Origin of the sequence: Ralstonia flatus (assembly GCF_958439105.1) — a bacterium.
GTDB classification, from domain to species: Bacteria; Pseudomonadota; Gammaproteobacteria; order Burkholderiales; family Burkholderiaceae; genus Ralstonia; species Ralstonia flatus.
The window spans coordinates 226,023-280,795 of sequence record NZ_CAUDLI010000002.1; the positions used below are offsets into that span (position 1 = coordinate 226,023).

The 54,773-nt window shown below is 65.3% G+C and carries 59 protein-coding genes and 1 riboswitch (2 of these 60 cut by a window edge); of the genes, 33 read left to right on the forward strand and 26 right to left on the reverse strand.

Annotation, left to right across the window (positions count from 1 at the left end):
- Positions 1–5: the start of an FUSC family protein gene (locus tag R2676_RS04715; RefSeq protein WP_206273966.1), read on the reverse strand. It extends 1,072 nt beyond the left edge of the window; the window shows 5 of its 1,077 coding nt (coding positions 1–5); its start codon is at positions 3–5; the stop codon falls past the left edge of the window.
- A gap of 285 nt (positions 6–290) precedes the next feature.
- On the opposite strand from R2676_RS04715, the gene R2676_RS04720 reads away from it, so the two are divergent.
- The gene (locus R2676_RS04720) at positions 291–2,462 is read left to right on the forward strand and encodes a PTS sugar transporter subunit IIC/EAL domain-containing protein (RefSeq protein WP_206273967.1); all 2,172 of its coding nucleotides are present in this window, start codon (positions 291–293) and stop codon (positions 2,460–2,462) included.
- Between the two features lie 14 nt (positions 2,463–2,476).
- Here R2676_RS04720 and R2676_RS04725 read toward each other — a convergent pair whose 3' ends face one another.
- The gene (locus R2676_RS04725; protein ID WP_316856880.1) at positions 2,477–3,109 is read right to left on the reverse strand and encodes a hypothetical protein; all 633 of its coding nucleotides are present in this window, start codon (positions 3,107–3,109) and stop codon (positions 2,477–2,479) included.
- 482 nt (positions 3,110–3,591) lie between these two features.
- Between R2676_RS04725 and R2676_RS04730 the strand changes: the two genes are divergently transcribed.
- Positions 3,592–4,365 (forward strand): hypothetical protein, encoded by a 774-nt coding sequence (locus tag R2676_RS04730; protein ID WP_316887229.1) that lies wholly within the window; start codon positions 3,592–3,594, stop codon positions 4,363–4,365.
- A gap of 144 nt (positions 4,366–4,509) precedes the next feature.
- On the opposite strand, the gene R2676_RS04735 is transcribed toward R2676_RS04730, so the two are convergent.
- Together R2676_RS04735 and R2676_RS04740 are read right to left on the reverse strand one after the other, a co-directional pair.
- Entirely contained in the window at positions 4,510–5,661 is a 1,152-nt protein-coding gene (locus R2676_RS04735) for an ABC transporter substrate-binding protein (RefSeq protein WP_206273969.1), read from the reverse strand.
- Positions 5,662–5,922: 261 nt separating this feature from the next.
- Positions 5,923–6,699: an alpha/beta hydrolase family protein gene (locus R2676_RS04740; protein WP_206273970.1), complete on the reverse strand. Its 777-nt coding sequence runs from the start codon at positions 6,697–6,699 to the stop codon at positions 5,923–5,925.
- Between the two features lie 110 nt (positions 6,700–6,809).
- Here R2676_RS04740 and R2676_RS04745 point away from each other — a divergent pair, with 110 nt between their 5' ends.
- Positions 6,810–7,277: a GFA family protein gene (locus R2676_RS04745; protein ID WP_206273971.1), complete on the forward strand. Its 468-nt coding sequence runs from the start codon at positions 6,810–6,812 to the stop codon at positions 7,275–7,277.
- Between the two features lie 118 nt (positions 7,278–7,395).
- Positions 7,396–8,313, forward strand: coding sequence for a DMT family transporter (locus R2676_RS04750; protein WP_206273972.1), 918 nt, complete (start codon positions 7,396–7,398; stop codon positions 8,311–8,313).
- Positions 8,314–8,339: 26 nt separating this feature from the next.
- Here the strand turns inward: R2676_RS04750 and R2676_RS04755 are convergent, their stop codons facing one another.
- On the reverse strand, positions 8,340–9,266 hold the full coding sequence (locus R2676_RS04755; protein ID WP_206273973.1) for an MASE4 domain-containing protein: 927 nt from the start codon (positions 9,264–9,266) through the stop codon (positions 8,340–8,342).
- Between the two features lie 273 nt (positions 9,267–9,539).
- On the opposite strand from R2676_RS04755, the gene R2676_RS04760 reads away from it, so the two are divergent.
- Positions 9,540–10,343: an enoyl-CoA hydratase gene (locus tag R2676_RS04760; RefSeq protein ID WP_206273974.1), complete on the forward strand. Its 804-nt coding sequence runs from the start codon at positions 9,540–9,542 to the stop codon at positions 10,341–10,343.
- 34 nt (positions 10,344–10,377) lie between these two features.
- Here the strand turns inward: R2676_RS04760 and R2676_RS04765 are convergent, their stop codons facing one another.
- The 3 genes from R2676_RS04765 to R2676_RS04775 all read right to left on the reverse strand — a co-directional run bounded on the left by R2676_RS04765 (position 10,378) and on the right by R2676_RS04775 (position 13,421).
- Positions 10,378–10,932 (reverse strand): thioredoxin family protein, encoded by a 555-nt coding sequence (locus R2676_RS04765; RefSeq protein ID WP_027679500.1) that lies wholly within the window; start codon positions 10,930–10,932, stop codon positions 10,378–10,380.
- Between the two features lie 95 nt (positions 10,933–11,027).
- A complete protein-coding gene (locus tag R2676_RS04770) occupies positions 11,028–11,444 on the reverse strand; it encodes an organic hydroperoxide resistance protein (protein WP_027679499.1) in 417 nt (138 codons plus the stop codon).
- A 207-nt stretch (positions 11,445–11,651) separates the two neighbouring features.
- The gene (locus R2676_RS04775) at positions 11,652–13,421 is read right to left on the reverse strand and encodes a cytochrome c biogenesis protein DipZ (RefSeq protein WP_206273975.1); all 1,770 of its coding nucleotides are present in this window, start codon (positions 13,419–13,421) and stop codon (positions 11,652–11,654) included.
- 208 nt (positions 13,422–13,629) lie between these two features.
- On the opposite strand from R2676_RS04775, the gene R2676_RS04780 reads away from it, so the two are divergent.
- Positions 13,630–14,373 (forward strand): response regulator, encoded by a 744-nt coding sequence (locus R2676_RS04780; RefSeq protein ID WP_027679497.1) that lies wholly within the window; start codon positions 13,630–13,632, stop codon positions 14,371–14,373.
- On the forward strand, positions 14,370–15,692 hold the full coding sequence (locus tag R2676_RS04785; protein ID WP_206273976.1) for a sensor histidine kinase: 1,323 nt from the start codon (positions 14,370–14,372) through the stop codon (positions 15,690–15,692). Before R2676_RS04780 ends, R2676_RS04785 begins: the two co-directional genes overlap by 4 nt.
- A gap of 9 nt (positions 15,693–15,701) precedes the next feature.
- On the opposite strand, the gene R2676_RS04790 is transcribed toward R2676_RS04785, so the two are convergent.
- A complete protein-coding gene (locus R2676_RS04790; RefSeq protein ID WP_206273977.1) occupies positions 15,702–16,616 on the reverse strand; it encodes an alpha/beta fold hydrolase in 915 nt (304 codons plus the stop codon).
- A gap of 117 nt (positions 16,617–16,733) precedes the next feature.
- Here R2676_RS04790 and R2676_RS04795 point away from each other — a divergent pair, with 117 nt between their 5' ends.
- Complete coding sequence (locus tag R2676_RS04795; RefSeq protein ID WP_206273978.1) at positions 16,734–17,225, forward strand: winged helix-turn-helix transcriptional regulator; 492 nt, start codon at positions 16,734–16,736, stop codon at positions 17,223–17,225.
- Between the two features lie 23 nt (positions 17,226–17,248).
- Here the strand turns inward: R2676_RS04795 and R2676_RS04800 are convergent, their stop codons facing one another.
- The 4 genes from R2676_RS04800 to R2676_RS04815 all read right to left on the reverse strand — a co-directional run bounded on the left by R2676_RS04800 (position 17,249) and on the right by R2676_RS04815 (position 20,282).
- On the reverse strand, positions 17,249–18,121 hold the full coding sequence (locus R2676_RS04800) for a DUF72 domain-containing protein (RefSeq protein WP_206273979.1): 873 nt from the start codon (positions 18,119–18,121) through the stop codon (positions 17,249–17,251).
- On the reverse strand, positions 18,118–19,041 hold the full coding sequence (locus R2676_RS04805; RefSeq protein ID WP_206273980.1) for an SIR2 family protein: 924 nt from the start codon (positions 19,039–19,041) through the stop codon (positions 18,118–18,120). Before R2676_RS04805 ends, R2676_RS04800 begins: the two co-directional genes overlap by 4 nt.
- Positions 19,042–19,046: 5 nt before the next feature.
- Complete coding sequence (locus tag R2676_RS04810; RefSeq protein WP_186829213.1) at positions 19,047–19,205, reverse strand: hypothetical protein; 159 nt, start codon at positions 19,203–19,205, stop codon at positions 19,047–19,049.
- Between the two features lie 141 nt (positions 19,206–19,346).
- Positions 19,347–20,282: a GlxA family transcriptional regulator gene (locus tag R2676_RS04815; protein ID WP_206273981.1), complete on the reverse strand. Its 936-nt coding sequence runs from the start codon at positions 20,280–20,282 to the stop codon at positions 19,347–19,349.
- A gap of 100 nt (positions 20,283–20,382) precedes the next feature.
- Between R2676_RS04815 and R2676_RS04820 the strand changes: the two genes are divergently transcribed.
- Entirely contained in the window at positions 20,383–21,069 is a 687-nt protein-coding gene (locus tag R2676_RS04820) for a DJ-1/PfpI family protein (RefSeq protein ID WP_206273982.1), read from the forward strand.
- An 83-nt stretch (positions 21,070–21,152) separates the two neighbouring features.
- Positions 21,153–21,944 (forward strand): 5'-methylthioadenosine/adenosylhomocysteine nucleosidase, encoded by a 792-nt coding sequence (locus R2676_RS04825; protein ID WP_206274008.1) that lies wholly within the window; start codon positions 21,153–21,155, stop codon positions 21,942–21,944.
- A 5-nt stretch (positions 21,945–21,949) separates the two neighbouring features.
- Here R2676_RS04825 and R2676_RS04830 read toward each other — a convergent pair whose 3' ends face one another.
- Together R2676_RS04830 and R2676_RS04835 are read right to left on the reverse strand one after the other, a co-directional pair.
- Entirely contained in the window at positions 21,950–22,417 is a 468-nt protein-coding gene (locus tag R2676_RS04830) for a lysozyme inhibitor LprI family protein (RefSeq protein WP_206273983.1), read from the reverse strand.
- A gap of 74 nt (positions 22,418–22,491) precedes the next feature.
- On the reverse strand, positions 22,492–23,094 hold the full coding sequence (locus R2676_RS04835; RefSeq protein ID WP_206273984.1) for a DJ-1/PfpI family protein: 603 nt from the start codon (positions 23,092–23,094) through the stop codon (positions 22,492–22,494).
- An 87-nt stretch (positions 23,095–23,181) separates the two neighbouring features.
- On the opposite strand from R2676_RS04835, the gene R2676_RS04840 reads away from it, so the two are divergent.
- Entirely contained in the window at positions 23,182–24,519 is a 1,338-nt protein-coding gene (locus R2676_RS04840) for an aminotransferase-like domain-containing protein (RefSeq protein ID WP_206273985.1), read from the forward strand.
- Between the two features lie 91 nt (positions 24,520–24,610).
- Entirely contained in the window at positions 24,611–25,471 is an 861-nt protein-coding gene (locus R2676_RS04845; RefSeq protein WP_206273986.1) for a c-type cytochrome, read from the forward strand.
- A 16-nt stretch (positions 25,472–25,487) separates the two neighbouring features.
- Here R2676_RS04845 and R2676_RS04850 read toward each other — a convergent pair whose 3' ends face one another.
- Entirely contained in the window at positions 25,488–25,997 is a 510-nt protein-coding gene (locus tag R2676_RS04850; RefSeq protein ID WP_206273987.1) for a DUF1697 domain-containing protein, read from the reverse strand.
- A gap of 196 nt (positions 25,998–26,193) precedes the next feature.
- On the opposite strand from R2676_RS04850, the gene R2676_RS04855 reads away from it, so the two are divergent.
- Both R2676_RS04855 and R2676_RS04860 read left to right on the forward strand, forming a co-directional pair.
- Complete coding sequence (locus R2676_RS04855) at positions 26,194–26,622, forward strand: hypothetical protein (RefSeq protein WP_316856869.1); 429 nt, start codon at positions 26,194–26,196, stop codon at positions 26,620–26,622.
- A 165-nt stretch (positions 26,623–26,787) separates the two neighbouring features.
- Positions 26,788–28,167 (forward strand): FAD-containing oxidoreductase, encoded by a 1,380-nt coding sequence (locus R2676_RS04860; protein WP_206272944.1) that lies wholly within the window; start codon positions 26,788–26,790, stop codon positions 28,165–28,167.
- A gap of 72 nt (positions 28,168–28,239) precedes the next feature.
- Here the strand turns inward: R2676_RS04860 and R2676_RS04865 are convergent, their stop codons facing one another.
- A complete protein-coding gene (locus R2676_RS04865; RefSeq protein WP_027679484.1) occupies positions 28,240–29,322 on the reverse strand; it encodes a calcium:cation antiporter in 1,083 nt (360 codons plus the stop codon).
- A 122-nt stretch (positions 29,323–29,444) separates the two neighbouring features.
- The gene (locus tag R2676_RS04870; RefSeq protein ID WP_206272946.1) at positions 29,445–30,299 is read right to left on the reverse strand and encodes a spherulation-specific family 4 protein; all 855 of its coding nucleotides are present in this window, start codon (positions 30,297–30,299) and stop codon (positions 29,445–29,447) included.
- A gap of 62 nt (positions 30,300–30,361) precedes the next feature.
- Positions 30,362–30,442, reverse strand: a riboswitch (cyclic di-GMP riboswitch).
- A gap of 311 nt (positions 30,443–30,753) precedes the next feature.
- Between R2676_RS04870 and R2676_RS04875 the strand changes: the two genes are divergently transcribed.
- Complete coding sequence (locus R2676_RS04875) at positions 30,754–31,209, forward strand: hypothetical protein (RefSeq protein WP_206272948.1); 456 nt, start codon at positions 30,754–30,756, stop codon at positions 31,207–31,209.
- A 23-nt stretch (positions 31,210–31,232) separates the two neighbouring features.
- On the opposite strand, the gene R2676_RS04880 is transcribed toward R2676_RS04875, so the two are convergent.
- On the reverse strand, positions 31,233–32,126 hold the full coding sequence (locus R2676_RS04880) for a LysR family transcriptional regulator (RefSeq protein WP_206272950.1): 894 nt from the start codon (positions 32,124–32,126) through the stop codon (positions 31,233–31,235).
- An 87-nt stretch (positions 32,127–32,213) separates the two neighbouring features.
- Here R2676_RS04880 and R2676_RS04885 point away from each other — a divergent pair, with 87 nt between their 5' ends.
- From R2676_RS04885 to R2676_RS04900, 4 genes are all read left to right on the forward strand, one after another.
- Positions 32,214–33,002, forward strand: a complete 789-nt coding sequence (locus tag R2676_RS04885) for an NAD(P)H-dependent oxidoreductase (RefSeq protein ID WP_206272952.1) — start codon at positions 32,214–32,216, stop codon at positions 33,000–33,002.
- 96 nt (positions 33,003–33,098) lie between these two features.
- On the forward strand, positions 33,099–33,881 hold the full coding sequence (locus R2676_RS04890; RefSeq protein ID WP_027679479.1) for a sulfite exporter TauE/SafE family protein: 783 nt from the start codon (positions 33,099–33,101) through the stop codon (positions 33,879–33,881).
- Between the two features lie 34 nt (positions 33,882–33,915).
- On the forward strand, positions 33,916–34,317 hold the full coding sequence (locus R2676_RS04895; protein ID WP_206272953.1) for a carboxymuconolactone decarboxylase family protein: 402 nt from the start codon (positions 33,916–33,918) through the stop codon (positions 34,315–34,317).
- A 255-nt stretch (positions 34,318–34,572) separates the two neighbouring features.
- Positions 34,573–35,382, forward strand: a complete 810-nt coding sequence (locus tag R2676_RS04900; RefSeq protein ID WP_206272955.1) for an alpha/beta fold hydrolase — start codon at positions 34,573–34,575, stop codon at positions 35,380–35,382.
- Between the two features lie 160 nt (positions 35,383–35,542).
- Here the strand turns inward: R2676_RS04900 and R2676_RS04905 are convergent, their stop codons facing one another.
- On the reverse strand, positions 35,543–36,046 hold the full coding sequence (locus tag R2676_RS04905; RefSeq protein ID WP_027679475.1) for an acyl-CoA thioesterase: 504 nt from the start codon (positions 36,044–36,046) through the stop codon (positions 35,543–35,545).
- 44 nt (positions 36,047–36,090) lie between these two features.
- Between R2676_RS04905 and R2676_RS04910 the strand changes: the two genes are divergently transcribed.
- From R2676_RS04910 to R2676_RS04960, 11 genes are all read left to right on the forward strand, one after another.
- Complete coding sequence (locus tag R2676_RS04910) at positions 36,091–36,615, forward strand: hypothetical protein (RefSeq protein ID WP_316856866.1); 525 nt, start codon at positions 36,091–36,093, stop codon at positions 36,613–36,615.
- A 96-nt stretch (positions 36,616–36,711) separates the two neighbouring features.
- The gene (locus tag R2676_RS04915; protein ID WP_206272957.1) at positions 36,712–37,053 is read left to right on the forward strand and encodes a hypothetical protein; all 342 of its coding nucleotides are present in this window, start codon (positions 36,712–36,714) and stop codon (positions 37,051–37,053) included.
- A 9-nt stretch (positions 37,054–37,062) separates the two neighbouring features.
- Positions 37,063–38,472, forward strand: a complete 1,410-nt coding sequence (locus R2676_RS04920) for a TolC family protein (protein ID WP_206272958.1) — start codon at positions 37,063–37,065, stop codon at positions 38,470–38,472.
- A 2-nt stretch (positions 38,473–38,474) separates the two neighbouring features.
- The gene (locus R2676_RS04925) at positions 38,475–39,773 is read left to right on the forward strand and encodes a multicopper oxidase family protein (RefSeq protein ID WP_206272959.1); all 1,299 of its coding nucleotides are present in this window, start codon (positions 38,475–38,477) and stop codon (positions 39,771–39,773) included.
- 47 nt (positions 39,774–39,820) lie between these two features.
- Positions 39,821–40,309: a cupredoxin domain-containing protein gene (locus R2676_RS04930; RefSeq protein ID WP_206272960.1), complete on the forward strand. Its 489-nt coding sequence runs from the start codon at positions 39,821–39,823 to the stop codon at positions 40,307–40,309.
- 37 nt (positions 40,310–40,346) lie between these two features.
- Entirely contained in the window at positions 40,347–40,670 is a 324-nt protein-coding gene (locus R2676_RS04935; RefSeq protein WP_206272961.1) for a copper-binding protein, read from the forward strand.
- 296 nt (positions 40,671–40,966) lie between these two features.
- Positions 40,967–42,064: a glycosyl transferase family 90 gene (locus R2676_RS04940; RefSeq protein WP_316856865.1), complete on the forward strand. Its 1,098-nt coding sequence runs from the start codon at positions 40,967–40,969 to the stop codon at positions 42,062–42,064.
- 124 nt (positions 42,065–42,188) lie between these two features.
- Positions 42,189–42,980, forward strand: coding sequence for a phytanoyl-CoA dioxygenase family protein (locus R2676_RS04945; protein WP_027679467.1), 792 nt, complete (start codon positions 42,189–42,191; stop codon positions 42,978–42,980).
- Positions 42,981–43,077: 97 nt separating this feature from the next.
- Complete coding sequence (locus R2676_RS04950) at positions 43,078–43,299, forward strand: hypothetical protein (protein ID WP_027679466.1); 222 nt, start codon at positions 43,078–43,080, stop codon at positions 43,297–43,299.
- 224 nt (positions 43,300–43,523) lie between these two features.
- On the forward strand, positions 43,524–43,964 hold the full coding sequence (locus R2676_RS04955) for a DUF2141 domain-containing protein (protein ID WP_206272962.1): 441 nt from the start codon (positions 43,524–43,526) through the stop codon (positions 43,962–43,964).
- Between the two features lie 19 nt (positions 43,965–43,983).
- Positions 43,984–45,510: a carotenoid oxygenase family protein gene (locus R2676_RS04960; RefSeq protein ID WP_206272963.1), complete on the forward strand. Its 1,527-nt coding sequence runs from the start codon at positions 43,984–43,986 to the stop codon at positions 45,508–45,510.
- Between the two features lie 30 nt (positions 45,511–45,540).
- Here R2676_RS04960 and R2676_RS04965 read toward each other — a convergent pair whose 3' ends face one another.
- Entirely contained in the window at positions 45,541–47,175 is a 1,635-nt protein-coding gene (locus R2676_RS04965; protein ID WP_206272965.1) for a M20/M25/M40 family metallo-hydrolase, read from the reverse strand.
- 65 nt (positions 47,176–47,240) lie between these two features.
- Between R2676_RS04965 and R2676_RS04970 the strand changes: the two genes are divergently transcribed.
- Complete coding sequence (locus R2676_RS04970; RefSeq protein ID WP_027679462.1) at positions 47,241–48,158, forward strand: LysR family transcriptional regulator; 918 nt, start codon at positions 47,241–47,243, stop codon at positions 48,156–48,158.
- Positions 48,159–48,184: 26 nt separating this feature from the next.
- On the opposite strand, the gene R2676_RS04975 is transcribed toward R2676_RS04970, so the two are convergent.
- The 4 genes from R2676_RS04975 to R2676_RS04990 are packed head-to-tail and all read right to left on the reverse strand — an operon-like array spanning position 48,185 to position 52,135.
- Positions 48,185–49,666, reverse strand: a complete 1,482-nt coding sequence (locus R2676_RS04975) for an AMP nucleosidase (protein ID WP_206272967.1) — start codon at positions 49,664–49,666, stop codon at positions 48,185–48,187.
- 47 nt (positions 49,667–49,713) lie between these two features.
- Positions 49,714–50,487: an amino acid ABC transporter permease gene (locus tag R2676_RS04980; protein ID WP_206273147.1), complete on the reverse strand. Its 774-nt coding sequence runs from the start codon at positions 50,485–50,487 to the stop codon at positions 49,714–49,716.
- Positions 50,484–51,194, reverse strand: a complete 711-nt coding sequence (locus R2676_RS04985) for an amino acid ABC transporter permease (protein ID WP_206273148.1) — start codon at positions 51,192–51,194, stop codon at positions 50,484–50,486. Before R2676_RS04985 ends, R2676_RS04980 begins: the two co-directional genes overlap by 4 nt.
- A gap of 53 nt (positions 51,195–51,247) precedes the next feature.
- Entirely contained in the window at positions 51,248–52,135 is an 888-nt protein-coding gene (locus tag R2676_RS04990; RefSeq protein WP_206272969.1) for an ABC transporter substrate-binding protein, read from the reverse strand.
- Positions 52,136–52,450: 315 nt separating this feature from the next.
- Between R2676_RS04990 and R2676_RS04995 the strand changes: the two genes are divergently transcribed.
- Both R2676_RS04995 and R2676_RS05000 read left to right on the forward strand, forming a co-directional pair.
- Positions 52,451–54,100 (forward strand): diguanylate cyclase domain-containing protein, encoded by a 1,650-nt coding sequence (locus tag R2676_RS04995; protein ID WP_206273149.1) that lies wholly within the window; start codon positions 52,451–52,453, stop codon positions 54,098–54,100.
- A gap of 132 nt (positions 54,101–54,232) precedes the next feature.
- Complete coding sequence (locus tag R2676_RS05000; protein ID WP_206272970.1) at positions 54,233–54,739, forward strand: acyl-CoA thioesterase; 507 nt, start codon at positions 54,233–54,235, stop codon at positions 54,737–54,739.
- A 19-nt stretch (positions 54,740–54,758) separates the two neighbouring features.
- On the opposite strand, the gene R2676_RS05005 is transcribed toward R2676_RS05000, so the two are convergent.
- Positions 54,759–54,773, reverse strand: the 3' end of a protein-coding gene (locus R2676_RS05005) for a sensor histidine kinase (RefSeq protein ID WP_206273150.1). It continues 1,371 nt past the right edge of the window; only the last 15 of its 1,386 coding nucleotides appear in the window; its start codon lies beyond the right edge, outside the window; the stop codon is at positions 54,759–54,761.

Below are 54,773 nucleotides of genomic sequence, written 5' to 3' on the forward strand. Positions count from 1 at the left end.
GACATAAGCAAGATCGTTGCAGATTCTGGGGCGCGCCGTACACAGGATGGGCGCCACGTTGGTGCCGGTGCCTTGCCGTGGTGCGCTTTAGGGGCGATGGGCACGGCAAGACTCCGGGTTTCCCCTAGGTATTGCACAAAGCTTGCCATGGGCGGATGACCTTTTTGCGTATTGCACAAACGCGCACTTAAGTGCATGCCGGGTCATGTCGATTAGGATTCGTAGCCCCATAGGCAACACTTCGGGCTGCCCCGGGATTTGCCGATCCACCTTGAACACGATCCAGTCCTATGACGACGCAGGCGCTATCGCCCTGGCTGAGGTTGCTGAGCGCTGCGGAGCGCTTCGACCGCGGGCCGTATTTCATAGCCATCCGGCGCGGGCTTGCCCTCTCGCTGCCGCTCATCATGGTGGCCGCGCTTGCGCTGCTGTTGCGCAACCCGCCCACCCCCGGCATGCGCCATCTGCTGCTGGAGGCCTTTGGCCCGAGGCTGGATGCGGTGTGCGCCAGCGTGCTGGCCGGCACGATCGGCATCGGCGCGCTGGTCGCGCTGTTCGGGTTTGCCGATGTGTTGGCGCAGCTGCACAACCAGCGCGCCGGGCATCGCCTGGTCAACCCGACGGTGGCGGCCGTGGTGGTGGTGTCCTGCTTCTTTACGCTCGTCGCGCCGGGGGCGGACGGCTCGTTGATGGCGTCGCTCTCGCTTGGGCAGGGGCTGTTTGGGGCGCTGGTGGTGGCGTCGCTGGGCGGCACGCTGTTCTTGAAGCTGTGCCGCATCCGCCGTTTGCGCATTCCGTCGCATCACGCAAGCAACGATCTGCTGGTGGGCGACGTGCTGACCGTCGTACCGGCCGGCATGCTGACGATCGGTACGTTTGCGGTGCTCAAGGCGTGCATGGCGTGGGCGGGCTGGCCGCAGCTCATGACGGCATTCGACACGCTGCTGGCAGCGCCCTATTCGGACGTGGCCAACAGCCTGCTGTTTGGCCTGGGCTACGAAACCGTGGCGCAGGTGCTCTGGCTCTTCGGCATCCATGGGCCGAACGCGCTGTACGCGGTGCATCAGCACATCCTGGAGCCGGCCACGCAGGCCAATGCGGCGGCCGTGGCCGGGGGCGGCCAGCCGCAGTTCATCTTTACCTATCACTTCTTCGCGGTGTTTGCGCGCATGGGCGGCTCGGGCGGCACGCTCAGCCTGATGATGGCGCTGCTCATGTCCAGGCGCACGCAGCGCGGCCGCAAGATGGCGCTGGTCGTCATGCTGCCGGCGCTGTTCAACGTGAACGAGCCCCTGCTGTTCGGGCTGCCGCTGGTGCTCAACCCGGTCTATGCGATTCCGTTCCTGATCACGCCGCTGGTGCAGATCCTGATCGCCTATGCGGCCACCATGGCCGACCTGATGCCCAAGACCAGCTACCCCGTGGCGTGGACCACGCCGGCGCTGTTCAGCGGCTACGCGGCCACGGGCTCGGTGTCGGGCGCGGTGGTGCAGCTCGTCGGCTTGGTGGTGGGGGCCGCGATTTACCTGCCGTTTGTCCGCATGGCGGATGTGCTGTCCGCACGGCGCAGTCAGGATGTGCTGGCGTCTTTGCTGCAGATTGCCGAGTCGGCCGAGGTGAGCCTGAAGGGCAAGCGCTGTCTGGACCTGCCTGGCGACGAAGGCCGCATGGCGGTGGCGCTGGCCAGCGATCTGGAAGACGCCATCAAGAAAGAAGGGCAGATCTTCCTGGAGTTTCAGCCGCAGGTGGATTGCGCCACCGGGCGCGTGTTCGGCGCCGAGGCGCTGCTGCGCTGGCAGCATCCGGTGCTGGGGCGCGTGGCCCCGCCGATCGTCGTTGCGCTGGCCGATGACATTGGCAAGATCGATCAGCTGGGCCTACGGATTCTGTCGCTCGCGTGCCAGCAGCGCGCGGCCTGGCGCGGCGTGCTGCCGGACGACTTCGTGATCGCCGTGAATCTGTCGCCACGGCAGCTGCTGGACTGCAAGCTGTATCGGAACGTGCTCGACATCCTGCATCGGGAGGGGTTGTTGCCCACGCAGCTTGAACTGGAGATCACCGAATCGACGATGCTGCTGCCGGACATCAACGCCATCGGCAACCTGAAGCAGCTGCGCGAGGCCGGCGTGAAAGTCGCACTCGACGATTTCGGGATGGGCCATACGTCGCTGCACTACCTGCGCGAACTGCCGCTGGACACCGTAAAGATCGACCGCTCGCTGGCCGACGTGAGCGCGGGCAGCGTCAACGAACACATCGTGCGCAGCATTGCCAGCCTGAGCCGCACGCTGAACCTGTCGACCGTGGTGGAAGGCGTGGAGACGGAGCAGCAGCTCAAGCGCCTGTCGGCGCTGGGCTGCGACCGGTTTCAGGGGTATTTCTTCAGCCGCCCGCTGGCGCCGAGCGTGTGCCAGCAGTTTGTGCTGGAGGCCGATCTGCGGGCGTTTGCGCCTGCGCTTTGAGGGGCGATGGCGGCTTAGCGGTACCGGCCCACAAAGCCCTCGCACCGCCGAACGCGCCCGACCTTCGCGGCCCATCGATAGAGGCTTTCCACCAGGCTCTTGCTGGCCGAGACCGGTTGGCCGTTGATCTGTCCCAGCACTTCCGATTGATTCGGGTAGGGCTTCTCGAACAGCAGCTTTATCTCGCTACCGCCGCCCAGTGCCAGGTAGACGGCTTCGCGCGGTTCGAACTGCAATGAGAACGAGCTGCTGCGCACGCTGGCGCTTTCCACGGTATCGGCAAAGTTGGCGATGAGCGCGGGGTCTTCGGTGCGGTATTCGCAGCCGGTGTCTTTCAGGTGCGCTTCATCCACGGCCTTGAGCGACGCCAGGGCGGGGTCCATCAAATACAGCGTGATCGCACGCGCCTTGCGCATCCGCGCGCTCAGGCCTTCGGCCGCCCAATAGCTTTGTTCGGCCTTCACGACGGGCGCTGCCGTAGGCACGGGCTCGGGGATGGGCGCTTCTGCTTGCGGCGCTGCTTCCACCTTGGGTGCGTCTGCCTGCGGTGTGCCGGCCTGAAGGATTTCCGTCTGCAGCGCTTCGGTTGGCGGCGCGTCCGTCAGCGGTGCCTCCATCGAGATTTGTCCGAAGGCCACTTGGCTCATGCTCATGCTGCAAGCGCAGGCCAAGACCAGAGAGATGATCTTTTTCGACAACTCCTACCCCTTTGAAACGTGCGTTGTTGTGTTGCGTTGTGTTCTGGATGTTAAGCCGGTCCGTAGGCAGTGTCGCCAGCATCGGGCCAGTACGGGCGAGAACAGCATCAGCGAGGTCTGCCGGTAGGTGACGATAGCAGTACGAGATGACCACAGCGATAGACCTCGATTGCGCCCTCGCCACGTAGCCACGGCATTCGCATGCCGCCTGTCCTCGATCTCGTTTCTTGCGCGCGTCATTCTTCAAGTCGGATCGTGGGTATCAACGCAACCGCCCCCTATGGGGGGTTTGCCAGTTCTATGACGGTGGATTTTAATTTGCCCGGGCCAAAACCATCAGGGGGATCCGATGGCTACCAGGCGATCACTGCCTGGCAGATTGATCCGCGAACACTGGAAAGAACATCAACAACTTAGCCTAGGAGGCTGCAGTGCTTAATCGCCTTACCCGACCCTTTTCAATTGCCGCGATGGTATTCGCTGCCATGACGCTGTCTGCGTGTGGCGGCGGCGACAGCAGTAGTCCTGACATGACCGTTAGTTTTAATCCGTCAGCGCTGTCGGCAAAGGGGTTCCAGGGCCAACAGGCCAATGTGAATGCATTTCAGGATTCCACAGTCACCGTCCAGGCCGCTGTGTCCGGCACGGCCAGCGGTACTGTGTACGCCCGCGTCGTGGATTCAGGCCAGGGCTTCGGGGGAGGCGCGTTGAACGTCTCGTCACTGGGCTCAGGGCGCTATAGCGCCACCCTGCGGCCAAACATGACGCTCGTGCCGGGCACCTATACAGGCAGCCTGACGCTGCAGTTGTGCAAGGACGCTGGCTGCGCGAGCCAATACACGACGGCGGGTGCAACGTTGCCCTATACCGTCACCATTTCGCCCAGGCTGTCGGTGGACGTCTACGTCAATTCCACGTTTGTCGGTACGACGTTGTCTGGCCCCACCCTGTCCTTGCAATCGGCGCTTCCAAACAACAGCACCGTTGAGTTTCGTAGCAACGTCCCGGTGCAGTGGCAGTATTCCTCCGGCCCGGGCTTTATCGGAGTGACGGTGAACCCCTCGGCGACAAGCACGGATTGGAAGGCCACGTTGGTAAGACCCGCGAATGCGTCCATCGACTCCATCGACCTCAACGCTGTGGCGCAAGACGGAACGCAGGGCATTCAGCGGTCCGCTGGCGTGTCGTTGCGGGTTTCGCCGTAAGGGCGAATGGGCCATGGTGCTCCGAGGCTCCCTGAGCCTCGGGGTTCGTCACGACTCACGTTGATCTGATGGCGGGCTGGCCAAGAAAAACCGCACTGCTAGGGCGCGCATTGGCTCGCTTGTCGGCAGCAAGCGGCAGCCCGCTCAACCGACGAGGTGGCCGTTGCTGCCGATCATCGTGACGTCTACGTAGTCCAGCCCGGCGTGGTTGGAGCGGTCGTAGTGGACGCGCACGCCGCCAAAGTCGCGTGTGCCGAAGCCTTCCAGCGCCTGGATGAAGCCGTCGCGCGTGGGGTTGCTGCCGCAGGCGCGCAGGCCCTCCACGATGACGCGGGCGGTGAGAAAGCCTTCCACCGCTTCGTAGGTCTGGTTGTTGTGGTCGCCAAACTTGTCGTTGGCTTCGCGAAACGCCCGCACCAGCGGCTGGGTGCGTGCATTGGGCCCGGGCATGACCTGCGTGACGGCCACGCCGTGGGCCAGCGGGCCGGCTTTCTCGAACACGGTCTTGGGCGTGGTGACGGACAGGATCCACGGCTGCGGCAGCGGCACGGGGCCGTGCTTGGCCTGATAGCGCGTGAGCATGTCGGCCACGGATGCCGGCGATGTAAACAGCAGCGTGGTCTGCGGGTTGGCGGCGGCAATCTTGTCGACCACCATGTCGATGTCGTCGCCCTTGGCGTTGTGCGGGATGAGCGCGACGATCTGCGCACCGAACTTGGCCGCAGCGGCCTTGGCAGCGTCGGCATTGCCGGAGCCGAAGGGGTTGTCCTGATAGACCACGGCCACGCGCTTCAGGCCGATGGTGGTGGCGTGCTGCACCATCTTCGCGACTTCGTCTGCGTAGCTGGCGCGCGTGTGGAAGAGGGGCGCGCTGGCTTTGCGCGCGGCGCCTGCGCCCGTCATGGCGCCCACCATCGGCAGGCGGTATTGCTCCAGCAGCGGCAAGGCGGCGATGGTGTTGCCGGTGCCGCCCATGCACACGAGGCCGAACACGCCTTCCTGCACCAGCGCCTTGACGTTGGCTACCGCCTTGTCAGGCAGGTAGTTGTCTTCCAGCCGCTTGACGACCAGCTTGCGGCCGGCCACCCCGCCCTGGGCGTTGACCTGCTCGAACCCGGCCAGCAGGCCGTTGGTGTAGTTCTTGTACAGCCCGCCCCATACGCTGTCGAACCCGACCGTCTGCCCAAAGACGATCTTGTCTGCAAACACGCCGGCTTCCGCCGCGCGCGCCAGGGGCGTGAGCATCATTGCGCCGCCCAGTGCTACTGAACTCCGTACGAATTGCCTCCGGTCCATACCTGTCTCCGCCCCTTGTTTTTTTGGTGGTGTGGCAGGAGTGTCGAAAAGGTGGGCGCCGGCCGAAATGGCGGATTACCCTGAGGCGAGGATTGTTGAGTGATTGGGGAGGGGCGGCTGCGTGGCCCGCTGTCCTGCCGTGGCGAGATATTGCAGCCTTGTGAGCCCTCAATTTTCCTGACTGTCGAAGGGCGGTGCCGCGCTGGCGCGACGGGATGCCCCTGGCCGTTACGCTTTCAAGTTCTGCACCCGATACGGCGTTTATTGCTTTGCGAGATGTTGCGCAAAAAATGCGGAGACGTGTTTATCCCGAAGCATCGTAGCTTTAGCAGATAAAACATGCCCTTCTTCGGGAAACAGGAGCTGCTCTGCAGTTCTTCCACCGGCCGCAAATCGGTCGGCCAGCCGCTTGCTCATGACCGATGACCATGTAGTGTCCTTCTCGCCCGCGCTGATCAGTAAGGCGCCGGGGTAGCGCTCAATTTCAATGGGTTGAGTAGGGAGGAGTGCTTCTGAACTGCCTTTCCAGGTCCAGGCCCGCCGCGCGGGGTCCCAAGCCTGCCAGCCCGGGTCGCCGGGGTCTCTCCACTCGCGGGCATCGAACGCACCGCATATGACGTCTGGAGGTGCGTGCACTGCAATGGCATCCGGTGCATGCAGGGTGATGTCGGTCGCCATCATGACCGCCAGCAGCAATGCATGCTCGGCGCCGCGCGACACGCCGTAGACGCCGACTTTGCCTGTCGATCGAGGGCGGCTTCGCAATGCTTCGAGCGCAGAGGCGGTGCGTTCCAGCGGGACGTTCTCAATTTGGCCTGCATTCCAAAGATTGCCGCCAACGCTATATCCGAACGGTAGAGCAGCGATGCCGCACGCCGCGAAGATGGCGGCTTGCAGATGGGCGAATCCAGACCATGCGCCCTCTGAGCCATGCAGTACGAGCACATGCGGCACGGTGGCGTTGCCGGCGGGTGCGTAGAGACGGCCGAGCCCCGGGATGTCCTCTATCATGGCCGGCAATGTGGTTGTGGTGTCCATCGCGCAATGACCCGTTTGCAAGTTCGTCTCCCCTCAGTTTGCTGTTTCAAAGCGTCGAGCCGGATTCTCCTGCCAGACCGCGTTGGTGTCACGCCTTGCCGGTGAACCTTATGCCCGCTCCGTACCCAGGCTCCTGCCTCTGTGGCAGCGTCAAGTTCCAGCTTCTCTCTGATCCGCTCACCTTCTACGTTTGCCACTGCACCATGTGCCAACGGCGCTCCGGCGGCGCGGCGTTGCCGGTGATGTGGGTTCACCGCACGGACTTGCAGATTCTGGAAGGCGAGGCGCCGCTTGCCGAATTCAACCTTGGCAACGGGCACACTCGCAGAGCCCGCATCTGCCCGCGCTGCGACACGCGCCTGTGGGCGGAGCCGCTGAACCGGCCAAACATCGCGTTGCTCCGGCCAGGCACGCTGGAGAACCAGCAAGCCTTCACGCCAGTGGCGCACGTGTACACGCGCAGCAAGCAGCCGTGGTTTCTCATTCCGCCTGGGGTGGCGCAGTTTGAGACGTATCCCGAGCAGGCGGAGGAGTTGGTGCGGTTGTGGCGGCAGGCGACATCCACGCTGCGCAAGTGACCAGTCGCGGCCACACTTCGGCCCACAACAAACCGTTTCCCGCGCAGCGAACACCGAGTCCCGCTACGATCCTCCTGCATCGAGTTGCGGCATCAGCCGCCAAACAGGAGGACATTCCGTGCCGCACACCGACACGCCCGCATCCCGCCACGTCACCGATCTGGCGCTGCTCCTCACGCTGTCGACCTTGTGGGGCGCGTCGTACACCTTCATCCGGATCGGCGTAGAGACCATTCCCCCACTCACGTTCATTGCTGCGAGAACGCTGATAGCAGCGACGTTGCTGTTGGCGTGGATGCGCAGCCGCAATATCCGCATGCCGCGAGACAGGCAAGTCTGGATGCGGTTCGGCGTGCAGGCGCTGCTGAATAGCGTCGTGCCGTTCACGCTCATCGCGTGGGCGGAGCGCTCCGTTGGAGCGAGTCTGGCGACCATCCTCAATTCGACGTCACCGGTCATGGTGTTTGTGGCGACGGCGCTTATCACGCGGCACGAGCCGGTGTCGATTCGCAAGCTGGTCGGCGTCATTGCAGGGTTTGTCGGCACGTGTCTGGTGATTGGGCCGAACGCGCTCGACGGGCTGGGTGGCCAGCTTGTTCCGCAACTGGCCATCGTGGCGGCCACGGCTTGCTATGCGGGTGCGGCCATCTACGGCCGGTCGTTCAAGGGGCTGCACCCTGCGGCGCCTGCGACCGGTTCGTTGCTGATGGGCGCGCTGGTGTTGACACCCGCCAGCCTGCTTGTGGATCACCCGTGGGCGCTTCAGCCATCTGCACGTTCCCTCTCGGCGTTGGTGGCGCTGGCGGCATTTTCCACGGCCCTGGCGTTTGCCATCTACTTCCGGCTCATTCAAACGCTCGGTGCAATTGGGACGACCGCGCAGGCCTATCTGCGCGTGCCGATTGGGGTGGCGATCGGCGTGGTTTTCCTGAACGAATCGTTGCCGGCGTTGGCGTGGATCGGGCTGGCGTGCGTAGTGGTGGGGGTGGCAGCGATGTCGATGCCGGTGCGGCCGGCTCCGTTCGAGCGGGCATAGCAGCATGTCAAGCAGAGACCCAGCTGTCAGCCTTGCCGATCCCCAACGTCGCCCGCGGCAAGCTGCTTGAGTTCCGCCCGCGCTGCTGCCAGCCGGGAATGCAGCACGGTGTTCTCGATCAACAACGACAGCAGCACAAAGCTCGCGCCCAGCAGCCCGAACACGCGGCCGGCATAGAAGCCGAGGTCATACCGCCCACCGTTGAACACGGTGCTGAGCGCGACATCGCAGATCCACACGCACAGCACCACCATGAGCCAGACATCGAGCGTCAGGTGCGGGCGGGTGCGCCACAGCACGATCAGCGCGGCCACGGAAATGCCCCACGTGCTGCCTGCCACGATCGCCATGTTGGGCGTGTAGCGGTTGGCGGCCATGATGGGTGGCAGCAGGTGCGCGCCGGCGGTGGCCAGTGCCACGCACGCAGCCGATGCGCCGAGCACGGCGGCCACGGTGCACAGCGCTGTTTTCCGTGTCAGCGTGTAGGCGGGGAAGCGATCGGGCTCCCGCTCCTCGCGCCCCTTGAGCACGGCGTAAGCGATGACAAACAGCGGAAAGCCCGCGTGCCAGAACATGTAGATCCAGGCCGTGCTCTGCGGCCCCGCCCCAAGCAGCCCGCCAGGGGCGAACAGCCCCGGAAACGACAGCAGATGCCCCAACGCGGTGGCGGCCGTGAACAGGTAGCCGCTGGCGAGTGCCAACATCGCCCGCGACCGTGTGATGGCGAACTGCCCGAAGAGCAGCGCGGCAGTCACCAGGTCGTTGAGGATGAGGGCCGATTCGTAAATCGGCACGAACAATGGAAGTTGCGCCAACTGCACCTTGGCAAACGGCACGGCCGACAGTAGCACCACGAGCGACAGTACGGCCACGGCTTGCGCCATCCAGTACGTCCGGCGTCCTGGGGAGAGGCTCAGCAACAAGCCGCGCTGCATGTCCAGCGTTTCCGACATCACGTTGGCCCCCTTGCGGTCACTGTGTCACGCATTCGCTTGTGGTGTGACTTGCCCTGCGACTGCGCTGCGATTGCGTTGCCTGGGCAACCCTCACTATAGACGCGTGATAGTCAGTGGCCTGCCCGATGTCAACGCGGCCAAAGGGGTAGAACGTTTGGGCCGGCTGCCGCTGCCGGCCAGCAGGGTTACGGGGAACGCCCGAGTGCAGCCCGCGCTGTGCGGGAATAGACTGGTGCCCACGCCAGGGCACCACCCCGCAAAGGAGTGCGCATGCAACCTCAACCCACCACCCAGACTGCCGTCGAAGCGCCTGTCTTACGCGATGACCGCGACGGCGTCGTCACGCTGCGGCTGAATCGGCCCCTGCAGTTCAACGCGTTGTCTGAAGCCATGCTCGATGCGCTGCAGCGCGTGTTGGACGACATTGCCCAAGATGCGACGGTGCGCTGCGTGGTGCTGGGCGCCGAGGGCAAGGCCTTCTGTGCCGGGCACGACCTGCGTGAAATGCGCGGCACGCCGGAGCTTGCGTATTACCAAGCGTTGTTTGCGAGGTGCAGCGTGGTGATGCAGGCGATTCAGGCGCTGCCGGTGCCGGTCATTGCGCGCGTGCATGGCGTGGCGACTGCGGCGGGTTGCCAGTTGGTCGGCAGTTGCGATCTCGCCATCGCTTCGGATGCGGCGCGGTTTGCGGTGTCGGGCATCAACGTCGGCCTGTTCTGTTCGACGCCGGCAGTGGCGTTGTCGCGCAACGTGCTTGCCAAGCGCGCATTCGACATGCTCGTGACGGGCCGCTTTATTGATGCGGCCACGGCGGCCGACTGGGGCCTGATCAACGAGGCCGTGCCGGCCGCAGAGTTGGATGACGCGGTTGCCCGCAAGGTGGCGGACATCGTCTCGAAAAGCCCCACCGCCATCCGCTACGGCAAGGCGATGTTCTACCGGCAACGGCAGATGCCGCTTGCCGATGCCTATGCGTACGCAGGCGACGTCATGGCCCGCAACATGATGGAAGAAGACGCCGGCGAGGGCATCGACGCCTTCCTGGAAAAACGCCCCGCCCGCTGGCGCTCGTAAGCACGGTTGGGGCGGGTTGTCTCGCGCGGCACCGTCACGCGGGCTTCTGGGGTTTTTGATTGGCCAGCAGCTTCTGGATGGCCGCTTCCGTCTCGGCGTAGCGGCCTTCGCCAAAGTGCTGGTAGACGATGCGTCCATCGGCATCGATCAGGTACAGCGCCGGCCAGAACTGGTTGTGGAAGGCCGACCACGTGGCGTAGCTGTTGTCCTGCGCGACCGGGTAGCGGACGTCCAGGCGCTTGAGCGCTTCCTGCACGTTGGCGGTCGATTTTTCGAACGCGTATTCCGGTGTGTGCACGCCCACCACCACTAGGCCTTGATCCTTGTACTTGTCGTACCACTGCTTCACGTGCGGCAGCGTGTTGAGGCAGTTGATGCACGAGTACGTCCAGAAATCCACCAGCACGACCTTGCCGCGCAGGTCTTTCATGGACAGCGGCGGCGAGTTCAGCCATTGGTTGATACCCGTGAATTCGGGCGCCGCGGCGCCGGTGGCTGCGGTCTGGCTGAAGGCGGGCGCGCCCGTCCCGACAAAGTAGACGGCGCCGATGGCCAGTGCCGCGAGGGCGGCGCGGAACGTTGTGCGCATGATGTGGACTCCGTAAAAGGTTGAGGGCGAAGGCCCGCCGGCCGCAGGCAGCGTGCGGCGGGCGGCGGGTCGTGTGGTGCGTCAGGTGTGGTGCGTCAGACCAGGTTCAGCTCGACGTGGATGTTGCCGCGCGTAGCCTTCGAATACGGGCAGAGCTGGTGGGCCGCTTCCACCACGGCTTGGGCCACGTCGCGGTCCAGGCCGGGCAGGCTCACGTTCAGCCGTGCCTGCAGGAAGAACGCATCGTCGGTGGTGCCCAGGTCGACTTCGGTGTTCAAGGCCAGATCGGCCGGCAGCTTGATCTTCATCTGGCTGGCCGCCCGGCCCATCGCGCCGATAAAGCAGGCCGACCAGCCTGCGGCAAACAGTTGCTCGGGGTTCGTGCCGCGGCCGCTACTGCCCGGCGGCGAGAGCTTCAGGTTCAGGCGGTCGTCATCGCTGTGCGCCTGGCCGTCGCGGCCGCCGGTGACGTTGACCTTGGCGGTGTACAGAACGTTTTCGATGCGGGTCATGGTGATCTCCTTTTTGATGAAAGGGAAAGGCTTGAGGGTTGGATTTGCGTCCCGGCGTCAGCGGCTGGGGGTTCGCTGGTTGCCGGGGCCACGAGACGTATTAAAGAAGGCCGACGTATCCCTGAAGTAGCGCGGCAGGGCCGTTTTGTCTGGGTACGTATCTGTGTTGGCGCCGGATACAAACGCGTACAAAGCGGTGGCGCGCCGTCAGCCGAAGGTGAAGGCGTAGGCATGCGCCCCGGCATCGAGAAAGCGGATCTCGAACGTGTGCTCGCCCACCGTGCCGGCTTGCCGGCCGAGCTGGTAGAGGCGCGTTTGCGTGACGGCGCCGTTGCCGTGCGCATCGGTATCGGCGCCGTGGCTGTCGCCGGGGGCCTTGCCGTCGATCGTGACGGTGAAGCGCACGGCGCGCCCATCGGCGGCGGGCCCGAGCACGAGGTGCAGGTCACGCGCGTGGAATCGGTAGACGATGCTGCCGCCTGCGCGGTCGAGCGTGGCCTGCTCGGCGTCGATGGTCCATTGGCCCGACAAGCCCCAATCGTTGAGGCCGAGCTTGCCGACGCTGTATGCCTGCGACGTGCCGATCTGCGCACCGCCGGGCGATGCGAAGCCGGTGGCTTGCGCGTAACCGACGTACGTTTCCGGCGAGCGGATGTTGTTCAGGTCCGGTGCCGCTTGCGCCCCAGGGGCATCGGGCACGACCACGCCGCCCGCCACCTGCTGGTTGCCTGCCTCGGCCAGCAAGGCCTGGATGACGCGTTCAGAGGCGGCGTAATCGCCTTCGCCAAACTGGTGGTGCCGGATGTTGCCTTGCGCATCGACAAAGTACGCAGCGGGCCAGTAGCTGTTGTGGAAGGCGTTCCAGATGCGGTAGTTGCTGTCGATGGCGACCGGAAAATTGACGCGGAAGCCGCTGACGGCGCGGGCGACGTTCTCTGGCGACTTCTCGAAGGCGAATTCAGGCGTGTGCACGCCCACCACGGTCAGGCCCTGGTCCTTGTACTTGTCGGCCCACGCGCGCAGGTACGGCAGCGTGCGGATGCAGTTGATGCAGGAGTACGTCCAGAAATAGACCAGCGTGACCTTGCCGCGCAACTGGTCGCCCGTGAGCGGCGGGGAGTTGAGCCACTGCACCGCGCCGTCGAACGAAGCCAGGCGGCCCTCCACGGGCAAGCCGCTGGGTTTGGCCGCGGGCGCGGCGTTGGCTTCGGACACCACGTTGAGGCTGCCTTGCGGCGCCGGCCGGTTGACGCCCAGCCCGTTGACCAGTGCCTGCTCAAGCTGCGTGGTGCCGCCGGTAGACAGGCGCGCCAGCAGGCCCGTATCTGCCCCGAGGCCGATGAGCGCCACGCCGCCCAGCACGCTTGCGCCCATGATGCGACGCGCCCACTCGCCCAGCCCCATGGAGCGCTTCATGGCGGTGAACACGCGGCCGCCCAGCCCCAGCGCTGCCCCCAACGACGTGGCCGCGCCCGCTGCATAGGCCGCCAGCGCCAGTGCGCTGGATACGCTTGCGCCATTGAGCGCCACGCCGGTCAGTACCAAACCAAGGATCGGGCCTGCGCACGGCGCCCACAGCATCCCCGTGGCGACGCCCAGCAGCAGCGAGCCCGCCACCGAAGGTTCTGCCGAGGCACCACTCATTGACGCCTGCCCCGCCAGCCGGTTGCCCAGGGCTACTGCCGGCCGGGCCATCAGATCGGCCAGCCTGGGCCACAGCAGCGACAGCCCGAACACGGCCAGCAGCGCGAGCGCGGCAAACCGGCCGACTTCATTGGCCCGCACCGCCCACGCACCGCCAGCCGAGAGCAGTGTCGCAAAGCCGGCAAAGGTGAGGGCCATGCCGGCGAGCATCGGCAGCTTGCCGCGCACAAACGGCTGATTGGTACGGCTCAGCACGAACGGCAGAACGGGCAGGATGCACGGGCTTAGGATGGTCAGCGCGCCGCCCAGGTAGGCGAGTATCAGCAGGCTCATGGTGGACATTCCTCCGCAAGGGATCGGGATGGCCTCCATCAGACGCCGCGCGCGTAGCTGGCATGTATCGCTGCAGGGGCGACTTTGTATCGAACTGTACAAACGCATCCGCCCGATGCATTGCGATACAACACGGGCTCGCTGCGTCACTCGGAGAAGCGCAAAATGGCGCCTTCCTTCCACCTTCCATCGTGCCGAGGTCACTCCCATGGACGCCCACGTCGACCACATCCTGATCGTCGATGATGACCGCGAGATCCGCGAACTCGTTTCGACCTATCTCACCAAGAACGGCCTGCGTGTGACCGCCTCGCCCGATGGGCGCCACATGCGTGCGTTCCTGGAGGCCAACACCGTCGACCTGATCGTGCTTGACCTGATGCTGCCCGGCGACGACGGCCTGGTGCTGTGCCGCGAACTGCGCGCCGGCAAGCACAAGGCGACGCCCGTACTGATGCTGACCGCGCGCGACGACGAGACCGATCGCATCATCGGCCTGGAAATGGGCGCCGACGATTACCTGGCCAAGCCGTTTGCCGCGCGTGAGTTGCTTGCCCGCATCAAGGCCGTGCTGCGCCGCACGCGCATGCTGCCGCCCAACCTGCAGATTTCCGAAGCGGGCCAGATGCTGGCCTTTGGTGATTGGCAGCTCGACACCACCGCACGTCACCTGATCGATGCCGAGGGCACCATCGTTGCGCTGAGCGGCGCGGAATACCGGCTGCTGCGCGTGTTTGTCGACCACCCGATGCGCGTGTTCAACCGCGATCAACTGCTCAACCTCACGCAGGGCCGCGAGGCCGAGATGTTCGAGCGATCGGTCGATCTGCTCGTCAGCCGCCTGCGCCAGCGCCTGAATGACGATGCGCGCGATCCGGCGTACATCAAGACCGTGCGCAGCGAGGGCTATGTCTTTGCCAAGCCGGTGGAGATCAAGGAGGCCCGGCAATGACCGCAACCACGAGCATGCGCGCCTGGGCATGGCCGCGGACGCTCGGCTCGCGCCTCTTTGTGATCCTGCTGGCGGGTCTGGTGGTGGCGTATGCGCTGTCGTTTGCCGTGCTGTTTTCCGAGCGCTACATGAGCGCGCGCGAGGTGATGCTCGGCACGCTGGAAACCGATGTGTCCACCGCTATCGCCATCCTCGACCGCCTGCCTGCTGACGAGCGCCCGCAGTGGCTGCCGCGGCTGAACCGCGGCAACTATCAGTACATCCTCGGCCCGGGGTTGCCCGGCGTGCCGGAGATGACGCAGCGTGGCAAGGACATCGCCGCGCGCATCAGCGAGGCCAGCGGCGGCCGCTTTCCGGTGACGGTGGAGTCGATTCCCGGCGACGGCAAGCAGCTGCAGGCACACCTCACGCTCAGCGACGGCAGCACGCTCACCATTGACGTGCATCCGCGCATGACGCCCATCGCGCAGTGGCTGCCGTATGTGCTGGTGGTGCAATTGCTGTTGCTGATCGTCTGCTGCTGGTTTGCGGTACGGCTGTCGATCCGGCCGCTGGTGGCATTGGCCGATGCCGCCGATGCACTCAACCCCAACGCGCAGACGCCGCCGCTGGACGAGAACGGCCCGACCGAACTGGCGCGCGCGGCGCACGCGTTCAACGCCATGCGCCAGCGCATTGCCCGCTTTGTCGAAGAGCGCGTGCAGATTCTGGCTGCCATTTCGCATGACTTGCAGACGCCCATCACGCGCATGAAGCTGCGCGCCGAACTGGCCGAAGACTCCGAAGAGAAGCGCAAGCTGTTGAACGATCTGGCCGAGATCGAAACGCTCGTGCGCGAGGGCCTGGCCTATGCGCGCAGCGCGCATGGCGACGGTGAAAAGCCGTCGCGCATCGATGTCGGATCGTTTGTCGAAAGCCTGGTGTACGACTACCAGGACACCGGCAAGCCCGTCACGCTGGAGCAGCACGCTGCCGGCGCGATCGTCACGCGCCCGCATGCATTGCGCCGCGTGTTGACCAACCTGACCGACAACGCCATCAAGTTTGGCGGCGCGGCGGAAATGGATGTGCGTCGCGACGGCGACGCCGTGGTGATCGAGGTGCGCGACCGCGGGCCCGGCATTCCCGAAGACAAGCTTGAGGCGGTGTTGCAGCCGTTTGTACGGCTGGAGAATTCGCGCAGCCGCGAAACGGGCGGCACGGGGTTGGGCCTGGCGATCGCACAGCAGTTGGCGGAGGCTGCAGGCGGTGGGCTCACGTTGCGCAATCGCGAAGGCGGCGGTCTGGTGGCGCAGGTGCGGCTTGGTCAGGTCGGCTGATGCTACGCCTCACGTTTGCATGAGAAACGTCGCAATACGGTGCGCAATCGCATCGGGCGCATCTTCCAAACTGTAATGTCCAACGCCGGGCAACCGATGCACCGGCGCGTCCGGAAACAGCTCGCTGAAGAGCGGCAGAAAATGCTCAGCATGCAGGGTGCGATCTGCCATGCCCCAGACCGCCATGGCGGGCTTGCTAGCGATGGCACGGCGCGTGGCAGCGTCCGGTATTTCGAATCGATGGGCGCCGGTGGCAAAGCCTTTGGCCCAGCCGATGGCGCCGGCGCAGTCAGCCGGCGTTGCGAAGCGCGCGCCGTACGCCTGCAGCCACGCATCGTTGATGACCCCGTGGTCTTCAAAGCCGTTGAGCTTCAAGGTGCTGAGAATATTGAAGCCGAGCTCACTGAGTACGGCTTCTAGGCGCCCCTCCGATTCGGCCCGCACGATCCACTGAAACCACGGCGACACCGCGGCATTGGCCGCCAGGCGTTCACCCAGCGCAGCCTGCCCGAACGGCGTCGGCCCATTGATGCTGACGATGCGCCGTACGCGATCGGGATGGCGTGCCGCGAACCCCATGCCAACCGGGCCGCCAAAGTCGTGCATGACGAGCGTGATATCGCGCAGATCTAGCGTGAGCACGAAGCGCTCGAGGTTGTCGATATGGTCTTGCAGCCAGTAGCTGCGTGATGGCGGTGTTTCGCTTCTGCCGAAGCCCATATGGTCGGGCACCACCACGCGGTGCGTGCCGCGCAGCGCCGCGATCAGATGCCGGAAGAGGAAACCCCAAGTGGGCTCGCCATGCAGGCACAGCACGACTTCGCCATCGGCTGGGCCCTCGTCCACAAAATGCATCGAGAAGCCCGGTGCATCGGTAAAGCGGGCGGTATAGGGGTACATCCCATTGAACGTATCAACGCGCATGCCGTGTTTCCTCCGTATCCCATGTGGTTTCAATATGAAACCGTTGCGTTATAGCAGTCGAGGTTTTATATTGCAACCACATTGGATGTGAGGACGCGCACGGTATGCGCGATACAGATGGTCAAACGTACGAGCCACGCAGACTCTCTTTGCGGCGTCGCCAGGCCGCTGGATGCCATTGGCGACTGGTGGTCGCTGCTGATCGTCCGGGACGCGCTTGATGGCCTGCGCCGCTTTGGTGAGTTTCAGCGCAGTCTCGGGCTGTCGAAGAACATCCTGGCGGTACGCCTGCGCAACTTGGTGGCCCACGACATTCTAGAAACGGTGCCTGCCTCGGACGGCAGCGCGTATCAGGACTACGTGCTGACCGAGAAAGGGCGCGCGCTGTTTCCCCTGCTGGTTGCGCTGCGGCAGTGGGGCGAAGCGTTCTGCTTTGCGCCGGACGAGGCGCACGTTGTACTCGTCGACAAGGCAACGGGTAAGCCGGTGCCTCGCCTTGAACTCCGTGCGCAGGACGGGCGCACGCTGGCACCCGAGGATACGGCGGTCGTCCACCCCACGGCCGTCAAGCAGACGAAGCGGCAACGCGCGAAGGCGGCAGAACGTTAGCGCTCCGCCGCGAGCCGTTGTCGTCATTCGGTACGCAACCGTTCGAGCAAGCGCCGCGCATCGGACGGCGCTTCGACCTTTTTATCGTTATCGAAGTAGCAATAGATGTCGCGTCCGCCGCGCCGCTGTTTGGCGGGTGCGCCAACGCGTTGCGCATCGGGCGGCTCACGGCCTGCGGCCCATTGGCGGATGCGATCGGCCCAGCGGTCCAGCGCGGCATCGGCATAGGCGCCGGTGTAGAGCGCATCGGCGCCGTGCAGGCGCAGGTAGACGAAATCGCTTGTCACGTCTTCAAAGTACGGCCAATCCGCAACCGCGTGCGAGACCACCAGCGCAGCATGATGCCGGCGCAGGAGCGCCGCAAATTCCGGCGTGCAGAAGCTGTCGTGGCGCACTTCCACCGCATGGCGCAGGGGCTGCCGATCGCGCGTGGCAAACCACGGAGCCTTGACGCGTCCGTCGTGCTGCCGCGCCAACGCACGCGCAGCTGACGTATCCTGGGGCAACAGCGAAAGAAAGCGCTCGAACCGTTCTGCATCGAACCGGTAGCTGGGCGGAAATTGCCACAGGAACGGGCCGAGCTTGCGCCGCAGCGCCAACACGCCTGAAGCGAAGAAGTTGGCCAGCGCCGGCACTGCGGTCTCGTCCCGAAAGCGCAGCATGTGGGTCAGGTAGCGTGGTCCCTTGACGGCAAAAACAAAACCGTCGGGCGCGGTGTCATGCCAGGCCTGCCAGCTGGTGATCGATTGCAGCGAGTAGTGCGACCCGTTGATCTCGATGGTGTCGAACTGGCGCGACGCATATTCCAGTTCCCGGCGCTGCGCCAGATCTTCCGGATAGAACACGCCGCGCCACCCTTCGTAGCGCCAACCCGAGATGCCGATACGGATGGTCATCGCTTGGCGCCGCGCGGGCGATGGCCGCGCATGGCCGTGCGCTCGCGCTGGACCGCCGTGCCGAGTGCACGGACAGCCGCAAGCAGCGCTGAATGGTCCGATGCCTGCGCCTGATAGCGGAGCACGTGCAGGTTGAGCGCGTCTTCCAGCACGGCGGCGGTGACGTCGGAGAACGTGTCGGCGGCGGTCACGAAGTAATGGCGTTCGGCCCCGGGGTGTTCGGCGCCGTAGGCTTCGAGAAGCGCGCGCATGTCGGAGTCGTCGATGCCGCAGCCGAGAAACAGGAAGGTGTGCGTGCGCAGCAATGCCTCCACCAGGTCGTAGAAGGCCCGGTAGTGCGCCCGCGCCCGGACATAGTCGCAGCGAGAAAAGATCAGCGAGGCCGGGTGGCTCATCGAGCCGTGGGTCTTGATGATCAGGTTGCAGTCTTCACGCACGCGTGCCGCCACCGCGGGGTTGCTGTAGTCGCACACCACGACCGGCGCTGTGCCGTGCGAGTGGGCACGCGCTTCGTACAGCGTGTCGAAATTGGGGGTGAGCGTGATGCGGAAATCGAGCGCGAGCAACGCGTCGTGGATGGGTGCCGCTTCAAAGCGCGGCGTGACCAGCGCCCGGCGCAACAGCGCGGTCAGCCGACGCTGGCCCAGGACGCGGCGCACGATTTCTGCAGCGGTCAGGACATCGCCGCGCGCGACAAAGGCGCGCACCTCTTCCGCCAGTCTTGATGCGGCGGGGGCAATGGCGTCTGCGGCCAGGCACAGCAGCTCCGCCCAAGTGGGCGGACGCCGCGTGCCATCGGCAGAACGGGCGTTGGCCGAAATGCCCGACCCGAAGAAGAGCACCGCGCGGCGCCGGGCGATGTCTTCTACCAGGCGCGGCGGCCATTCGATCAGGGATGCCGGTTGCCCTTTGCGCCCCATGCGCGTCACTGATGCGGCGCACTCACCTGCGCTTGCACGTGCACGAGGCCGGTTTGCGGCGCCCGCAGCCCCAGCGGTTCGTCGGTCAGGTCACGGGCCAGCGAATACGCCGTAATCACGGCCAGCGTGACCCCCACGATGGCCAGCATTTCCCGAGTGTCCATGTGCATCTCCTCCTTGGCTCCTTACGTTGCGTGTGTCCGTGGCTCCCGCCCTTTCTTGTCGATATCGGGCGGCGCGGGGCTTGGACGCAAAGTTCGGACCTGAGGAGGCCAGATGGCGGAGTGGTGCGGGTTTTAGCGGTGTCAGCGTGCGCGCAACGATGATGGAGGCACGCCCAGCAAGCGCTGAAAGCTGCGCCGCATGCGCTCGGTATCGCCAAAACCGCATTCGGCGGCCACCCGCTGCATGGAGACAGCCCCGCTTTCCAGCGCGGCGCGGGCCGCCTCCACGCGCAATTTTTCCACGGCTTTTGCAGGAGTGAGACCGGTTTCGACCTGGAACGCGCGCGCGAAATGGCGCGGGCTCATGCAGGCGTGCTCGGCCAGATCGCCCACGCGATGCGGCGCGCCCAGGTTGCGGCGCACGTGGTCCAGCAGCGGTTTGAAGCGGCCACGTGCCGAATCCATCTCATTCAGCGCTGAAAACTGCGACTGTCCGCCGGGCCGGCGGTAGTACACGACCAGCTGCCTTGCGACCGCGCGTGCCAGGCGCTCGCCCAGGTCGTCGGCGATGAGCGCGAGCGCCAGGTCGATGCCGGCGCTGATGCCGGCGCTGGTCCAGATCGGGCCGTCGTTCACGTAGATGTGATCGGGTTCGAGCTGCACCTGCGGAAACGTGCGCGCGAACTGCTCGCTGCGGCTCCAGTGGGTGGTGGCACGCCGGCCGTTCAGCAAACCTGTGGCGGCCAGCAGCAGGCTGCCCGAGCACACGCTGGCGACGCGCGCGCCGCGGGCCGCGCAGCGCTGCACAAAGCGGCGCGTGCGCGCATCGGCCATGGCCGCATCCACGCCGTCGCCGCCGGCAATGAGCAGCGTGTCGACCTGGCTGGCCGGGGGCAGGGCGTCGGCGTCCCAGCGCGCCCCGGAAGAACTGCGGACAAGGCCGGCCTGCGCGGCAATCGTGCGCAGCGCGTAGTGGTCGTCCCGATAACGGCTGGCGACTTCAAACGCTGCCACCGGGCCTGCGGCGTCGAGCAGTTGGAAGTCCGGAAAGATCAGCACAGCGATGCGATGGGCCATGGCAGAAAAAGTGGGAGACTGGTCATTGCTGCCAACACGATAGAGCGCGATCCTGTGAAGCGTCAACCCGCCATCACATCACTTTCAGGAGAGCCAAACCATGACGACTTCCCCATTCATCGTTGTCTTTGCGGTGTACAACCGCGTCACCCAGCTCGATTTCACCGGTCCGCACGAAGTGTTCTGGCGGCTGCCCGGCGCGCAATGCGTGGTGGCTTCCGCAACCGGAGGCGACATCCATGCCGATGGTGGTCTCACCATCTCGAACGTGCAGCGGCTGGCCGATATTCCGCACGCAGACCTGATCTGTGTGCCCGGCGGGTTTGGCGTGATCGAAGCCATGGAAGACGCAGAGTTTGTGCGCCAGGTGCGGCGTCTGGCCGACGGCGCACGCTATGTCACGTCCGTCTGCAGTGGCTCGCTGGTGCTGGGCGCGGCGGGGTTGCTGCAGGGCAAGCGCGCGGCCTGCCACTGGGCATGGCGCAACTTGCTGCCCGCGTTTGGCGCCACCGTGGACGAAGCCCGCGTGGTGCGTGACGGCAACCTCATCACCGGCGGCGGCGTGACGGCCGGCATCGACATGGCGCTGACGGTCATGGCGGACATTGCCGGTGCCGAACATGCGCAGGCTGTGCAGCTCGGTATCGAATACGCCCCTGCGCCGCCGTTCGATTGCGGCCGGCCTGAGCGCGCAGCACCGGAGATTCTCGAAGCGGTGACGTCGCGGCTGGACCGCTTGCGCGCGGATCGCCACGACGCCGTGCAACGCGCGGCGCAGCGCCTCTGAGTTCAGGTGCCGGGCCAAGGCCGATTGCGGCGACAATGGCGTCTTTCGACGTATCCACGCCCCAAGCCGGCGCCGCATCCCGCATGAACCCACCGTCTTCCCAGCCCAACGCCTGTGGCCCGATCGGCATCGTTGCCGCCCTGCATGAAGAGATCAACGAACTGCTGACGTGCCTGTCCGATGCGCAGTGCATCCACATCGGCAGCCGTGATTTCTGGACGGGCCGGCTGGATGGCCACGCAGTGGTCGTGGTGCTGTCGCGTGTCGGCAAGGTGGCAGCCGCCTCCACCACGGCGGTGCTGATCACGCAGTTCAACGTGCGCGCGGTGGTGTTTGCCGGCGTGGCCGGCGCGCTGGCGCCCGGCGTGGCAGTGGGCGACGTCGTGGTGTCGGAAGAACTGCTGCAACACGATGTGGACGCGTCGCCGCTGTTCCAACGCTGGGAGATTCCGCTGACCGGCATGGCGCGCTTCCCCGCTGACACGTCGCTCGCCAACGGCTTACTGGAAAGCGCCGGCGCCGTGCTGGCCGACCCGCATGCGCTGCTCGGCCCGGATGTCATGCGCGCGTTCGGGATTGCGGCGCCGCAGGTGCATCGCGGCCTGATCGTCAGCGGAGACCGCTTTGTCTGCACCTCGGCAGAAAGCGCGGTGCTGCGTACGGCGTTGCCCGACGCCCTGGCCGTCGAGATGGAAGGCGCCGCCGTCGCGCAGGTGTGCCACGAGTGGGGCGTGCCGTTTGCCGCCATCCGGACGATTTCCGACCGCGCGGATGACGCGGCCAGCGTGGATTTCGCGCAGTTCATCGCGCAGGTGGATTCACGCTACAGCGTGGCGATCTTGCGCAACTGGTTGTCGGCGACGGCCGACGCCTGAACGGTTTACTGTCCCTTCGCGGCCAGGTACTTGTCGAGTGCGTTCGCGCGCTCGCTCAGGCGGAAGATTTCATTCTCCAGGCGCTGCAGATCGTCGAGCTTGCCCTTGCCATAGATGGCAGTCTCGAAGGCCGCCGTTCTGGCGTGGAAGTCCTGCCACGCCTGCTGAGAACTCACCAGTGCGTCTTTCGCCTTGCCGTTCAATGCGCCGAGCAGTGTCTTGTACGTACGGTCCAGGCGCTCGCCCTGCGCGGCCTTTTCTGCAGCGAGGCATGCGCCGATCGCGTCGGCGTTGTCCGGCGCCTTGTCGACGCAGGCATACAGCCTGGTGGAAATGCCCTGCGGCGCACGGCGCTTGACGCCGTTGGCGAGGCTCTCGGCGGCAACCGCGCCGGCGCTGTGGGCCAGCAGCACCACGGCAACGGGCAGGGCAACGGGAAGGGCCAGCGTCTTCAGTGTCGTCAGCGTGTTCAAGAAGTGACTCCTGATCGCGTATCTGCGATGCGTGAAGGGCCAACCAGTCTATCGGCCTGCTCGCGCCACCGCGATCAGCCAGGCAGGTGAGGCCGCACGTTGCGCAGGGCGTTTTCTACGTAGGCCTCTTTCTCGCCGACGGGCGCGACGTAGTGCAGGGCTTCTGCGGCGGCGTCAATGCCTTCCGTGCGCGCGATCACCCATGCCGCCAGGTACGGCGAAGCAAAGCAGCCGCCTGCCGTCGCCACATTGCCGTTGGCGTAGAACGGCTGGTTCAGCACTTCCACGCCGGCTTCCTGCACCCAGGGTTTGGTGGTCAGGTCCGTACAGGCCGGCACGCTGCCGAGCAGCCCCAGCTTGGCCAATATCAACGTGCCGGAGCACTGCGCGCCGATCAACTGGCGTGACGGATCGAGCGCCAGCCGCGCCATCAACGCCGGATCGGCCACCACATCGCGCGTGCGGATGCCGCTGCCGACAAGCACGGCATCTGCGGTGCGGGCGTCTTCCAGCATCGATTGCGCATGCATCGTCACGCCGTTCATCGACGTGACTTCGGTGTGCGGGCAACACAGGCTCACGCGCCAGTCCGGCTTCTTGATGCGGTGAAGCACGCCAAAGGCGATGAGCGAATCCAGCTCGTTGAAGCCGTCGAAGGTCAGGATGGCGATGTGCATGAGTGGTGTGCTGCAGCGTCGGAATAGATCGGATGCTAGGCGCACGGGGCAATACAATCAAAAAATTGTCCTTAGTACACCCCGGAAATGACCCAGGCCCGCTACCAGCCGCTCGTCGACGAACTGGCCACGCAGATCCGCAGCGGCCATCTGCCGCCCGGCACACGCCTGCCCACGCACCGGCAACTGGCGCAGCGCCACGGCGTTGCGCTGGTCACGGCCACGCGCGTATATGCCGAACTCGAAGCGATGGGCCTGGTGAGCGGCGAAGTGGGGCGCGGCACGTTCGTGCGCGAAAACACGCTGCCGCGCGGCCTCGGTATCGACCAGCAGGCCGTGGCTGCCGGCGTGGTGGATCTGAACTTCAACTACCCGTCGCTGCCCGGCCAAGCCCGGCTGCTGAGCCGCGCATTGCGCAAGCTCGCTGCCGGAGGCGATCTGGAGGCGCTGTTGCGCTATGCACCGCATGGCGGCCGCGCGCATGAACGCGCCTGCGTGGCGCGCCATCTGGCACAGCGCGGTTTGCCTGTCCCGCCGGACAACGTGCTTGTGGTCGACGGCGCGCAGCACGGCCTGGCCGTGACCGCGATGGCGCTGCTCAAGCCCGGCGATGTGGTGGCGGTGGACGCGCTGACGTATCCCGGTTTCAAGGTCGTCGCCGAGATGCTGCATCTGGAACTGGCGCCGCTGCCGGCCGCCGGGCAAGGGTTGGACCTGGATGCACTGCAGCGGCTGTGCGCACGCCGCCGTGTGCGCGCCGTCTACGTCATGCCGACACTGCACAACCCGCTCGGCTGGGTGAGCGGCATCGGCTGGCGGCGCCAACTGGCGGCCATCGTGCGTCGCCACGGCCTGCTCGCCGTGGAAGACGCGGCCTACGCCTTTCTGGAAGACAACCCGCCCGCGCCGCTGGCCGCGCTGGCGCCGGAATCGACGGTCTACATCTCCGGCCTGTCGAAAAGTGTGGCCACCGGCCTGCGTTTCGGCTTCGTTGCCGCGCCCGCAGCGTGGGTGCCGCAGCTGGAACGCGCCATCCGCGCCACGACGTGGAACACCCCGGCCATTGTCACGAGCCTCGCCTGCACATGGCTGGACGACGGCACGGTCGAGCGCCTGGAGGCCGAGAAACGGCGCGATGCGGCAGCCCGTCAGGCGATTGCCCGCAAGGCGCTGGCCGGCCTGACGTTGGTCACGCATCCTGCGTCGTACTTTGTCTGGCTTGCGCTGCCGCCCGAGGTGCGCGCCGACCGCGTTGCCGTGGCGCTGCAGCAGGACGGCATCTCGGTGTCCACCGCAGAGCCGTTTGCGACATCGAAGCAGGTACCGCATGCGTTGCGGCTGGCGCTGGGCTCCGTCGCGCTCGACCGGCTCGACGCCGCGTTGCAGACCGTCAGGCAGCACGTGCAGGCACAGGTGGATCGATAACGAAAACCGTGCCAAACCTCGTGCGCTTGCCTACACTCTCGTCGCAACGAAATGACCCGATTTCCGGCCCGATTTGCCGACAGGAGACCCCATGAAGAACTGGCTTGCGACGATCGCTGGATGGACGCTCTGCGCATGCGTGGCGTTCGGCAGCGCCGCCCATGCAGCCGATGCCCCCGATGACGGCGCGACGCTGACCGTCAACATCGGCACCGAGCACCGCACGTTGTCGCGCGACGCATTGCTGCACGATCCCCGCCTGACCAGCGTGACCGTGGAAGACCAGAACCTGAAGCGCCGCCTGACCTTCAAGGCGATCCCGGTGACGGCGCTGTTCCAAGGGCAGACGGTCAGCGCCGAAGCCAGTGCCACCACCGCCGCCAGCGACGGCTACGTTTCGCACCTGCCGATGCGCCTGCTGCTGGGCGATCGCGCCGACGGCCCGCGCGCCTGGCTGGCCGTGGAAGACCCCGCCGCGCCGTGGCCGACGCTCAAGGGCCAGGACATTGGCCCGTTCCGGCTGATCTGGACGGCGCCGCCGGCCAAGGCGTCGGTCGTCAATGAAAGCCTGTGGACGTACAGCATCGTGCGCATCGACGTGGCCGCGCTGCCGGGCGAGCGCTTCGCGGCCATCCGGCCCGCCGCGGGGCTGCCCGCAGACGGCCCGGTCATGCGCGGTTTCGCCACGTTCCAGCGCGTCTGCTTTTCGTGCCACACCCTCAATCGCGCCGGCGATGCCAACCTGGGCCCCGATCTGAACGTGCCGTACAGCCCGGTGGAATACCTCGGCGACGAGAAATTGCGCCACCTGATCCGCGATCCGCAATCCCTGCGCTGGTGGCCCAACGCACGCATGTCGGCCATCGACGAGAAGACGCTGTCCGATGCGCAGCTCAACGATCTGCTGGCGTATTTTCATCACATGACGAAGCGCAAGTCGGCAGCGCAATGACGGGCGCTGAGGGCCGCTATTCGGCGGCCCAGTCGACCAGCGTGGCGATGGTGTTCATGTTGCGCGCCGTCCCCGTCTTGGCGGCGGGGATCTTCAGTTTGGAATCGGCCATGCCGTCGCCGTAGTGCACGTAGATTTCGCGGGTGCCCAGGGCCATCTCTTCCGTCCGAAGGCCGGTGGCGGCGGCCAATGCATCGGGGGGCGGTGGGGTATCCAGGAAGATCGCGACTGTCCGGTTGGGCGCCGCCGTCTTGAACGGATTGCCTTCCAGCACCGCCGCCAGCTCGGCGCCCGTGCGCACAAGTACGCCCACGGGTTTGCCGGCGTAGTCCTCCAGGCAGCGTTCCAGCTTCGCCTTGATGGTCGCTTCCGCCAGCCGGCTCTGAAAAACCACGTTGCCGCTGGCAATGTAGGTGCGTACGCCGGTCAAGCCGATCGATTCACACATTGCGCGTAACTCGGCCATGGGCAGTTTGCCGGTGCCGCCCACGTTCACGGCGCGGAGGAAGGCGATGTAGCTGGGCATGGGTTCTCCTGTTCTGTCTGTCTTATCAACGGCTTACGGATGGGCTCAAACCGGCAACATTCTGTTACGAGATTGACGAATGTGTTTAACCCGGCCCGTTGGGCGGCTTGTATTCTCCGCTCCGAACTCATCGAGCCCGGATCGGCCCTCATTGAGGCGAGTGCCGCATCCTGCATTTGCGCATAAGGAGAACACCATGTTGAAGAAAATTGCACCGGCCCTGATTGTGGCAACGCTCGCCGGCCTGACGGCTTTGCCCGCAGCGGCGGATGACCTGCGCAATGCCCTCGGCGGCGCGCTGGGTGGCGCAGGCGGCGCAGCCGTGGGCGGCGCACTCGGCGGGCAGACCGGCTCGGTGATCGGCGGGGCGATCGGCGGCGGCGCGGGCGGCGCATTGACGGCCAACGGCCGCGAGCGCAAGGGCGCCATCGTGGGCGGCGCATTGGGCGGCGGCGTGGGCGCGGCTGCAGGCAACGCCATGGGCGGCCACACGGGCGGCATCGTGGGCGCCGGCCTGGGTGGCGGCGCGGGTGCAGCACTGGGCGGCAACGTGCAGCGCAATTCGTACTCCGACCGTGACGACCGCGGCTACCGTCGCCACGGCAAGCACCATCACCACCACTGATCTGATGCGCCGGTGCGCTCGCTATTGAGCGCACCGGCCGCTTTCTTGCTTTCCTTCCGGCGACGGCGCGGTCGGCAAAACCTGTCGTCGCGACTCGCCGTTGCCACGTGCGCCGCCTACCATAGCGAGACGGCTGCCGTCGGCAACCACACGAAGGAGAGCGCCATGACGCAACGCTTCGACGCCATCATCATCGGCACCGGCCAGGCCGGCCCTCCGCTGGCGGCGCGCCTGTCGGGCGCCGGCATGAAGGTCGCCATCGTCGAGCGCGGCCGCTTTGGCGGTACGTGCGTCAACACGGGCTGCATCCCCACGAAAGCCATGGTGGCCAGCGCCTATGCAGCGCGCATGGCCCAGCGTGCGGCCGAATACGGCGTGATGATCGACGGCGGTGTCACCGTCGACATGCAGCGCGTGAAGTCCCGTAAGGATGAGATTTCCGGCCGCTCCAGCCACGGCGTGGAGCAATGGGTGCGCGGTCTGGAGCACTGCACGGTCTTGCAGGGCCATGCCCGCTTCGAAAGCGCGCGCACCGTGCGCGTTGGCGACGAGCTGCTTGAAGCCGAGCGCATCTTCATCAACGTCGGCGGTCGGGCGTTGGTGCCGCCCATGCCCGGGCTCGATCAGGTGCCGTTCCTCACCAACTCCACCATGATGGACGTGGATTTTCTGCCCGAGCACCTCGTCGTGATCGGCGGGAGCTACGTCGGGCTGGAGTTCGGCCAGATGTTCCGCCGCTTCGGATCGCGGGTGACGATTGTCGAGAAAGGACCGCGCCTGATCGCGCGCGAAGACGAAGACGTATCGCAGGCGGTGCGCGAGATTCTGGAAGCGGAAGGCATCGACGTGCAGGTCAACGCCGACTGCCTGAGCGTGCGACGCGACGGCGCCAACGTCGTGGTCGGCCTGGAGTGCGGCAGCGGCGCGCGCGAGTTGTCGGGCTCGCATCTGCTGATGGCCGTGGGGCGTGTGCCCAATACCGATGATCTCGGTCTCGACAAGGCCGGCGTGGAAATCGACAAGCGCGGCAATATTGTCGTTGACGATCAGTTGCGCACCAACGTGCCCGGCATCTGGGCCCTGGGCGATTGCAACGGCCGCGGCGCCTTCACGCACACGGCCTACAACGATTACGAGATCGTGGCGGCCAATCTGCTCGACGACGATCCGCGCAAGGTGTCGGACCGCATTCAGGCGTACGCCATGTACATCGACCCGCCGCTTGCGCGCGTCGGCATGTCGCTCTCGGAAGCGAAGCAATCAGGGCGCAAGCTGCTGGTCGGCAACCGCCCGATGACGCGAGTTGGCCGTGCGGTGGAGAAGGGCGAGAGCCAGGGTTTCATGCGCGTCGTGGTCGATGCGCAGACGCACGACATCCTGGGCGCGTCGATCCTCGGTGTGGGGGGCGACGAGGCCGTGCATTCGATTCTGGACGTGATGTATGCCAAGGCGCCGTACACGACCATCAGCCGCGCCATGCACATTCACCCGACGGTGTCGGAGTTGATTCCCACGTTGCTGCAAAGCATGGAGCCGGTGCAGTAGCGCCTGATGTGGCGCCAAAAAAAGGGCGCCTATCCGGCGCCCCATACATCGACCCGCGATCGTGCGCGTCGCTCAGGGCACGATCGAGAGAAACAGGTACGCCGCAAAGATCGCCAGGTGCACGACGCCTTGCAGGATGGTCGTGCGGCCCTTGCCCAGCGTGAGCGACGACACGATCAGCGTGAGGAACAGCAGGACCATTTCCTTGGGCCCCAGGCCCAGTTCGAGCGGGCGGCCGATCCAGATGAACACGGCGGCCACGGTCGGGATGGTCAGGCCGATACTCGCCAGCGCCGAGCCCAGCGCGAGGTTCAGGCTGGTCTGAATGCGGTCTGCATTGGCAGCGCGCAGGGCGGCCAGGCATTCCGGCAGCAGCACCAGCGCGGCGATGACGATGCCGACCGTGGCGGGCGGAGCGCCGGCATTCAGGATGGCGGCTTCCACCGAAGGCGACAGCACCTTCGCCAGCCCCACGACGGCCACCAGCGACGCCATCAGCAACACCGCGCTGAGCGCCGCCACGCGTGCTGGCGGCGGCGGGGCGTGCACGTCTTCGTTGGCGCTGTCGACGAGGAAGTAATCGCGGTGGCGGATGGTCTGCACGATGACGAAGCAGCCGTACAGCACCAGCGATGTGACGCCGGCAAAGGCCAACTGCGACGAGGTCATGACCGGCCCCGGCGTGGAACTCGTGTAATTGGGCAGCACCATGGTCAGCGTGACCAGTGCAGCCAGCACGGCCAGCGCGGCGGTGGCCCCCGGCGCCTGGAAGGCTTGCTCGCGGTGGCGCAGGCCGCCCACGAACAGGCACACGCCCACGATGCCGTTGCAGATGAGCATGACCGCCGCAAACACGGTGTCGCGCGCCAAGCCTGCTTTCTCCGGTCCGGAAGAGAGCATCACCGACACGATCAGCGCCACTTCGATCACGGTCACGGCGATTGCCAGGACGAGCGTGCCGAAAGGCTCGCCCACCTTGTGCGCGACGACTTCGGCATGGTGGACGGCAGCGAAGACGGCCCCCGCCAGTGCCAGCGCCATCAGTGCGATGAGCCAGCCGGGGGGCGTCATGAACGAGCCGCCGACCAGCACCACCCACGCGAGCAGCGGGGCGGCGACAGTCCAGGGGGGCAGCTTGTTGGAAGAAAGGGCCACGGGGTTCTCCTTGTTGTTGCCTCGACGCCGGCAGGCGGCGAAGGGGGGATGCAGTGTGGCCCGAATATAAAGCATGTGCGGAGCATCAGCCCGCCCATGCGGCGTGCGTCATGCCCGCGCGGTCACGGGGCAACGGCCGTGGCGGACACCTCCTGGCTCCAGTAACTCGGCAGCGCGCCATACGGGTTCGGCAGCGTCTTGTTCGTGATGAACACCGCAGCAGCGCCCTTGCCTGACGCGTTGCGAACGAAAGTTTGCATCTGCGTGGCCGACGCCGCGTAGACGATGTGCGCAAAGCGCGCCTTCGGATAGTTGGCCTGCCACGCCAGCGGCGCATAGCTGGCGTAGTGCCGGGCGCTGTCTTCGAACACGACGAGCTGGTCTGCCACTGGCAGGCTGGCGTAGATCTCCGGCACATTGGTGCCCGGGTTGCCGGTGACCGTGTAGTTGGGCGACAACCCCTTGATGTAGTTGTAGACCGACTGATAGAACTGGATGTGCGCGGTCGTGCTGTCGGCGGTCATCTCGTCGATGAAGAAGCCGTCGACCTGGTACAGCGCCTGGTAGGTGTTGATGTCCTGCACCACGGCCGACAACGACCGGTTGGCGTACGAGCTGGACACGTACCCGATCACCTTGCCGCCTGCGGCACGGACCTTGGCGACGGCGGCAACGTAGTTGGCATCCTGCGTGGTGCCCGGGCCGCTGTTCGGGTTGAGGATGACCGTGGTGGGTACCGACGTTGCCGCTGTGGCCAGCGCACTCCACTGCGTTGCGCCTGTGCCTGATGGATAGATGTACGACGGCACCAGCAGCCCTTCAGCGCTGGCATGCGATGCGCCCATCAGCGCGCCCGACACCAGTGCGAATGCGGCATATGCGGCGCGGGCGAACCTGCGCTTTGCGTTGCCCATTTGCGATGCCACGGCCTGCGTGGCGGATGCGGGCGAACGCCCCCCCGTTTGTATCGTTTTCATTGTGTGCCCCCGACCACGCCATTCTTTGCGTGTGTCATCAGGCCCGCTCCCGTTGCGGGTTGGCGGGCAACTGGCTGACTTCGTCCAACGAAGTCCCTATAGCTTTGCGTCGCCGGATCACTCCGGTTTTGCCCAGACCTCTGGGTGTGAACCCATTGGGGGAAGACTCTACCGGGGCCGCGCCAGCCCGGCAAACGGAGATTGCGCAAACGGGCTGGCCGCCGCATGAAGCGTTGTGGGCAGCCCACGTTGCGCCTTGCCATGGCAATCAACCATCGCCGCCGAATGCACTGGGGGCGGCTTGGCCATTGCTCCCATGCCGCGTTTCCCCTGGCCTGGGCCAGAACGTCTGGTGCATTCCGCGCCACAGACCTCCCCCGTATCGTCGGTTCACGCAGCGCTACCGGTTGCCGCTGTGTTTCTTGTTCACGTATCTGACTGAGGAGAACCTGCAATGAACATCCGCTCGAATGTGCCCGTCATCCGCGTCGCGCTGTTGGCGTTGGTGTCCCTGATCGCGTCGCTGGCGGCCGCGGTCGCATTGGCTGCACCGCCCGCGACAGTCGCCTCCTGTGACGGCATCAAGGAGGCGTACCCGATTCTCGGCACGCAGTGCGCCAACCACTACGCCAAGATCAACCACGCGCCCGCCACTGCTTCGGAGCGGCGCGAGACGTACGTTGCGCGGATCGAGGTGTTGGAAATCTTCCGCAAGGCGCTGCTGTGCAACGGCATGTACGGCGCATCGAAACCGGAGCAGCAGCGCTTTGCCAGCGGCGAGGCCGGCCACCTCCAGGCACTGGCGAACCTGAACGCGGCGATGACGGTTGCCGGCGACCCGAACGTGCCGGCGCTCTACACCGCCGCCGATTTGAATGAGGTGTCCATCAAGAAGCAGCAGTGCAAGTAGGGGAACGGCGGCGGCGCGGTTCTTCAGACCGCGCCTGCAATCACATCCCGCAACCACTGATGTCCGGGGTCTCGATGCACGCGCTCATGCCACAGCATCGACATCTCATAGCCGGGCACCTCCACCGGCGGTTCGACCACCTGCAGCGCGCTGGCGCCGCGCACGAGCCGCTCGGGCAGCATGGCGACCATGTCAGTGCTCGCCACCGCTGTCATCACAAACAGGAAGTGCGGCACCGACAGCACGACGCGCCGCGTGGCACCGGCTGCCGCCAGGGCTTCGTCGGTCACGCCGAAGAAACCACCGCCATCGGGCGACACGATCACGTGATCGAGCGTGCAGAACTGCGCCAGTGTGGGCTTGCGCTTCAGGCGCGGATGCCCCGCGCGGCCGATCAGCACATAGCGTTCAGTGAACAGCGTACGGCGGCGCAGGCCCGGTGGTGCGCCGTCTGTGGTGTGGAACGCGAGATCGATCTCCCCTTGCTCGGCTTGCTTTTCCAGACGAGTAGGGACCAGCTCCAGTATGGCGAGCCGCGTGCCCGGCGCGCTTGTGCGCAGCGTATTCAGCGCCGGCAGCGCGATGGTGGATTCGCCGTAATCCGTGGCGGCCACGCGCCACGTGTTGGTGGCGTGTGCCGGGTCGAACGGGCTGGCGGGCGCGACGGCCTGCTCCAGTGCTTCCAGCGCCAGCCGCAGGGGTTCGCGCAGGCTTTCAGCGCGGGCAGTGGGGCGCATGCCACGCGGGCCCGGCAGCAAAAGCGGGTCGCCGAAGATGGCGCGCAACTTGGCCAGATGCACGCTCACGGAAGGCTGCGAGAAGTTCAACCGCTCCGCCGCACGGGTGACGTTGTGCTCGGTCAGCAGCACATCCAGTGTCACCAGCAGGTTCAGGTCCAACCGTCTGAGATTATTCATGGCTATGCCTGGAATATGAACAATTCATTTCCAATATACCTGGGTGGACCGCATTCTGGAGCCAATTCCTCATTTGGAGCTGCCACCATGAATGTCCTGATCGTCTACGCCCATCCTGAACCCAAGTCGCTCAACGGTGCCCTCAAGGACTTTGCCGTCGAGCGTCTGCAGGCCGCCGGCCACACCGTGCAGGTATCGGATCTGTACGCCATGCAATGGAAGGCCGTGCTTGATGCCAGCGACAGCACTGTCGCGCCGGTGGGCTCGCGTTTCGACCCGTCGCTGGATTCCAAGTACGCCTTCGAGAACGGTCTGCAGTCCCCGGACATCGCCGCGGAGCAAGCCAAGCTGCGCTGGGCCGACGCTGTGATCCTGCAGTTTCCGCTGTGGTGGTTTTCGATGCCGGCCATCCTCAAGGGCTGGGTCGAGCGCGTCTATGCGTATGGCTTCGCCTATGGCGTTGGCGAGCACTCCGACACCCACTGGGGCGACCGCTACGGCGAAGGCACACTCGCCGGCAAACGCGCCATGCTGATCGTGACGACGGGCGGGTGGGCGTCGCACTACAGCCCGCGCGGCATCAACGGCCCGATCGACGACATCCTGTTCCCCATCCAGCACGGCATCCTGTACTACCCCGGTTTCGATGTGGTGCCGCCGTTCGTGAGCTACCGCACCGGCCGCATGGACGAGGCGCGCTTTGCTCAGACGACGCGCGCGCTGGGCGAGCGACTCGACACCTTGTTCACCACCGCGCCGATCCCGTTCCGGCGGCAGAACGCCGGAGACTACGAAATCCCGGCGCTCACGCTGCGCGCCGGAATCGCACCCGGAAAATCGGGCTTCGCTGCGCACCTTGCCGAGACCCCGGCGTAACGGCGGGCGCTACAATCTGAGCTTCACTTCCGGCGGCGCGCTGTAGCAGATACAGCGCGCCGCCGCGTTTGTTCTCGTCCCTCCTTTCTTGTCGGCATGGCGTCTCACGCGGTTCTCACGGGTCTGGTCAATTTGCTGCTCGGCATGGGCCTTGGCGTTGCAGGCGGTTTGCTCGGCATTGGCGGCGGGCTGATCGCCATTCCTGTGCTCGGCTACCTGTACGGAATGGACCAGCACCTTGCGCAGGGCACCGCCCTGGTAATGATTGCGCCCAATGTGCTGATCGGTTTCTGGCGGTATCACCAGCGGCATCCGGTGCATCTGCGTTCCGTCGCGCTGATCTGCGTGTTCTCGATGGCGGCGACCTACGTTGCCGCGCGTTTTGCAGCGGGGCTCGATGCCCATCTGCTGCATACGGCATTTGCCGTATTCCTGATCGCGCTGGCGGTGTACTTTGCCTCGCAGCTCAAAGAGAAGCCGAATGCCGGTGACGCCACGCACGCTGCCCCACGCGCAATGCCGGCCGCAGCCCTGCCATTGATGGGCGTTGCCAGCGGGGCGATGTCGGGCATCTTCACGGTGGGCGGCGGGCTCGTGGTGGTGCCGGCGCTCGTGACGTTCTTCGGTATGCCGCAGACACGCGCCCAGGGCATGGCGCTCGCGCTGGTGGTGCCCGGCTCGCTCATCGCACTCGCAACGTATGCGCATGCCGGCCATGTGGATTGGGGAACGGGCATTCCGCTGGCCGCCGGTGGTATTGCCAGCGTGTCGTGGGGTGTGGCGTTGGCGTATCGGTTTTCAGCGCGGCGTCTGCGGTTGGCCTTCTGCGCAGTGCTGCTGGGTACCGCGCTGATGATGCTGCTGGTCAAGCCAGCCTGATTGACTGATTTTTTTCAGAACGGAGGAGGGCATCGTGTCGGAACAAGACAAGCAGGCCGGACGCGCACGCCGCGCGCAGGTGATGGGCGACGCGTTCGTGGAACGCGCGATGAGCGGGCTGGATGCGTTCTCGGCGCCGCTGCAGGATTGGCTCAACGAGCACGCCTGGGGCAGCACGTGGCAGCGGGACGGCATCGACCTCAAGACGCGCAGCCTGTGCACCTGCGCGATGCTGGCCGCCCTGGGCCGCAGCACTGAACTGAAGGGCCATGTGCGCGGGGCCATCAACAACGGTGCAACGGCGGTGGAGATCCGCGAAGTGCTGCTGCATAGCGCCATCTATGCCGGCGCGCCAGCGGCCATCGAAGCCTTTCGATCCGCGCGCGAAGTGCTCAATGAACTGGGCATCCAAGTCGAAGACGAAGCGGCGCGCTAGTCCGACGCGGGATGGCGGCTTGTGCTAACCGGCTTAACACAAGTTGCATGGCCGATGGGGCTTCTCTATTCTCGCGGGATCGTGCTGGCCGCCGGTGCGCAGCGATGGCGAAACCCTTCCGCGGAACGCCCATGTCTCAAGACCTCAAGACCCTGGGTGCGCGTGGCCATGTTTGCGGCGGCTGCGGCGCTCTGTTACTGGTGGTTCAAGCAGCAGTTTGCGGCGCTTGGCTACACGGCGTGATACCTGATTGACATGGGCCCCTTCGACGACGATCTGACCCGGTTTGCGGCCCACGGTGCTGAACCGCTGCCGGCCGCGGTTGAGGACGGCCATGTCGAGCATGATGGCGCCCGCATCTGGTATGCCGCGTTCGGTGCCGGCACGCCTGTGATCCTGCTGCATGGCGGGCTCGGCCATAGCGGCAATTGGGGCAATCAGGTGCCGGCACTCATGAGCGCGGGCTACCGGCCCATCGTCATCGACAGCCGTGGGCACGGCCGCAGCACGCGCGATGCGCAGCCTTACGCCTACACGCGCATGGCTTCCGACGTGCGGGCCGTCATGGATGCGCTGCACATCGACCGCGCCGCCTTCATCGGCTGGAGCGACGGCGCTTGCGTTGCGCTGATCCTCGCCATGCAGACGCCGGAACGCGCCACGGGCGTGTTCTTTTTCGGCTGCAACATGGACCCGACCGGCGCCAGGCCCTTTTCGCCCACGCCCGTCATCGATCGCTGCTTCGAGCGCCATCGAAAGGATTACACCGCGCTCTCATCCACGCCTGACGATTTCGATGCATTCGTCGCGGCCGTCACCGAAATGATGCAGACGCAACCCAACGCCACGGCCGCGGAGCTTGCCGCGACGCGCGTGCCGGTGACGATCGTGCAGAGCGAACACGACGAGTTCATCCGGCCCGAGCACGCACACTATCTGGCGAGGACCCTTCCTGATGCGCAGTTTGTGTTGCTGCCGGGCGTGAGCCATTTCGCTCCGTTGCAGCGCCCCGCGTTGTTCAATGCGGCCGTGCTCGCATTTCTGCACGGGCTGCTGCAACAGTAAGCCGCGTCGGGGACGCGCGCGTTATCCACAGAAACAGTGGGTAAGCCTGTGGATAACAATGCGCGACCGCGATACCACGCGGCTCGCAGTTCCTTGCTGACTGCGTAGGCAGGCAGGCGCGACGCGGGGGTGTCGCGGCACTGCCGATTTCAACGTGCGCTTAGTTGCGCGTGCCGGACGGGCCGTAGGTTGCCTTGATCGCCTTGTGCCGGGCTTCCATTTCCTGGCGCAGGGCGCGGCGCTGCTGCGCGGCTTCGAAGCGTTCCTGTTCTTCGGCGTTGGCGGGCACCAGCGGCGGCACGTCGGCGGGCTTCCCGTCGTCGTCCACGGCCACCATCGTGAAGTAGCAGCTGTTGGTATGGCGCACGACCTGGTTGCGGATGTTCTCCGTCACCACCTTGATGCCGATTTCCATCGACGTGCGGCCGGTGTAGTTGACCGACGCGAGGAACGTCACCAGTTCACCCACGTGAATCGGCTGGCGGAACACCACCTGATCCACCGAGAGCGTCACGACATAGCGGCCGGCATAGCGGCTCGCGCACGCATACGCCACCTGATCGAGAAACTTGAGGATGTGGCCGCCGTGTACGTTGCCGGAAAAATTGGCCATGTCGGGCGTCATCAGCACGGTCATGCTGAGCTGGTGGGATTGCGTATTCATGGGGCGTTGAAGCAGGAATGATGGGGAAAGCAGGGCGCGCAGAAATGGGTACGCAGCAGGCAGCCATTGTGCCGTGCGCGACGCATGTTGTGCTGCATTGCGTGAAATTTGATGGCATCGCGCTACACTACCGGTTTCCGCCGCGAACGATTTTCACGGTCTTCCTGTTTTCCATGCACCGATTGCTGACCCGCCTCCTGCTCTGGCTGGTCGTCCTGGCACTGCCCCTGCAAGGGTTTGCCGCGACGGCCATGATGGCGCGCGGCGGTGCCATGGACGATGCGATGGTTGCCCTGGCAACGCCGGATGACGCCGCCGTCCTGTCCGATGCCTGCCACGAGCACGAAGACGCCATGGCCGCCGGTGCCGAGTCGAAAGCGCCGGCACAGTCGCACTGCAAGACCTGCCCGATCTGCGCGACGTGTTCGCTCGGCTCGGTCGTTCCCCTGGCCGCCAGCCTTGGCGTGCCGCTGATCAAGCTGCCGGCCGCTGCGCCGCGCGGCCTCGCTGTTTCCTTCCGCAGCTTCATTCCTGAAGCGCTCCAACGTCCACCCTTGATTCGCGTTTGACGCCACCAGTCCGTCCATAGAACGGGCTGGCCTCTGGTTTGACGGCTCCATGCACTGCATGCGGCCGTACGTCATCACGCCTGATCGAGGTTTCTCATGCTTTTCACACGATGGTTCGTGGCCGCCGCGCTGCTGGCGCTGGTGCCGCCATGGGTAGTCGCGCAGGGCGCCGCATCTGCGCCGGCGGCATCTCCGCCTGATCCGCTGAACGCGGACGCCGCTGTGCCGGCTGTCGCCGCGCCGCGCACATTCGACAGTTACCACGCGTATCGCGATACCGGCCCTGCGCCCTGGCGCGAGACCAACGCAGCCGTGGGCCCTAAGCCGGGCGGCGCCGCGCATGGCGGCCACGCAGCGCACAGCATGCCCGCGAGCGCGCCGGCCGCCTCCTCCAACAAGCTTGCCGGCGAGCCCATGCCCGGCATGCACCACCACTGAGGAGGCGCCATGCTCAAACTCTCCAACCGCCGAGTCGCCCTGTGCGCGCTGGCGGGCACGCTGCTGCTGAGCGGCTGCGGCACCATCACGCAAGACAGCGGCTTCAAGACCGTTGCCGATGTGTCGCGCGACCGGCTGGGCAAGGACGCCACCTGGCAGCGTTCACCGGAAGCACGCGACAGCGCCGCGCAACGCACGCGCGAGCTGCTGGCCCAGCCGCTGACGATGGACAGCGCCGTGCAGATCGCACTGCTGAACAACCGTGGCCTGCAGGCTTCGTATGCGGAGCTGGGGCTATCGGAAGCCGCGCTCGTGCAGGCCAGCCGCCTGCCGAATCCCGGCTTCAGTTTCAAGCGCACGCGCAGCGGCGACGACGTGTCGATCGAGCGCACGTTCTCGCTGTCGTTCCTGAACCTGCTGACGCTGCCGATGGCCACGCGCATCGAAGGCCGTTACTTCGAGCAGACCAAGCTGCTGGTCGCCAACCAGATGCTGCAGGTGGCCGCAGAGACACGCCGCGCATACGTCAATGCCGTCGCTGCGGAGCAATCTGCACGCTATGCAGAGCAGGTTCAGCAGGCTGCCGAAGCCGGGGCCGAGTTCGCCAAGCGCCTGGCGTCTGCGGGCAACTTCAGCAAGCTGGATCGCGCGCGTGAACATGCTTTCTATGCAGAGGCCACCGCCACCTTGGCGCGCGCTCGCCAGCAGGCGCAGGCCGAGCGCGAGGCGTTGATCCGCCTGCTGGGTGTGTGGGGCGCAGATACCGACTTCAAGCTGCCGGAACGGCTGCCCGACCTGCCGAAGGATCGCCCTGAACTGCAGCAGATCGAGGCCTATGCGTTGCGCAACCGGCTCGATATCCAGGCGGGCAAGTTGCAGGTCGAGGGGTTGGCATCGTCGCTGGGGCTCACGCAAGCCACGCGCTTCATCAACGTGCTGGATCTCGGCTACGTGCGCAACAGCAAGTCCAACGAGCCCCGTGAAACGGGCTACGAGATCAGCATCGAGATCCCGCTGTTCGACTGGGGCGGCGCCCGCGTGGCGCGCGCGCAGGCGATCTACATGCAGGCGGCCGACCAGCTTGCCGACACCGCCGTGCGCGCGCGTTCGGAAGTGCGCGAATCGTACGTGCGCTACCAGACCGCATATGACCTCACGCGCCACTACCGCGACGAGGTCGTGCCCGTGCGCAAGCGCATCTCCGACGAGATGCTGCTGCGCTACAACGGCATGCTCGTGAGCGTGTTCGAACTGCTGGCCGATGCGCGCGAGCAGGTGAATGCCGTGAACGGCTACATCGACGCGCTGCGCGGGTACTGGATTGCACAGACCGACTTGCAGATGGCGCTGGGCGGCAAGCTGCCGCCGGCTGAAGCGAATGCGGCAGCCCCTGCGCCGACCTCTCCCCAAGGACATTGAACATGGTTTCCCGACGTCAATTTCTCGGTGGCACGGGCGCGGCCATGCTGGGCGCAGCGATGGTCGCGCGCGCCGGCGCGGCCTCGCTGCCCGAAGCACCGCTGCAATCGAAGCCCGCCACGCAGCCGCCGCTTGCGCCGCCCAACGGCCGGCCCTACAACCCCGTCGTCACGCTCAACGGCTGGACGCTGCCGTGGCGCATGCGCGGCGGCTGGAAGGAGTTCCACCTCGTGGCCGAGCCCGTCGAGCGCGAATTCGCACCCGGCATGACGGGCCATCTCTGGGGCTACAACGGCCAGAGCCCCGGCCCGACGATCGAATGCGTAGAAGGCGATCGCGTGCGCATCTTCGTGACCAACAAGCTGCCCGAGCACACCACGGTGCACTGGCACGGCATGATCCTGCCCGCCGGCATGGACGGCGTGGGCGGCTTGTCGCAGCCGCACATTCCAACCGGCAAGACCTTCGTCTACGAGTTCGAGATGAAGAAGTCCGGCACCTTCATGTACCACCCGCATTCCGACGAGATGGTGCAGATGGCGATGGGCATGATGGGCTTTATCGTCGTGCACCCGAAAGACCCGGCGCAGCATCGCGTCGACCGCGATTTCGTCTTCCTGCTCGCCGCGTACGACATCGACCCCGGCTCCTACACGCCGCGCGTGGCCGAGATGACCGACTTCAACATGTGGACGTGGAACAGCCGCGTCTTTCCCGGCATCGACCCGTTGCCCGTGCGTCTGGGCGACCGCGTGCGCATCCGCATGGGCAACCTCACCATGACGAACCACCCGATGCATCTGCACGGCCATACGTTCGAAGTGGCGGGCACCGATGGCGGCTGGGTCCAGCCAAGCGCGCGCTGGCCGGAGGTGACGACCGACATTGCCGTGGGCCAGATGCGCGCCATCGAGTTCATTGCCGACAACCCCGGCGACTGGGCCTTCCACTGCCACAAGTCGCACCACACGATGAACGCCATGGGGCACAACGTGCCGACCATGATCGGCGTGCAGCAGAAAGACCTCGCCAAGAAGATGAACGCGCTGGTGCCCGACTACATGGGCATGGGCCAGGCCGGCATGGCCGACATGGGCGAGATGGAAATGCCGCTGCCCGACAACACGCTCCCCATGATGACGGGGCAGGGCCCGTTCGGCGCCATCGAAATGGGCGGCATGTTCACCGTGATGAAAGTGCGCCGCGATCTGCCGCGCAATAGCTATGCCGACCCCGGTTGGTACAAGCACCCGAAGGGCACCGTCGCCTACGAATACACCGGCACCGGCATCGACGACTGATCGATCCTGAATCCACATCCCATACGAAACGTAGACCGAGACCAAACATGCAACGCAATCTGATCCGTTCCCCCTTCCTGGCCGCGCTGATGTCGATGGCCGCCATCGCGCACGCATCCGGCGATCACGCCGGCGGGCATGACCATGGCGATGCCACCATCGGTGAACCCGGCGACGCCGCCCGGATCACGCGCACGGTGCGCGTCGACATGACCGACACCATGCGCTTCACGCCCGCGCAGATCAGCGTTCAGCGCGGCGAGACCATCCGCTTCGAACTCGTCAACAGCGGCCAGCTACGGCATGAGATGACGCTGGGCACGCCGGCCGACCTCGTCGCCCACGCCGAGCAGATGCGCCAGCACCCCGAGATGGAGCATGCCGACGCCAATGCCGTCACCGTAGACCCAGGCCAGCGCGGCGAGATCGTCTGGCGCTTCACGCGCGCGGGCGCCGTGGAATTTGCCTGTCTGCAGCCCGGCCATTTCGAGGCCGGCATGCGCGGCGCCGTGCAGGTCCGCGGCAACAAGTCCTGACCCCTGCCCAATCACCTCGTTCGACAAGGAGCCCAACATGTTTCGTCACGCCCTGATACTGACTGCGCTGCTGGCCGGCGCACCGTTCGTCCACGCAGCTGAGGATGCTGCTTCCGCACCTGCGGCCACCACTGCCGCCCCCATGTCCGAAGGCGAGATCAAGAAGATCGACACCGCTGCCGGCAAGCTGACCATCAAACATGGCCCGCTCGACAACCTGGGCATGGAGCCCATGACGATGGTTTTCCGCGTCAAGGATCCGGCCATGCTTTCCAAGGTGGAGGTCGGCAGCAAAGTGCGATTTATCGCCGAGAAAGTGAACGGTGCATTGACCGTCACGGCTTTGGACGTGCCGCAGTAACACGAAGGCGGGCGGGCGCTCGCCTGCCCGTGTCTTCAGTGCCGTGGGCGGGGTGGAGAAACGCTCCGGCCTGGGGCGGCGGAAAAGTGTGACGCCATGACAACGGTCATGCGGCGGGCACTGGGCACCGTACGAAAGCCAGCCGCTTAGCGGCCAGAATAGGAATGAGCCGCGAGACTCTTACGGTAAAGTGAGGGCCGCCGCAGATGCGAGGCATCATCGGCCGACGCGCTGTCTAAAAGGGGGAAGCGTGATTGGCTGCACCCACATCAGCGGCATGCAAAGAAAAGTGGGCCATGCGCCACTCTATTCTATATGTGGGCTCGGAACTTTCACCTGAAAAAGCGACGCCCCTGAGTTTAATTTCCGCGGCATCTTTTTGGTTCATGCGTCATCTCAAATACCGCTTGAGCAGGGTCTCTGCAAGAAAATTCTGGTATTACTTTTCGAATGCCTCAAGCCATTTTCTCGCGCCGGCTACAAAAAATGGAAAGGCCGAGAGAATTCTGAAAAGCAGAACCGGCCAGCGGCGTATGCAGGACGTCTTCGATCGGTTGAGCTATTACAATTCGGTTTCGGAGACATTCGACCCGAGCCGCAATGCCGTGGAGTATTCGAAGTTCCTGCTGAAATCCTCAACAAGCACCATTGTCGACAAAGATTGTGAAATCGGGAGCACCTATTTCTATGATCTTGTCGATCTAATGGACTATTTCGGGCCGGGCTACAGTTTTGACTATGACTGCGGGGACGTGACGGCCGAGCCTACCCACCCCGCATTCGTAAAAAGCCGGCCGATCAAGAGCAGCGCCCATAATGGGATTCTCTTGAAGCTCGACGCCATCCGGCACTTTTCGCTGGCGCGCGACACGATCGACTTTCACGACAAGAAGCCCATGGCGGTGTTCCGTGGCCCTTGCCATCAGGAACACCGCCAAGCCTTTGTGGAGCGATGCCATGATCTGCCGCACGTCAACATCGGCGATACCAGAAAATCGGAAATTGGGAAGGCGACTTACAAATCGCCCACGACGATTGCAGAGCAATTGCAATATAAGTTCATTGTGAGTGTCGAAGGAAATGACGTTGCAACGAATTTGAAATGGATCATGGCATCCAATTCGCTGTGCTTTATGAGGCGGCCCCGATATGAGACGTGGTTCATGGAGGGGAGGCTGATTCCAGATGTGCATTATGTTCTGCTGAAGGACGATTATTCCGATCTTCAGGAGAAAATGGAGCATTACCGGAAATACCCGGGCGATGCGTTGGCGATTGTCCGCAACGCCAACCGATGGGTCGCACAGTTCATGGATCGCGACCAGGAGCGCCTGCTCGGTTTGATGGTCATCGCAAAGTACTTCCGGTTGTCCGGCCAGCAGGCGTTTTGGTAAGGCTCCAGCAGGACAGCACTCCCCACGTTTGATCCTGAGCAGGCCCGCCGAATGTCGGGCCTGCAACGCTTACGGCGGCGCGTTACACTCGTTGTCTTTCGCCGTCTCCGTACGCTCTTTCGCCATGTCCGCGTCTGCCCCCACCACCACCCACGCACACCCGCTTTCCGACGAGCAACAAGCCTTCTTCAAGGAGCACGGCTACGTCGTGTTGCGCGGCTTCGTCAGCCAGCAGGTGACCGCCGCGTTGCTTGCGGCTGCGCAGGATGGGCTGGCCCGCGCTGCGGCGCCGGTGGAGCTGGAGACCGACGTCGGCTATGCAGGCGCACCCCTTTCGCGCGACGCCGAGGGCGGCCAGACGGTGCGCCGCCTGCTCGACGCCGATTCACGCGGCACGCCGTATACCGAATGGGCCCGCGACCCACGCGTGGCCGGCGCGATTGCGCAACTGATCGGTGGCCCCGTGCACCTTTCGCTCGCGCACCACAATTGCGTGATGACCAAGCATCCCGCGTTCGGCACCGCCACACATTGGCACCGCGACAGCCGCTATTGGTCGTTCGAACGGAACGAACTGGTGTCGTCGTGGCTGGCCCTGGTGGAAGAGACCGTCGATAACGGCTGTCTGTGGGTCATTCCAGGCAGCCACAAGCTTGACCTGCCTGCCGACCGGTTCGACGCCAAGCTGTTCCTGCGCCAGGAGCTGCCGGAGAACCGCGCATTGATCGATACCGCGCGCCCCGTGCCGCTGCTGCCCGGCGATGTCCTGCTTTTCCACTGCAACACCTTCCACGCCGCACGTGCCAACCAAACGGGCGCGGTCAAATTCTCGGCGGTGTTTACGTATTACGGCCCGAATAACCATCCCCTGCCGGGAACGCGCTCGTCGGCGCGGCCTGATCCGCTGGTCGGTTGATGTGCGCCCTCCCCCATTTGTAGGTGAGCGGCGGACAGATTTGTGTCACAGGGCTTTGCTAAGGTGGACCTCCAACGACCAACAACGGGGAATCACAATGGCGATTCAGGAAGTGACACATGGCGCGCATGTCATCTTCGTTGATCCGCTGCAACGCGACGATCATCGCTGGACGGCCCGTTTTCAGATCTGTCGTGCCGGTCACATCGTGTGCGATTGGGAAGACATCGAGATGCCCGAGGGCTTCATCTCGCCGCAACTGGCGCTGAGTGCCAGCGTGCTGCTGGCCGAGCATCGTTTGTCCAGCTTGCCGCACTAGCCTCCCACGCCATAAGCGCCCGCCCCTCCGGCGGGCGTTTTCGTTGGCACGTCAGGCGTGAATGCCCGGTGAGTTCTGTGATGCGTTCATCGCCCGCAAGCGACCGTTTGCGCCCCCGCATCCGCACTTCGTCGCATGCTCGCTGACTACCGCGCGGCACCCGCCTACATTGCCTCCTGACCCGCCGGCCGATCAACGCATCGCCGGTCTCTCAGGAGACGTTCATGACTGCGATGCTTTCTCTGCCGCGCATTGCGCTGGCCCTGTTTGCGACGACGCTTGCCGCGAGCGCATCCGCCGCGACGCTGACTGTGGTGGTGGAGGGCGCACAAGGGCGCCAAGGCGCGATGCGCGCGGCGATGTTCCGCGACACCGCCGGTTGGCTGAAGCCCGATTCGGCCGTCCGCGCTGACATTGCCGCGCTCGAAAGCGTGTCTGGCAGCGCCGTCACCTTCGTCTATCCGGATCTGCCGGCGGGGCGCTACGCGTTGTCGGTCTTCCATGACGCCAACAACGACGGCAAACTTGGCACCAACCCGGCCGGCATTCCCATCGAGCCCTACGGCTTCAGCCGTGATGCTCGTGGCCGTTTCGGGCCGCCCGCATTTGACGATGCCGCCATCGACGTGCAGGGCGACCAGCGCGTGACGATTCACTTGCACTGATCTTGAGCGAGGGCCCGTCATGCAACGCCGATCCTTTCTTGCGGCCTTGGGCGCCGCACCCTTTGGTTTGACCTTGACCGACGTGATGGCCGCCACCCCCGACCCATGGGCTGCAGGGTTTGCCGCAGCGCGTGCGCAAACTCCATGGCTGGCCGGTTACCAGGGCGTCGGCGCCGACATGCCGACCCGCGCGCTGAAGGTGGAGGGCGTCTTCCCGCCTGCGTTGCGCGGCGCCTTTTATCGAAACGGCCCGGCGCGGCATGAGATCGGCGGCGTGCGTTATCACCATCTATTTGATGGCGACGGCATGATCCAGCGCTACGACATCAGCGAGCAGGGCGTGACGCACCGCGGCGTGTTCGTGCGCACCGAAAAGTTCATCGCCGACACCACCGCCGGCCGGCCGTTGCGCGCGACGTTCGGTACCGCCAACCCCGAGATGGAGCCGGTGGCCTCGCCCGACAGCATCAACGTTGCCAATACCAGCCTGGTGATGCACGGCGACGAGATGCTCGCGCTGTGGGAAGGCGGCTCGGCCACGCGTGTCGATCCGGATTCGCTGCGCACACTGGGCATGCAGACCTGGCGCGACGACTACAAGGGCATGCCGTTTTCCGCCCACCCCAGGGCCGAGCCCGACGGCACGCTGTGGAATTTTGGCGTGAGCAGCGCGGCCGGTCTGCTGACCGTCTACTGTGTGGGCGCAGACGGCGCGCTCAAGCGCGTGGAGTCCATCAAGGTGCCGGACGTGGCGATGGTGCACGACTTTGCCGTGACGCAGCGCCATCTGGTGTTTCTGCTGCCGCCGTTCGTGTACGACGTTGAACGCTCGCACGCCGGCATGTCGTTTCTCGATTCCCATGTCTGGCGGCCGGAGCTGGGCATGCGCGTGCTGGTGCTGGATAAGGACGACGTCACGCGCATGCGCTGGCTGCAGTTGCCGGCGGGCTTTGTCTTCCATCTGGGTAATGCGTGGTCGTCGCCGGATGGACAGGAGATCCATCTCGATTACATCCGCTCGGACGATGCCTCGGTCGTCACCACGTCGCTGCGTGAATTGATGCGCGGGCAGATTTGCCCATCGCCCGGCGCGCGTCTGACGCAAGTGCAACTGAATCTGCGAACGGGCCGCGCCGAGCAGTTCAGCACCGACCACATTGCTGAATTCCCGAAGATCGACACGCGGCGCACCGCACAACGTCATCGCGCGTTGTTCATGGTGGCCCACACGGCGTCATCGTCGGATGGCGGCCCGCAGGCGCTGCACGGCTTTGACACCGTCATGCGCGTCGACATCGATTCAGGGCAGACCGAGCAATACCGCTTCGGCCACCGCACCTTGGTGGAAGAACACGTGTTCGTGCCGGCATCGGCCAGCGCCCGCGAAGGCGAGGGCTGGCTGATCGGTACGGTCTTCGATGTGGACGCCGGCTGGACGAAGCTGACGGCCTTCGATGCACAGCATGTTGCTGCAGGGCCCATCGCCACGGCGAGCCTGAGCGGCGTCGCGCCGCTCGGGCTGCATGGCTTGTTTCGTGCGGCTTAAAGGGCTTAAAGGGCTTAAAGCGCCCGCTTGTCAGAGCGGGTGCGTCAGCAGGCCGTAGAGCGTGCGCACGCCGCTCACGTAGTTGCCCATCCGCAGGTTCTCGTTCGCGGCATGCTGGTTGTTATCGGCATTGACCAGAGGAATGATCGCGAACGGCACCTGCAGCACGCCAACGATTTCCGCGGTGGGCACCGTCCCGCCCATCATGCGGATGCGGACCGGCGCCGGGTTCGCACCAAAGGTGTCGGTCAGCGACTTGTAGGCCCATGTGCCCACTGCCGAGTCGATGGGTGAACCCGCGGCATCCGCGCCCTCGCTCTGATACGTGAACGTGGCCAGCTTGTCGTAGCGGCTGCGCTCTTCGTCGGTCGGGGCGTTCTTGACGAGGTGGTAGCCCTGGCGCTCGATGTGCTGCTCGATCAGCTTGCCGAGGTAGCCCGCGGTGGAGTCGGGCGTGGTGCGCAGGTCCAGTTCGGCGACGGCCTTGTCGGGCACGATGTTCGCCACCTTGTCGCCCACCGCCGCAGACGCCATGCCGCGCACGTTCAATGACGGATACTGCATCGCCTCCTGGTAATTGGCGCCGACCTTGTCGGCATGCGCAATGCCCAGGCGCTTGTTGAGCGCTGCCTGGTCGTCGGGCACGGCGGCCATGATCTTGCGGTCGGCCGCGCTGATCTTCACATGGTCGTAATAGCCGGGCACCGTCACCCGGCCCGCGTCGTTCTTCATCGATGCCAGCAAGTTGGCCAACTGCTGGGCCGGATTGCGCGCGTAGTTGCCGTAGTGCCCGCTATGCAGCGGCACCTTGGCGCCGTAGACGGTGAGCCGGGCTTCGGCCGCACCCCGGTTGCCAAAGACCAGCGTGGGGAGGTTGCTCGCATGCATGGGGCCGTCGTGGATGACGATGGCGTCGCAGCGCAGCAGCTCGCGGTTTGCCTGCATGACCTTGCTGATCGACGGCGAGCCTTTCTCTTCCTCGCTGTCGAGAATGATCTTGACGTTGACGGCGGGCTGGCCGCCGCTGGCCTTCAGCGCATCGATGGCGGCCAGCATCATCATGATCGGGCCTTTGTCGTCGGCGGACGAACGGCCGAAGACGCGCCATTCCGGATCGAGCGGGCCGCTGAACAGCTGCGCGGAGTCGATCTCTTCCCAGTTGCCTTGTGCGGTCTTGTGCTTGAGCACCGGCGTCCACGGACTCTTCTGTGCCCACTGCGCGGGAATCACCGGCTGGCCGTCGAGGTGCATGTAGAACAGCACCGTCTTGCGCGCGGCATCCGGGTTCGGCAGCTCGGCGTAGAGCATCGGTTTGCCGTTGTTCGCCAACTGTTGCGTCGTGAAACCACGCTTGCGGAACGCCTGCTCCAGCCAGTCGGCATTCTTGCGGACATCCTCCGGCACGATGGCGTCGTTGGGCAGGGAGAGCAGCTCGAAGTATTCGCGGTAGGTTGCCTGCGCGTGGCGCTCGGCGTCTGCCGAAGACAGCTCGGCGGCACAAGCGAGGCCGGCAGTTCCGAGCATGAGGGTCGGCACCAGCGCCAGGAGGCGATGGCAAGCGCGGGGGGCGGCAGATGGACGTGCTGCTTGCTGAAGGGACATCAGGACACTCCGCTGGTCGAACAGTTCCGGGTGAGTCTGCGCAACCCACACCTTTTTGACCATTAGAATTTTCTTGGGATATCTTTGCGTTTCATGCAAAGCAGAAGGGCCTTGCGCCTACGTCGCCTATGTCATCTCATCGCCTGCAGGAGACGTCCCTCCGCTATTTTCTGGAGGTCGTGCGCACGGGCTCGTTGACTGAAGCGGCCGCGCGCCTGCATGTCAGCGCCTCGGCCATCAGCCGGCAGGTGGCGATGCTTGAAGAGCTGCTCGGCGTGCCGCTGTTCGAGCGTCAACCGCGCGGTATGCGACCCAGCGCAGCCGGCGAGCTGCTTGCCGCGCATGCCCTGCGCGGGGCGCTGGAAGCAGAGCGCGTGGTGTCGGATATCCAACGCCTGCAAGGGCTGCAGCGCGGCCGCGTGCGCATTGCGTGTTCCGATGGCTTTGCGATCGAGTTTGTGCCACGCGCCATCGTGGCGTTTCGCGAGCGGCATCCCGGCATTCAGTTCGACCTGCGCGCCGAAGAGCCCATGCGCGTGACCGAGGCCGTCTTGCGTGGCGACGTGGACATCGGCCTGACCTACAGCCGCGCCGCCGTGCACGGCATTCGCGTGGCGTATCAGCAGCGTGGCTCGGTGTTTGCCATCATGCGGCCCGACCACCCGCTGGCGAAGTTCAGCAGCGTGACGCTGGCCCAGATGCACCCATTCCCGATTGCGCTTTCCGGGCCCGACAACACGGTGCGCCAGTTGTTCGACATGGGCTGCAGTCAACGCGGGCTCGTGTTCGAGCCGGTGCTGGTCAGCAACCGCTTCGACGGGCTGTTGAGTTTCGTGCTGCAAGGCGGCGGCTTGGGCATTGCCGGGGAAATCACCGTGCGCGAGCGCGTGCAGCGCGGTGAATTGCATGCCGCGGAGATCCGCGAGCGCGGCATGCGTGGGCGGACCGTGGAACTGCAGACCCTGGCGGGCCGCACCTTGCCCGAGGTGGTGCGGGTATTTCTGGACTTCCTGCGCGAGGCGCTGCCGGAGCCGCCCCCGCGCTAACCGGCGCTAGTCGGTGCTCACCCGCGCTATCGGAACGCGGGTTCGTCAAAGCTGCGCAGTTTGCGCGAGTGCAGCGCCTCGACGCCGCTTTCGCGCAACAGGCGCACGGCTTCCATGCCGATGTCCAAATGCTGGCTGACACGCTGGCGGTAGAACAGGTTGGCCATGCCGCGCAGCTTCAGTTCGCCGTGCAGCGGCTTGTCCGACACGCACAGCAGGGTGCCGTAGGGCACGCGCAGGCGGAAGCCGTTGGCGGCAATGGTCGCGCTTTCCATGTCGATCGCAATCGCGCGCGACTGGTTGAAGCGGCTGTACAGCGCCTGGTACTTCAACTCCCAGTTGCGGTCGTCGGTGGAGACCACCGTGCCGGTGCGCATGCGCGACTTCATGTCGGCGCCCGAGAGCCCCGTGATGCGCGCCACCGCCTCCTGCAGCGCCACCTGGATCTCGGCGATGGGCGGCACGGGCACCCAAGGGGGCAGGTCCTGGTCGAGCACGTGGTCGTCGCGGACATAGGCGTGGGCGAGCACGTAGTCGCCCAGCTGCTGTGAGCGGCGCAGGCCGCCGCAGTGGCCGATCATCATCCAGCAGTGCGGACGCAGCACGGCCAGGTGATCGGTGATGGTCTTGGCGTTGGACGGGCCCACGCCGATGTTCACCAGCGTCACGCCCAGACGATCTTCGCGCACCAGGTGGTAGGCGGGCATCTGCGGGAGGCCCTTGATGCGGTGGGAGTCGTCCGGCGCGGGCGTGCCGAGTTCGTGTTCGGTGTCGCCGGGCTCGACAAAGCGGATGTAGCCCTCGTCGTTGCCGTCTTCCATCAGCTTGCGGCCGAGGGCGGCAAACTCATCGACATAGCGCTGGTAATTGGTGAACAGCACGAAGCGCTGGAAGTGCTTCGGGTGCGTGGCGGTGTAGTGGTACAGGCGCTGCAGGGCCAGGTCGACGCGCTCGGCCGTGAACATCGACAGCGGCTGCGGTTCGTCGCCAATCGGGCGGTATGTTCCGTTGGCGATGGAATCGTCGATCTGCGCAAGGTCGGGCAGCGTAAACGCGCCGCCAAGCGCGCGCGCCTGTTCCGGCGTGATGTCCACCGTCGACGCTTCCACCACGAACGGCAGCGGAATCGGCCGGTTGCTTACGCCCACCACGACGGGGCTGTTGTGATAGTGCAGCAGGCGTTCGATCTGCACGCGGTAGTAGTCACGGAACAAGTCCGGCCGCGTGAGCGTGGTGCCGTACACGCCCGGATACGCCACCGTGCCCCACGCCGGCCGCGCGTCGCTTACCAGCGTTTTCGGGTCGACGGTGATGCCGAGATACGGATAGCAGGCGGCGAGGTCTTCGCTGCAGTCCTGTCCGCGCGCAAAGGCGTGGAAGCGATCGCGGATCGCCTGCGCGGAGCGCTCGTAGATGGCGGTGATGCGCTCGACGGCAGTGTTGGCGTCGGTGCAGATCGCCAGGTCGTGCGCGGGATAGAGATGGGTAGAGGCGCGGGTATCGGTCATGTTCTCGATGATACCGACGTTTTGTGAACCCAAGATAGCGATGTGACCTATGTCACGGCATCTGAAACAGGGCGTTCACGCCAGCGCAAAAAGCGTTGCCAGGTCGACATGTGGGCTGGTTGCGCCAGGGGCGTGCCGGGGCCCGCGCGCAACCAGTTGGGCAAGGCCTCGATGCCGGTGCACAGCAGGAAATACAGCACGGCCACCGCGCCGAATACCTCCGCCGGGTAGGCCACGGTGCGGCTGTTGACCTGGCTGGCGGCCGTGGACAATTCAACCACGCCCACGATGTAGGCCAGCGATGTGTCCTTGACCGTCGAGACCCATTGATTGGCCAGCGACGGCAGCATGATGCGCCACGCCTGCGGCAGCACCACGGTCAGCAACGCCTGGGTGGGCGACATGCCCAGCGCCAGCGCCGCGTTGCGCTGCCCGGCACCGACGGCGCGCAAGCCGGCCTCCATGCTCTGGGTGATGTAGGCAGCGCCCACGGCGGCAAGCGCGGCGACGACCGTGGCGGTTTCCGGCACCGCCACGCCCAGCGCCATCGGGATCAGAAAGTACGCCCAGAACATCAGCATCAGTACCGGGATGGCCCGCAGCGTGGCCAGCAGCCCGCGCAGCAGACGCGCCAGTCGGCGCAGCCTTGGCATGGCGTCGAGCCGGTCGAGCAACAGTGCCGCACCGACACCCGCTGCCGTGGCGAGCACGCACGCCCACAGCGCCATCCACAAGGTGAGCGCCGCGCCGGCCAGCGGGCCATTCGGATACGGACCGATCAGCAGGTAACGCAGGTGCAGGAGCACGGCTTCCGTCGTCACGAGGGCGCTCCGTTCGGCAGCGTCGATGTCGATGCCCAGCCGAGCCGCCGCAGCAACTGGGGCGCGGCCCATTGCAGCAACAGGATCAGCCCTGCATACAGCACGGTTGCCACGGCAAAGGCCTGGAAGGCGAGCAACGTGTCGGTTTCCACCTGTCGCGCGCTATACGCAAGCTCGGCCAGCCCGATGCCCATGGCGAGCGAGGTGTTCTTGATGGTGTTGGCACATTGCCCCAGCAGCGGCAGCGCCGACACGCGCAGCGCCTGCGGCAGCACCACACGCAGGAAGGCGGCACGCGGCGTGAAGCCCAGCGACAGCGCGGCTTCGCGCTGCCCGCCCGGCACCGCCCGAATGCCGGCGCGCAGCTCTTCCGAAAAGAACGCGCCGGCATACAGCGCAATGCCGAACGCCGCCGCCAGAAATTCGAACGACGGCGCAGGCCATCGCCAGGCACCCACGGCGATGCCGCCCCAGCCGGTGATGGCCCCGACCACGTCTTCGCCCAGCAATTGCGCCGCGCCGAAATACCAGAAGAACAGTTGTACCAATAACGGCGTCTTGCGCAGGAAGGCCACCAGCGCGCGGGCCGGCAAGTGCAGCCACGGCTGAGCACTCGCGCGCAGCGCCGTCAGGAGCAGGCCAATGGCCAGCCCGCCCGCGATGGCAGCCGCCGACACCAGCAGCGTCATCCCGAAGCCGTCCAGCATCCAGCCGAGATAACGCGGCGGCAGGGGCTGGAGGAGGGCTGGCAGGCTCAAGCTCACTTGGTGCTGCCGATGATGAAGTCGCGCGGCAGCGGAGCGGCGCTCTTCGGACCGAACCAGCGGTCATAGATGCGGCCGGCGGTACCGTCCTTCTCGAGACCTTGCAGGATCTGGTCGATGGTCGCCGTCAGCTTCGTTTCACCCTTCGGCACACCGATGCCCATGTACTCGCGCGTCAGCACGAAAGGCGAGATTTCCAGTTCACTGCGATTGGGCAGCGTGGCCAGCAGCGCGCCCAGCTTGGCACCGTCCTGCGCAAAAGCCTGGATGGCGCCGGTGCGCAGTGCGGTGAGCGCGAGCGGCGAATCGTCATAGGCAATCACGCGGGCGTTGGGATAGCCGTCGCGCAGCGTGGTTTCCTGCGTGGTGCCCTTGTCGACGCCCAGGCGGATGCCGTCTTTCTTCAAATCGTCCGGCTGCTTGAGCACACCCTTCTTGGCGATGAACTGCAGGCCGCTGGCAAAGTACGGCGTGCTGAATTCAATCTGCTTCTTGCGCTCGTCGGTGATGGTGAAGTTGGCGGCCACGATGTCCACCTTGCCGGACGTGAGCAGCGGCACGCGGTTGGCCGGATTGGTGGCGCGCAGTTCCAGCTTGACGCCCAGCTTGTTGGCGATTTCCTGCGCGTAGTCCACGTCCAAGCCAACAGGCTGACCGGTCTTGGCATCGGCGTAACCGAACGGCGGATTGGCGTCGAACACGCCCACCCGCAGGACACCCGCCTTCTTGATGTCGTCCAGCTTGTCGGCATGAGCTTGCGGCGCGTGGAGCACCGCCACCGCGAGCGCCGCCCCGATGACCACACCCACCGCCTGGCGCGACGACTTTGCCAACGCCAGCGCCAGACCCGACAACGAGAATGCGCCCGAAACGCTTGCTTGCATGACAACCCCCTGATGATTTTTAGGGGTCCAAGCGTAGGGTGATTGCTGCGCCGCGCAAACGAATTCATTGGCAGATCGATATACGCATGCCGACACGCACCGGTGCCGCCATGCGCTGCAAAGCGGCGCTGGCCTTCAGTTTTTACAATTCCTGCCGATAGGAGTGGCGGGTCATGGAGACGCATCGCGCAGTCATCCACCCGACAACAGTGCCCGATACACTGCAAGAACAACAAACGAACGGGGAATACACGTGGACCAACCGGCTTGCGTCGTCGTTCGCCGGCACCGCCATGCGCGCGGGGCGTGCCCATCATGCTGATCGCCGCACTGGCTTGCGCCGCGCTCGTCTCGATCGCGCTGATCGGCCTGTCATGGCCGCGCCGTGACGACACGGAGGTCTCTGCCTTCATGCTGCTCGCGCTCGGCACCGCGCTGTGGAGCGGTGCACGTCTGATGGAGGTCGTGACTTTCGACATGCCCGTGCGCGTGGGCTGGGCCAAGGTCGCGTACCTGGGGATCATGATGGTGCCGGCCGCGTGGCTGCGCATGGTGATCGGCCTCATCCGGCCCGAACTCAATGCACTGCCGCTGGTGCGCGCGGGCTGGGTGCTTGCGCTGCTGGTGGCCGCCGGGTTCATCGGGCTGGTCGCCACCAATGAACTGCATCACCTGGTATGGCTCGATGCGCGCTTTGTCGTCATCGACGGCATGCAGCGCGCCGTGTTCGATCACGGGCGGGCCTTCTGGATCGGCACGGCCTACAACTACGTGCTGCTCGCCATCAGCCTCGTGCTGCTGGTGCTTCCCATCGACGAGGCGGCCTCGGCGCTTTATGTGTCGTCGCGCACGCAGGTGCGGCTGGCGCTTGTCATCGGGCAACTGCTGCCGCTGGTGGCGCATCTGGCGTATCTGCAACGCTGGACGACGGCCATCGGCGGCGATCTCACACCGGCCACGTTTGCGGTCAGCACCGCACTGCTGGGCTGGGTCGTCCTGCGGCCGCGCCTGCGCGATACCGCCGCCTATGCCCGCGGCAAGATCGTCGAAGCCATGCGGGACGGCTGCATCGTGCTGGCCCGCGATGGTTCCATTGCCAGCATCAACGCCGCCGCGCGCTATTTGCTGCCCAGCGCCCAGATGCATGCAATGCCGCCCGCCGTGCTGAACGTGGCGGGCATCCTGCGCGAATTCGAGCGCACGCGTCTGCCCAACCGCCACCAGGTCTGGCTGCCCGAAACGGGCCGCACGCTGGAAGTCACGCTCGAAGGCCTGAGCGATGCGCGCGGACGCCATGCGGGTGTGTTCCTGTTGTTGCGCGACGTGACGGTCGAGCAGATGCAGCGTGCCGGCATGGCCAGCGCCCAGGATGCACTGCGCGGCGAGCTGCAGCGTACGCAAGCGAAGCTCAGCGTGCTCGAGAACGATGTCAATCGCGACGCGCTTACGCAACTGTTCAATCGCCGCTTTTTTGAGACACAGGCCCCGCGCCTGTTCGACCATGCCCGCCGGGAGCATCGCCCCGTCACGCTGGCGCTGTTCGACATCGATTGCTTCAAGCAATACAACGACACCTATGGCCACCTGCAAGGCGACGAATGCTTGCGCATGGTGGCCGACACGCTGGGCATGGCGTGCCGTCACCCCGATGACTTCATCGCGCGCGTGGGCGGCGAAGAATTCGTCGCCATGCTGTTCGACCTGAACCGCGATGACGCCCGCCAGGCCGTGGCCCGCGCCGTGGCCATGGTGGCCGAACTTGCCGAACCGCACGCGGCATCCGTTGCTGCGCCGTACGTCACGCTGTCAGCCGGCGCCGTCACGCTCACGCCTGGCGACGAACGCCTCGACGTGCTCTTCGAATGGGCCGATGCGGCGCTCTACGATGCCAAGCGCGGCGGGCGCAATACCTTCCGCTTTCATCAGGAGCCACCGGGGCTGCGGAGTGTCGCGGGCCGGGAGTAGACCGCCCGTTCGTAGGGCTACGGCATTGCCTTGTTACGCAACGGCAAACGCATCGGAAGAATGGACACATGCGCGGGACCACCGCACATGCGCGGCTGCCGCCAGCAGCCAAATCCATTCTTGGAGTATGCGATGCCGACGGGCCAATCCATTGCCACAGTTGTCGACCACTATCTGCGCAACGCCGCGTTGCCTGAAGCCATTTCTGCGCAGCAGACGTTTCAGCACGCCTTCGATGTCTATCTGAAGGATTCCAACGCCTACGCCAATACGTATTTCGCCCGGTATTTCGAGTGGCAGGGCGTGGTGCGCGAGCGCTGGTTCCACGAATGCATTGACGCAGATCTGCTTATGAGCGGACGCGTGATCTTCGTGACCAAGCTGGCGCATCAGGAATTCGTTGAAGAGACATTTCCGTTTCAGCGCGTGGAATGCCACCTGAACACCTTCCGGGTGCAGCCGTGCTCGTTCTACATGGTGTTCCGGTTTGTTTCAGGCGGGCGGCTGGTGTCGCTGGGGTATCAGCAGGTGGTGTGCGCCAACGCCGAGCGCGTGATTCAGCGGTTGCCGGAACACGTGCGCACGCGCGTGAAGGCGTATGAGCTGGACACGCTGCCGGAACTGGCGCAGGTGTCCTGACGTTCTGAAGGTGTGAACGTCAGATAGCAGGAGG

Excerpts from the sequence above, each read along its gene's own strand:
- R2676_RS04760 (WP_206273974.1), top strand. The coding sequence starts at position 9,540 with ATGCAACCTCAACCCACCACCCAGACTGCCGTCGAAGCGCCTGTCTTA.
- R2676_RS04975 (WP_206272967.1), bottom strand. The coding sequence starts at position 49,666 with ATGACCGATACCCGCGCCTCTACCCATCTCTATCCCGCGCACGACCTG.
- R2676_RS04725 (WP_316856880.1), bottom strand. The coding sequence starts at position 3,109 with ATGAGCCAAGTGGCCTTCGGACAAATCTCGATGGAGGCACCGCTGACG.
- R2676_RS04815 (WP_206273981.1), bottom strand. The coding sequence starts at position 20,282 with ATGGCCCATCGCATCGCTGTGCTGATCTTTCCGGACTTCCAACTGCTC.
- R2676_RS04950 (WP_027679466.1), top strand. The coding sequence starts at position 43,078 with ATGGCGATTCAGGAAGTGACACATGGCGCGCATGTCATCTTCGTTGAT.
- R2676_RS04995 (WP_206273149.1), top strand. The coding sequence starts at position 52,451 with ATGCTGATCGCCGCACTGGCTTGCGCCGCGCTCGTCTCGATCGCGCTG.
- R2676_RS04845 (WP_206273986.1), top strand. The coding sequence starts at position 24,611 with ATGAAGAACTGGCTTGCGACGATCGCTGGATGGACGCTCTGCGCATGC.
- R2676_RS04920 (WP_206272958.1), top strand. The coding sequence starts at position 37,063 with ATGCTCAAACTCTCCAACCGCCGAGTCGCCCTGTGCGCGCTGGCGGGC.
- R2676_RS04910 (WP_316856866.1), top strand. The coding sequence starts at position 36,091 with ATGGGTACGCAGCAGGCAGCCATTGTGCCGTGCGCGACGCATGTTGTG.
- R2676_RS04835 (WP_206273984.1), bottom strand. The coding sequence starts at position 23,094 with ATGCACATCGCCATCCTGACCTTCGACGGCTTCAACGAGCTGGATTCG.
- R2676_RS04925 (WP_206272959.1), top strand. The coding sequence starts at position 38,475 with ATGGTTTCCCGACGTCAATTTCTCGGTGGCACGGGCGCGGCCATGCTG.
- R2676_RS04870 (WP_206272946.1), bottom strand. The coding sequence starts at position 30,299 with ATGAAAACGATACAAACGGGGGGGCGTTCGCCCGCATCCGCCACGCAG.
- R2676_RS04790 (WP_206273977.1), bottom strand. The coding sequence starts at position 16,616 with ATGCGCGTTGATACGTTCAATGGGATGTACCCCTATACCGCCCGCTTT.
- R2676_RS04800 (WP_206273979.1), bottom strand. The coding sequence starts at position 18,121 with ATGACCATCCGTATCGGCATCTCGGGTTGGCGCTACGAAGGGTGGCGC.
- R2676_RS04720 (WP_206273967.1), top strand. The coding sequence starts at position 291 with ATGACGACGCAGGCGCTATCGCCCTGGCTGAGGTTGCTGAGCGCTGCG.
- R2676_RS04955 (WP_206272962.1), top strand. The coding sequence starts at position 43,524 with ATGACTGCGATGCTTTCTCTGCCGCGCATTGCGCTGGCCCTGTTTGCG.
- R2676_RS04770 (WP_027679499.1), bottom strand. The coding sequence starts at position 11,444 with ATGACCCGCATCGAAAACGTTCTGTACACCGCCAAGGTCAACGTCACC.
- R2676_RS04740 (WP_206273970.1), bottom strand. The coding sequence starts at position 6,699 with ATGGACACCACAACCACATTGCCGGCCATGATAGAGGACATCCCGGGG.
- R2676_RS04840 (WP_206273985.1), top strand. The coding sequence starts at position 23,182 with ATGACCCAGGCCCGCTACCAGCCGCTCGTCGACGAACTGGCCACGCAG.
- R2676_RS04860 (WP_206272944.1), top strand. The coding sequence starts at position 26,788 with ATGACGCAACGCTTCGACGCCATCATCATCGGCACCGGCCAGGCCGGC.
- R2676_RS04945 (WP_027679467.1), top strand. The coding sequence starts at position 42,189 with ATGTCCGCGTCTGCCCCCACCACCACCCACGCACACCCGCTTTCCGAC.
- R2676_RS04855 (WP_316856869.1), top strand. The coding sequence starts at position 26,194 with ATGTTGAAGAAAATTGCACCGGCCCTGATTGTGGCAACGCTCGCCGGC.
- R2676_RS04755 (WP_206273973.1), bottom strand. The coding sequence starts at position 9,266 with ATGTCGGAAACGCTGGACATGCAGCGCGGCTTGTTGCTGAGCCTCTCC.
- R2676_RS04810 (WP_186829213.1), bottom strand. The coding sequence starts at position 19,205 with ATGGACACTCGGGAAATGCTGGCCATCGTGGGGGTCACGCTGGCCGTG.
- R2676_RS04905 (WP_027679475.1), bottom strand. The coding sequence starts at position 36,046 with ATGAATACGCAATCCCACCAGCTCAGCATGACCGTGCTGATGACGCCC.
- R2676_RS04825 (WP_206274008.1), top strand. The coding sequence starts at position 21,153 with ATGAACCCACCGTCTTCCCAGCCCAACGCCTGTGGCCCGATCGGCATC.
- R2676_RS04780 (WP_027679497.1), top strand. The coding sequence starts at position 13,630 with ATGGACGCCCACGTCGACCACATCCTGATCGTCGATGATGACCGCGAG.
- R2676_RS04765 (WP_027679500.1), bottom strand. The coding sequence starts at position 10,932 with ATGCGCACAACGTTCCGCGCCGCCCTCGCGGCACTGGCCATCGGCGCC.
- R2676_RS04935 (WP_206272961.1), top strand. The coding sequence starts at position 40,347 with ATGTTTCGTCACGCCCTGATACTGACTGCGCTGCTGGCCGGCGCACCG.
- R2676_RS04805 (WP_206273980.1), bottom strand. The coding sequence starts at position 19,041 with ATGGGGCGCAAAGGGCAACCGGCATCCCTGATCGAATGGCCGCCGCGC.
- R2676_RS04915 (WP_206272957.1), top strand. The coding sequence starts at position 36,712 with ATGCTTTTCACACGATGGTTCGTGGCCGCCGCGCTGCTGGCGCTGGTG.
- R2676_RS04960 (WP_206272963.1), top strand. The coding sequence starts at position 43,984 with ATGCAACGCCGATCCTTTCTTGCGGCCTTGGGCGCCGCACCCTTTGGT.
- R2676_RS04785 (WP_206273976.1), top strand. The coding sequence starts at position 14,370 with ATGACCGCAACCACGAGCATGCGCGCCTGGGCATGGCCGCGGACGCTC.
- R2676_RS04885 (WP_206272952.1), top strand. The coding sequence starts at position 32,214 with ATGAATGTCCTGATCGTCTACGCCCATCCTGAACCCAAGTCGCTCAAC.
- R2676_RS04795 (WP_206273978.1), top strand. The coding sequence starts at position 16,734 with ATGGTCAAACGTACGAGCCACGCAGACTCTCTTTGCGGCGTCGCCAGG.
- R2676_RS04940 (WP_316856865.1), top strand. The coding sequence starts at position 40,967 with ATGCGCCACTCTATTCTATATGTGGGCTCGGAACTTTCACCTGAAAAA.
- R2676_RS04965 (WP_206272965.1), bottom strand. The coding sequence starts at position 47,175 with ATGGTCAAAAAGGTGTGGGTTGCGCAGACTCACCCGGAACTGTTCGAC.
- R2676_RS04775 (WP_206273975.1), bottom strand. The coding sequence starts at position 13,421 with ATGAGCCTGCTGATACTCGCCTACCTGGGCGGCGCGCTGACCATCCTA.
- R2676_RS04820 (WP_206273982.1), top strand. The coding sequence starts at position 20,383 with ATGACGACTTCCCCATTCATCGTTGTCTTTGCGGTGTACAACCGCGTC.
- R2676_RS04970 (WP_027679462.1), top strand. The coding sequence starts at position 47,241 with ATGTCATCTCATCGCCTGCAGGAGACGTCCCTCCGCTATTTTCTGGAG.
- R2676_RS04880 (WP_206272950.1), bottom strand. The coding sequence starts at position 32,126 with ATGAATAATCTCAGACGGTTGGACCTGAACCTGCTGGTGACACTGGAT.
- R2676_RS05000 (WP_206272970.1), top strand. The coding sequence starts at position 54,233 with ATGCCGACGGGCCAATCCATTGCCACAGTTGTCGACCACTATCTGCGC.
- R2676_RS04900 (WP_206272955.1), top strand. The coding sequence starts at position 34,573 with ATGGGCCCCTTCGACGACGATCTGACCCGGTTTGCGGCCCACGGTGCT.
- R2676_RS04990 (WP_206272969.1), bottom strand. The coding sequence starts at position 52,135 with ATGCAAGCAAGCGTTTCGGGCGCATTCTCGTTGTCGGGTCTGGCGCTG.
- R2676_RS04930 (WP_206272960.1), top strand. The coding sequence starts at position 39,821 with ATGCAACGCAATCTGATCCGTTCCCCCTTCCTGGCCGCGCTGATGTCG.
- R2676_RS04890 (WP_027679479.1), top strand. The coding sequence starts at position 33,099 with ATGGCGTCTCACGCGGTTCTCACGGGTCTGGTCAATTTGCTGCTCGGC.
- R2676_RS04985 (WP_206273148.1), bottom strand. The coding sequence starts at position 51,194 with ATGCTGGACGGCTTCGGGATGACGCTGCTGGTGTCGGCGGCTGCCATC.
- R2676_RS04875 (WP_206272948.1), top strand. The coding sequence starts at position 30,754 with ATGAACATCCGCTCGAATGTGCCCGTCATCCGCGTCGCGCTGTTGGCG.
- R2676_RS04745 (WP_206273971.1), top strand. The coding sequence starts at position 6,810 with ATGCCCGCTCCGTACCCAGGCTCCTGCCTCTGTGGCAGCGTCAAGTTC.
- R2676_RS04850 (WP_206273987.1), bottom strand. The coding sequence starts at position 25,997 with ATGCCCAGCTACATCGCCTTCCTCCGCGCCGTGAACGTGGGCGGCACC.
- R2676_RS04735 (WP_206273969.1), bottom strand. The coding sequence starts at position 5,661 with ATGGACCGGAGGCAATTCGTACGGAGTTCAGTAGCACTGGGCGGCGCA.